The 57,671-nt window shown below is 35.5% G+C and carries 34 protein-coding genes (2 of these 34 cut by a window edge); 30 read left to right on the forward strand and 4 right to left on the reverse strand.

What is annotated here, in order from left to right; genetic code table 11:
- From MKY08_RS05540 to MKY08_RS05655, 24 genes are all read left to right on the forward strand, one after another.
- Positions 1 to 1,509, forward strand: the 3' portion of a protein-coding gene (locus MKY08_RS05540; RefSeq protein WP_069509930.1) for an ATP-binding protein. Its footprint begins 738 nt before the window's first position; only the last 1,509 of its 2,247 coding nucleotides appear in the window; the start codon falls outside the window, past its left edge; it ends in the stop codon at positions 1,507 to 1,509.
- A complete protein-coding gene (locus MKY08_RS05545; RefSeq protein WP_081327887.1) occupies positions 1,496 to 2,125 on the forward strand; it encodes a response regulator transcription factor in 630 nt (209 codons plus the stop codon). Before MKY08_RS05540 ends, MKY08_RS05545 begins: the two co-directional genes overlap by 14 nt.
- Before the next feature lie 344 nt (positions 2,126 to 2,469).
- Positions 2,470 to 3,303, forward strand: a complete 834-nt coding sequence (locus MKY08_RS05550; protein ID WP_218107208.1) for a 3-hydroxyacyl-CoA dehydrogenase family protein — start codon at positions 2,470 to 2,472, stop codon at positions 3,301 to 3,303.
- 16 nt (positions 3,304 to 3,319) lie between these two features.
- Positions 3,320 to 3,568, forward strand: a complete 249-nt coding sequence (locus MKY08_RS05555) for an acyl carrier protein (RefSeq protein WP_025218865.1) — start codon at positions 3,320 to 3,322, stop codon at positions 3,566 to 3,568.
- Positions 3,565 to 4,656, forward strand: coding sequence for an HAD-IIIC family phosphatase (locus MKY08_RS05560; RefSeq protein ID WP_069509928.1), 1,092 nt, complete (start codon positions 3,565 to 3,567; stop codon positions 4,654 to 4,656). The genes MKY08_RS05555 and MKY08_RS05560 overlap by 4 nt, the downstream gene beginning before the upstream one ends.
- A complete protein-coding gene (locus MKY08_RS05565) occupies positions 4,604 to 5,743 on the forward strand; it encodes an acyl-CoA dehydrogenase family protein (protein ID WP_069509927.1) in 1,140 nt (379 codons plus the stop codon). The genes MKY08_RS05560 and MKY08_RS05565 overlap by 53 nt, the downstream gene beginning before the upstream one ends.
- 12 nt (positions 5,744 to 5,755) lie before the next feature.
- A complete protein-coding gene (locus tag MKY08_RS05570) occupies positions 5,756 to 6,526 on the forward strand; it encodes a hypothetical protein (protein WP_069509926.1) in 771 nt (256 codons plus the stop codon).
- A gap of 23 nt (positions 6,527 to 6,549) precedes the next feature.
- On the forward strand, positions 6,550 to 7,524 hold the full coding sequence (locus MKY08_RS05575; RefSeq protein WP_069509924.1) for an electron transfer flavoprotein subunit alpha/FixB family protein: 975 nt from the start codon (positions 6,550 to 6,552) through the stop codon (positions 7,522 to 7,524).
- A 64-nt stretch (positions 7,525 to 7,588) separates the two neighbouring features.
- Positions 7,589 to 15,079: a type I polyketide synthase gene (locus tag MKY08_RS05580; protein ID WP_069509922.1), complete on the forward strand. Its 7,491-nt coding sequence runs from the start codon at positions 7,589 to 7,591 to the stop codon at positions 15,077 to 15,079.
- Between the two features lie 15 nt (positions 15,080 to 15,094).
- On the forward strand, positions 15,095 to 17,932 hold the full coding sequence (locus MKY08_RS05585) for a type I polyketide synthase (RefSeq protein WP_069509920.1): 2,838 nt from the start codon (positions 15,095 to 15,097) through the stop codon (positions 17,930 to 17,932).
- Between the two features lie 22 nt (positions 17,933 to 17,954).
- Positions 17,955 to 19,907, forward strand: a complete 1,953-nt coding sequence (locus tag MKY08_RS05590; RefSeq protein WP_069509918.1) for an aminotransferase class III-fold pyridoxal phosphate-dependent enzyme — start codon at positions 17,955 to 17,957, stop codon at positions 19,905 to 19,907.
- Between the two features lie 46 nt (positions 19,908 to 19,953).
- Positions 19,954 to 20,430 (forward strand): DUF6790 family protein, encoded by a 477-nt coding sequence (locus MKY08_RS05595; RefSeq protein ID WP_024361545.1) that lies wholly within the window; start codon positions 19,954 to 19,956, stop codon positions 20,428 to 20,430.
- A gap of 35 nt (positions 20,431 to 20,465) precedes the next feature.
- Positions 20,466 to 31,157, forward strand: a complete 10,692-nt coding sequence (locus tag MKY08_RS05600; RefSeq protein WP_069509916.1) for a hybrid non-ribosomal peptide synthetase/type I polyketide synthase — start codon at positions 20,466 to 20,468, stop codon at positions 31,155 to 31,157.
- 16 nt (positions 31,158 to 31,173) lie between these two features.
- Positions 31,174 to 36,936 (forward strand): non-ribosomal peptide synthetase, encoded by a 5,763-nt coding sequence (locus MKY08_RS05605; RefSeq protein ID WP_069509914.1) that lies wholly within the window; start codon positions 31,174 to 31,176, stop codon positions 36,934 to 36,936.
- Entirely contained in the window at positions 36,933 to 37,763 is an 831-nt protein-coding gene (locus MKY08_RS05610) for a hypothetical protein (RefSeq protein WP_176723145.1), read from the forward strand. The genes MKY08_RS05605 and MKY08_RS05610 overlap by 4 nt, the downstream gene beginning before the upstream one ends.
- Positions 37,764 to 37,789: 26 nt before the next feature.
- Positions 37,790 to 38,548: an alpha/beta fold hydrolase gene (locus MKY08_RS05615; protein WP_069509912.1), complete on the forward strand. Its 759-nt coding sequence runs from the start codon at positions 37,790 to 37,792 to the stop codon at positions 38,546 to 38,548.
- 293 nt (positions 38,549 to 38,841) lie between these two features.
- The gene (locus MKY08_RS05620; RefSeq protein WP_069509910.1) at positions 38,842 to 40,167 is read left to right on the forward strand and encodes an MFS transporter; all 1,326 of its coding nucleotides are present in this window, start codon (positions 38,842 to 38,844) and stop codon (positions 40,165 to 40,167) included.
- Positions 40,168 to 40,219: 52 nt separating this feature from the next.
- Complete coding sequence (locus MKY08_RS05625) at positions 40,220 to 42,574, forward strand: FtsX-like permease family protein (RefSeq protein ID WP_081327886.1); 2,355 nt, start codon at positions 40,220 to 40,222, stop codon at positions 42,572 to 42,574.
- A 33-nt stretch (positions 42,575 to 42,607) separates the two neighbouring features.
- Complete coding sequence (locus MKY08_RS05630; RefSeq protein ID WP_069509908.1) at positions 42,608 to 43,417, forward strand: ABC transporter ATP-binding protein; 810 nt, start codon at positions 42,608 to 42,610, stop codon at positions 43,415 to 43,417.
- Positions 43,418 to 43,505: 88 nt separating this feature from the next.
- Entirely contained in the window at positions 43,506 to 44,186 is a 681-nt protein-coding gene (locus MKY08_RS05635; RefSeq protein ID WP_069509906.1) for a 4'-phosphopantetheinyl transferase superfamily protein, read from the forward strand.
- 450 nt (positions 44,187 to 44,636) lie between these two features.
- Positions 44,637 to 44,888 (forward strand): phage holin, encoded by a 252-nt coding sequence (locus MKY08_RS05640; RefSeq protein ID WP_069509904.1) that lies wholly within the window; start codon positions 44,637 to 44,639, stop codon positions 44,886 to 44,888.
- Between the two features lie 92 nt (positions 44,889 to 44,980).
- Positions 44,981 to 47,071, forward strand: coding sequence for a DUF2339 domain-containing protein (locus MKY08_RS05645; RefSeq protein ID WP_069509902.1), 2,091 nt, complete (start codon positions 44,981 to 44,983; stop codon positions 47,069 to 47,071).
- Between the two features lie 283 nt (positions 47,072 to 47,354).
- On the forward strand, positions 47,355 to 48,107 hold the full coding sequence (locus MKY08_RS05650) for an A24 family peptidase (RefSeq protein WP_069509900.1): 753 nt from the start codon (positions 47,355 to 47,357) through the stop codon (positions 48,105 to 48,107).
- A gap of 16 nt (positions 48,108 to 48,123) precedes the next feature.
- Positions 48,124 to 48,846: a gamma-glutamyl-gamma-aminobutyrate hydrolase family protein gene (locus tag MKY08_RS05655; RefSeq protein WP_069509899.1), complete on the forward strand. Its 723-nt coding sequence runs from the start codon at positions 48,124 to 48,126 to the stop codon at positions 48,844 to 48,846.
- Positions 48,847 to 48,887: 41 nt separating this feature from the next.
- On the opposite strand, the gene lexA is transcribed toward MKY08_RS05655, so the two are convergent.
- Complete coding sequence (gene lexA / locus MKY08_RS05660; RefSeq protein ID WP_024361531.1) at positions 48,888 to 49,505, reverse strand: transcriptional repressor LexA; 618 nt, start codon at positions 49,503 to 49,505, stop codon at positions 48,888 to 48,890.
- 166 nt (positions 49,506 to 49,671) lie between these two features.
- Here lexA and MKY08_RS05665 point away from each other — a divergent pair, with 166 nt between their 5' ends.
- Together MKY08_RS05665 and MKY08_RS05670 are read left to right on the forward strand one after the other, a co-directional pair.
- Positions 49,672 to 49,986 carry a LysM peptidoglycan-binding domain-containing protein gene (locus tag MKY08_RS05665; RefSeq protein WP_069509897.1) on the forward strand — a complete coding sequence of 105 codons (315 nt, stop codon included), beginning with the start codon at positions 49,672 to 49,674 and terminating at the stop codon, positions 49,984 to 49,986.
- The gene (locus MKY08_RS05670; RefSeq protein WP_069509895.1) at positions 49,986 to 50,636 is read left to right on the forward strand and encodes a recombinase family protein; all 651 of its coding nucleotides are present in this window, start codon (positions 49,986 to 49,988) and stop codon (positions 50,634 to 50,636) included. The genes MKY08_RS05665 and MKY08_RS05670 overlap by 1 nt, the downstream gene beginning before the upstream one ends.
- A 61-nt stretch (positions 50,637 to 50,697) precedes the next feature.
- Here the strand turns inward: MKY08_RS05670 and MKY08_RS05675 are convergent, their stop codons facing one another.
- Positions 50,698 to 51,210, reverse strand: a complete 513-nt coding sequence (locus tag MKY08_RS05675; RefSeq protein WP_069509893.1) for a GNAT family N-acetyltransferase — start codon at positions 51,208 to 51,210, stop codon at positions 50,698 to 50,700.
- A gap of 173 nt (positions 51,211 to 51,383) precedes the next feature.
- On the opposite strand from MKY08_RS05675, the gene MKY08_RS05680 reads away from it, so the two are divergent.
- The 4 genes from MKY08_RS05680 (at position 51,384) to MKY08_RS05695 (ending at position 56,175) form a co-directional block, all read left to right on the forward strand.
- Positions 51,384 to 51,617, forward strand: a complete 234-nt coding sequence (locus tag MKY08_RS05680; protein WP_024361527.1) for a DUF896 domain-containing protein — start codon at positions 51,384 to 51,386, stop codon at positions 51,615 to 51,617.
- Positions 51,618 to 51,914: 297 nt separating this feature from the next.
- Positions 51,915 to 53,909: a transketolase gene (gene tkt / locus MKY08_RS05685; RefSeq protein WP_069509891.1), complete on the forward strand. Its 1,995-nt coding sequence runs from the start codon at positions 51,915 to 51,917 to the stop codon at positions 53,907 to 53,909.
- A 381-nt stretch (positions 53,910 to 54,290) separates the two neighbouring features.
- Positions 54,291 to 54,749 (forward strand): hypothetical protein, encoded by a 459-nt coding sequence (locus MKY08_RS05690; protein ID WP_081327884.1) that lies wholly within the window; start codon positions 54,291 to 54,293, stop codon positions 54,747 to 54,749.
- A 71-nt stretch (positions 54,750 to 54,820) separates the two neighbouring features.
- A protein-coding gene (locus MKY08_RS05695; RefSeq protein ID WP_141705601.1) for an IS3 family transposase occupies positions 54,821 to 56,175 on the forward strand; the annotation gives its coding sequence in 2 pieces (ribosomal slippage) (positions 54,821 to 55,274 and positions 55,274 to 56,175; 1,356 coding nt in all).
- Between the two features lie 198 nt (positions 56,176 to 56,373).
- Here MKY08_RS05695 and MKY08_RS05700 read toward each other — a convergent pair.
- Positions 56,374 to 57,006, reverse strand: coding sequence for a response regulator transcription factor (locus MKY08_RS05700; RefSeq protein ID WP_024361524.1), 633 nt, complete (start codon positions 57,004 to 57,006; stop codon positions 56,374 to 56,376).
- Positions 56,981 to 57,671 carry the 3' portion of a sensor histidine kinase gene (locus MKY08_RS05705; protein ID WP_069510954.1) on the reverse strand. The gene runs 347 nt beyond the window's last position, so only the last 691 of its 1,038 coding nucleotides appear in the window; its start codon lies off the right edge, out of view — the gene reads right to left on this strand; the stop codon is at positions 56,981 to 56,983. Before MKY08_RS05705 ends, MKY08_RS05700 begins: the two co-directional genes overlap by 26 nt.

The following is a 57,671-nucleotide window of genomic DNA, read 5'->3' on the forward strand; positions in this document are numbered from 1 at the left end:
GCAATTAATATTATTGTCGCAGCTAAAAGCAATGCTAAATACTATGCCAAGCCATTATTCTGCATCTTTTTTTTAGGAATTGGACCGTTTGCATTATGTTATGGCATTCCAACAATTTTTAATGTGCATCCATTTCTACCTGCAGATGTGACGGCGTTGTTTTTATTAGTGGTCCCTATTTGTCTGATTTACTTAGAGATGGCAGGGAATTTTGTTAACTTACAATATGCGCTTGATCGCATGTTTTCACATTTACAATTGGCGATTCCATTCAGTCTCATGTTATCGTTTATTTTACTAACTCTTGAGGAAGTACGCTCGTTTTACATATATAGTCTTTATTTTTTGATTACGTTTATTTCATCCATCTTACTGTTGTCATACAAGGAAAGTATGGAAGTACGGAATGCTCGTTATTTAAGTACTTTAAAGAACTATAATTTTTCCAATTTTTATCGCTTTATTAAATCATCAGCACATTATGCTACTAACTTCGACAAGCTTATGGAGTATATTAAACAAGAGCTAAATCTAATGTTAATGTTGAATAATATTGAGATTATAGAAGATCATTTAACACAATCTCTTGGTTATATAGAAGAACATAAGTGTCGTGCTATTTGTCCAAATTTAATTTATAAACATGACACGAAATACATATTGGTACTCTATGAAACAGTAGACTCTAAGTTGTTAGCAATCACAGACACAAAATTTCGTAAAATACCGTCCGAATCTTTAAAAATGCTTGAACTTTTTTTGTATTATGTTCAAAGCATTATCGATAATTCACTTAAGTTGGATGAACTTATGGCACAACTGACGAAGTTAGACAAATTGCAAGCACCTCGATGGTACAATAGGCTATGGATTTTGTCTTCAGAGAAAGAACGTTTACGGTTATCTACAGAGATACATGATACGATTTTACAAGATTTGATTCGTATGAGTCGTAATATGGAAGAAGCTGCAACAAAAGAAAAAGATGACAAAGAGGCTTTTATGCATTTGCGTGAAGAAGTACTGGATATTGTGGATAATACAAGAGAAATTTGTGAAAATTTATATCCGCCTTTAATCGATAGACTTGGTCTCCACCGCTCGTTAGAGGAGTTAATACAGAAATGTAAAATTCGGTTTAACTTTTTGATTAAAGAGGATTTTCAAAGGATTGAAGGTTTATCATTGCAGCAATCCACTACAATCTATCGTATTATTCAAGAGTTGCTCTCCAATGCAAATAAACATTCACAAGCACAGTCCGTCTATATTTCATTAACATCCCGAGCACAAAAAGTTTTTATTGACTATTGGGATGATGGAATTGGTATTGATATTGATGAAAATATTCAACAAGACTGTATGAAAAGTATAGGACTAATGGGAATGAAGGAGCGTATCAAGTATTATCAGGGGACATTTTTAATAAGCTCAAATCAGCCACAAGGGACAAATATTAAACTATCTATGAAAATAGGTGAGGATTTTGAAAATAATGGTATTGGATGACCATATTGCTATTGGTGAAGGCACACGGGCCATATTGCAAGCTGAACTAGACTGTCAAGCAGTGGTGTTTACAGATCCCTGTATTGCATTACAGCACTTATCTGAATCATTTTATGATATTTACTTAATTGATTTTAACTTAGCAGGGATGGATGGACTGCAATTTATTCAAAAGTTACTTAAAATTCATCCTGAAGCAATCGCGATTATTTATACAGGTTATAATATCGAGAAATATTTACCCGAATTATTAAACAAGGGGATATCAGGATTTATTAGTAAAACGGAAAGTAGAAAACAATTGATTGATACAATTCAATATGCACTTGAAGGGAAAGTTATTATTTCACTTTCGCTTCTTAAAAAGCTGTGTGTACATAATGTTGGAGCTAAAGAGTCTATAAACTTGACAGAGAGAGAACGACAAATTTTAGATTTTGTCAGAGATGGCTATACTAATAAGGCTATTGCACTAGAAATTCATTTAAGCCAACGGACAATAGAGAAAGTATTAACAACCATTTTTTCTAAGCTTGGTGTTGAATCACGAGCAGAGGCAGCTGTTAAATGGAATGAATTAACTACTTTAGAAACTGATAAATATCATTTTAATTAGGTATAAAGATTCGACTGAGGTTCATAAATTATGCGTTTTTTGCTAATAATGCAATAATTTTTTGTAAAATTAATACACATCTAATAACGACAAAACACTGGTAAAGTGTTTTGTCGTTTTTTTTACTTTGCTATCAACTAGTGTAAATATTTATTTTTTAATGTCAAGTGTGGTTTTCCGCATTATTTTAATCGGAAACCCGCCCTATAAAGTACGGTAAATGTATTGGTAGAATTTAAATAACGAGAGACAAGTGAGGTTACTTGGGTAGTTTAGTATATCGACATTAATAAATTTTACTACAAAACTATAATAAAAAAAGTTCAATGCTAATGGAGGTTAACATGAAAATTGGTGTAATTGGAGCCGGTGTAATGGGGAAAGGTGTAGCCCAAAGGTTTGCACAATATGGTCATAATGTTGTTTTATATGATATTTCTTCAAATGTTCTTGAAACTGCACGAGAAGAGATAAAAAAGAATTTAAAAATAGCAAGTATGTTTAATAAAACGATAGATGCTGAAAAAATTGTTGCCAATATCGACATTACATCAGGTTATGAAGGTTTTGCAGATATGGATTTTATTATTGAAAATGTAGATGAAAATATTAAAACGAAAGAAATCGTTTATAGAAATTTGGAGAAGGTTTGTAAACAAAAATGTATTTACTTGGTGAATACTTCATGCATTCCGATTACGCTTATTGGTTCATATACCGATAGAGCTGAAAAAGTGATTGGTGTACATTTTATGAATCCAGTTCCTATGAAAAATTTTGCTGAAGTTATACAGGGGTGGAAAACATCTGAAGAGACCATTCAACATGTTCGTGAGTTATTAAATAATGTAGGAATGGAAATTGAAGTAATTAAGGACAGTGCAGGATTTGTATCTAATCGATTATCTCATTTATTTATGAATGAGGCTGCAGCCCTAGTGTATGAGGGTGTTGCTACTGCAGAGCAAATTGACAATATTTTTAAAAATGCTTTTGGTCATAAAATGGGTCCACTTGAAACAGCTGATTTAATCGGTGTTGATACGGTGTTAGATTCATTAAAAGTATTATATACCCATTATGAAGATCCAAAATTTAGAGCCTGTCCCCTTTTAAAACAAATGGTATATGCAGGTTCAACTGGAAGAAAAAGCGGAAAAGGTTTTTATACTTACTAAAAGAAAGGTGATAATAATGAATACAAAAGAGAAAATTAAAGGGTTTTTATCAAAGTTTATAAAAATTACGGAGATCAATGACACAGACAATATTTTTGAAAAAGGATTAGTTAATTCTTTATTTGCAATGAATCTAGTTAATTTTATTGAAACTGAATTTGATATTTCCATCGATAATATGGAATTAGATTTGGACAATTTTAAAGATATTAATTCAATTGTTGCCTTAGTTGAAAAGAAGTTAGCAATGGAGGAAACAGTATGACTGGGGAGAAAATAAAATGTGTTGTCTGGGATTTAGATCATACATTATGGGATGGAATTTTAATAGAGGATGACAATTTAACATTAAAAGAAAATGTAGTTGAAGTAATAAAGGAACTAGATAGAAGAGGAATTTTGCAATCCATCAGCAGTAAAAACAACTATGATATGGCTAAAGAAAAACTTGAAGAATTTGGATTGTGGGATTATTTTATTTATCCTCAAATTAACTGGAACAGTAAGTCCGAAGCAGTTGCTCAAATTGCAAAAGACATCAATATTGGTATAGATACTTTGAGTTTTGTAGATGACCAAGAATTTGAACGAGAAGAAGTGTTATTTAGTTATCCAGAAATTTTATGTATCGACGCAAATGATGTTGATAAAATCCTAGATATGGAAAGAATGATGCCAAAGTTTATAACAAATGATTCGAAAAATAGAAGGAAAATGTACCACAGTGACATTCAAAGAAATAGAGAAGAGCTTGCGTATAGTGGTACGAAAGAAGAATTTTTATCCACGCTTAATATGACTTTCAAAATTGACAAAGCTAAAGAAGACGATCTTCAGAGAGCTGAAGAGCTTACTGTCAGAACACACCAGTTAAATTCCACAGGTTACATTTATTCTTATGATGAATTAAAGAACTTTCTTGAAGCAGATGATTATGAAGTGTATGTTGCACAGCTTGATGATAAATATGGTACTTACGGAAAAATCGGCTTGGCGCTTGTAGAAAAGAAGGCTGATGTTTGGGATTTGAAGCTACTTCTTATGTCATGCAGAGTAATGTCCAAAGGCATTGGTAATATTTTCATGAATTTTCTTATTAATGAATCGATAAAAAATAATAAAACTTTACGAGCACAATTTATTCCAACAGATAAAAATAGAATTATGTACATTACATACAAATTTAACGGCTTTAAAGAGTTAGGTAAAGACGGTGATGTCGTAATATTTGAAGCAGATATGTCATACGAGCGAATTATACCAGACTATGTAACGTTTGTTTATGAAGGGGAGAACGTTGATGGATTTTTCAGTAAAGAAAGAGCAGAAACAATACAGTCAGGAAATCATTGATTTCGCGAGAGAAAATCTTAATGAACGTGAATTTTACGAAGAATTCTCCATGGATATGTGGAAAAAGGTTAGTGAATTTGGATTGCTAGGGATAACTGTAGACGAAAAATATGGGGGTCTTGGGGAAAGCTATGAGACTGCGGCTATGGTCTTTGAAAGTCTTGGATATGCATGTAAAAATAACGGGTTTATTTTTGTGATTAATAATCATATATGGGTATGTCAAAATTTAATCAATTTATATGGTTCGGATGAATTGAAAGAAAAGTATTTACCAGAAATGGTTGAAGGGAAAAAAATTGGGGCTATTGCTATTACAGAGCCTGAAGCGGGATCTGATGCATTTGCGATGGTTGCAAATGTAAAGGAACAAGATGATTGTTTTGTACTTAATGGTACAAAAATGTTTATTTCCAATGGACCTATCGCTGATATTTTTATTGTTTTCGCTGTTACAGAGGAAGTTCCAGATAAGAAAATCACTGCTTTTGTCGTTGAGCGCAATTTTGAAGGTGTAACGACAGGGAATGATATCGAAAAGATGGGGCTGAATGCATGTCCAACGAGTGAGCTTATTTTAGATAATGTAAAAGTACCGAAGCATAACATTTTAGGGAAATTTAACTATGGGAATAATATTCTTACAGGTGCGTTGGAATGGGAAAGATGTTTTGAATTTGCGCCACATATTGGTGTGATGCAACGAATTATGGAACAATGCATCAAACAGGCGAATGGAAGAAAACAGTTTGGAAAACCAATAGGTTCAAATCAGGCGGTTTCTCATAAAATTGCTGAAATGGAAGTAAATATTGAAATGGCAAAATTAATGTTATATAAAATTGCTTGGTTAAAAGATCAAAAAAAATCTGCTTACCTTGAAACGTCTATTTTTAAACTTTTTGTAAGTGAAAATTACATAAAGACGTGTAGGGATGCAATGCAAATTTTTGGTGCATATGGATATACAAAAGAGTATGAGATGGAACGAGAGCTAAGAGATGCCATGGCAAGCAGTATTTATTCAGGCACAAATGAAATGCAAAAAAATACAATTTATAATATGGCCAATGCAAGATACATGTGATAAGGAGCGCTCATGAAAGTTGTAGTATGTTTAAAACCAATTAAATCTGAAGAGATGTTTCCAAATGAATTACGAACAGAGGATTTTATTATAAATCCATATGACTTATATGCATTACAACAATTTATAGAATTAAAAAAATCAATTGATTGCACAATTATCTGCCTTTGTATGGGTTCTCACAGTACAAAAGGGTTGCTTCAAAAAGCCATTGCTTTAGGAGCAGATAAAGCCATTCTATTAAATGATGCGCTATTCGATGGTTCGGATACAGTCGCTACTTCATATATTTTGGTACAGGCGATCAAAAAAATTGAAGATGTTGATTTCGTAACATGTGGAAGACGAAGTAGTGATGGAGAAATTGGACAAGCAGTATATGGCATTGGAGAACGTCTTAACTATTATTGTTTAACTGATATAGCTGAAATTTTAGGGAATGAGGCTTCAGCAATTCAGCTAAAACTAGTAAAAGACAATGAAACAATTATTGGGAGATTGAAACCACCCGCAGTTATTTCTTTTTACGATTATGTAGTTACGCAGCCTTTAATCAATTTACTAGCATTAAAAAAAGCAAGAAAAAAAGAGATTCTTGTATGGAGTGCCACTGATTTAGCTGTTGATGTAGATAAGTGTGGTTTTGCTAGTGTAAAAGTGAAAGAATGGCATGTTCAAAAAGAAGCAAAACAGAAAAAGCTATATATAGAAGAAACGGCACAAGAAAAAGCGGCTTTAATCTATAACCTAGTAACAGATAAGGCACACAATAGTAAACGATAACCTGCATGAAGGATGAACGTTGAATGGAAAAAGAAATTGTGATCATAGGTGATTTTCAAGAATACGATGATGAAAATATATTACAGGTCATCACAAAAGCTAGTAGTCTCAGTAATCAATGCAACTGTAAGGTAACAGTATTATGTGTTGGACATAAGGATAGTGAGCAGATTGATATGTTCTTTCAATATGGGGCAGACAATGTAGTGATCTGTAGACAAAACAAGCCATTTGATATGCCGTATTTTACAAATATAATCTCAAATATGATAAAGACACGCATCCCAAAAGTCATATTGGTTCCGGAATCTATCAATGGAAAAACAACGGCAGCAATATTATCTGCCAAATTTGAAGTTGGGCTTATAGCAGGGTGTACTGATATTCAATTTGATGAAAATAACGAACTGTCTTTTTTGAGGACTGCCTTCAATAGTGTGACAATTGCCAAAAACAATTGTTCTAATGGCGAATTTATCATCGCAACTGTGAAAAAGGACATCTTTGTAAAACAAATAAAGGCTGGGCAATGTCAAGGAATGATCGAGGAAGTTACATATGATGATGGCAGGGAAAAGTTGTCCAATTCGTGGGATGTTCTGGAGCGAATAGAAAAGTTTGAAAAGAAAGAGATGACGAATTTCGATAAAGTTTTTTGTATTGGAAGAGGAGTTAAAAATCAAGATACTTTTGAAAGACTATGCCAAATTGCGCATAAACTTCATGTTGGAATAGTTGGAACTCGAGCAGTCGTTGAAACGGGATTTATTGAAAAAGAGAGAATGATTGGTCAGTCTGGGAAAATGCTAGCTTCACCTATTTATGTAGGCTTCGGTGTATCAGGTGCTAGCCAACATATGATTGGCGTTAAAAATGCTGAAATAATCGTTGCCATCAATAAAGATAAAAATGCACCCATATTCGAGTATGCGGATTACGCTATCGTAGATGATGTGGAGGTAATACTAGCTGAATTAGAAAAAATGGCTGAAGGATAGGTACAAAAGATGTACTTAGCGTTTGATAAGACATAGAAGAAAGTTTGATAGGGGAGGGAATGGAATGAAAAAAACAGATGATGTAGTAGGAGCACTAGAAAAGCTTAGTAAAACAGATAAAGGAATTACAATTGTACTTTCAAGAGAAGATAAAAAATTTATTTCATATAAAGAACTATGGAATAGAAGTTTTTATGTTTCAGAGCTATTTAAAAAACAAGGTGTTAGCAGAAATACAGAAGTTATTATTCGATGTGAAAATCTAGAGCTCTTTTTATATTCATTTTGGGCGTGTGCAATAGGAGGCTATATCGCTGTTCCGATTGATGCAAGTAAAAATAGTAATGTCGACAGTCTTTTGGCACATGTGTTGGAAAAGTCAGTTCAGCCAATCATCGTCAGTGATAGTGAACAGGATAAGGACAAAGGAAGGGTGCTATACCTTCAGGACTTCTATACTGAGATTTTGAAGTGTCCGAATAATTTGAATGTAGAGTATCAAACTTCACCAGAAGATATCCTATATATTTTATATTCTTCTGGAACAACTGGCACGCCAAAAGGGGTTATGATTAGCAAATCCAATGTGGCTGCTAACGTATATGGTTTTGCTAAACATTATGCGATAGATGAAAATGATAAGTTTTTATCGTGGACACCATTAACACATTGTTATGGTTTAGTCATATTCCACCTTGTACCTTTAATGGCGGGCGCAAATCAATGTCTACTTTCTACGAAATTGTATATGAATCAGCCGTTAATTTGGGCAGAAACAATTAATGAATATCGTGCAACTAGAATTGGTTCACTGCCGTTTGCATTGAAGCATTTTAATAATGTTTATATGAATTCGGAGAAAAACTTTAATTGGGATTTGTCCTGTGTAGATAGCATGTTTTTAGGTGGAGAGTCGGTTAGTCAAGCATTATACAAAGAATTCTGTAACGAAGTAAATGCTTATGGGTTTTCTATAGATAAGGTTTATCCGCTATATGGATTGACTGAAGCGACTATTATGTTAACCGCAAATAGATTAGGAAAGCATGCTCGAACATTTGAAATTACAAACGATAAGCTTGTGATTGGTGATAAAGTGCATTGTAAGGAATTAGCGGATGGCGAAACAGCAGATAATGTATTCCTTGAAATGGGCACCCCTTTGGAAACGGTACACCTTAGTATTCGTGATGATAACTTCCAAGAGCTCCCAGAAGGGCATTTGGGACAAATTTGTGCAAGTGGTCCTTGTATAACATCAGGTTATTATCAAGATTCAGAAGCGACCGAAAAAGTATTTTTTGAAGAGAAATGGTTATGTACAGGGGATATAGGATTTATTCAAGATAACAATCTTATCATTATCGGCAGAGAAAAAGAACTTGTTGTAGCCAACGGAAAAAAAGTCTCGTGTGCACAAATTGAAGAACTAATAAATAAACATTTGCATAACCCAAAGCATCAACAGTGTGCAGTATGCAATGGAACAAAGCATGAAAATGACAATGAGAAAGTGATTGTTTTTATCAAAACACAAATGGACTTTAAAAATGACAAAGATGTAGAAGAATTTAAGGACTTTACAAACAACATTATTTCAATGGTTTTTGAAAAAATGGGACTAACTATTAGCGAGGTAGTACCCGTTGATGATATTCCTAAAACAAACAGTGGCAAAGCCTTTCGACGTGGATTAACTGAAAAATATAATGCAGGCACATATGAAACATTACTAAATAAATTGAATTATAGTAAGAAAAGTCAAATTGTTAATACCGAAAAAACGAGATACTCTCGAAATTCTATTGCGAAGAAAATGGTGACATATATTGAGAGCCGTTTCGATGTAAAAGTATTAGCACATGACATACCTTTTTCTGAGTATGGCATTGTATCTATTAATATACCGTCGTTTATTGAAAATTTAAATAAAGAATTTAACGTGAATATTCTTGTAGCAGATATTTTTAAGTATTTCACTATATCTGATTTGTCTGAACATATTTATTCACTTGTTAATTTAGAAGAGAAGCAAAGGAGTCTAGGGAACATGAACGAAGAGCATATGCAAGATAAAATAGCAATCGTTGGAATGAGTTGTCGTTTTCCAGGTGGTGCTAATAGTATTGATGAGTACTGGGATTTACTTGTAAATGGAGTAGATGGCGTATGTGATGTTCCTGAAAATAGATGGGAAATTGAAAAGTATTATGATGAAGATAAAACCGTTCCTGGAAAAATGTATTGCAAAAAGGGTGGGTTTTTAAATATCAATATTGATGAATTTGATGCAGGTTTTTTCAATATCTCTCCAAAAGAAGCAGCTGCCCTTGATCCCCAACAAAGAATGCTTTTAGAGCTGACATGGGAAGCTTTTGAAAATGCAAATATGGATATTACTAAATACAATGGATCGAACACAGGCGTATATGTGGGCATGTCTAATAATGAATACAATCTTGCTCAATTATATTCAGGAGAATTATCAAGTATTGGTGCATATGCTCTGACAGGAAGCTGTATGAGTACTGCATGTGGAAGGGTATCTTATACGTTTGGATTTGAAGGACCATGTATTACAGTTGATACCGCATGCTCGTCTACGCTTTCGGCATTGCATTTGGCTTGCACCGCGATCCATGCAGGAGAAGCGGATATGCAAATTGTAGCTGGCATTAACTTAATGGAATCTCCGACTACCAATATTGGGTTTTCAAAACTACAAGCGACATCAGTAGATGGGCATAGTAAAGCATTTGATGAAGCAGCAAATGGTTATGGGCGTGGAGAAGGCGGTGGCGTCCTTATACTGAAAAAGTTATCTGACGCTATTAAAGATCAAGATGAAATTCTAGGTGTTATTAGAGGAACTGGAATTAATCAGGATGGTAAGAGTAACGGTCTAACTGCACCAAATGGGGAAGCACAAGAAAAGTTGATTGAAAAAACTTTGATGCATGCGAGTATGGATCCTCATGATGTGGATTTTGTAGAAATGCATGGAACTGGAACAAAACTTGGAGATCCAATCGAAGTTCATGCAGTTGGTGCAACGTATGGAAAGAACAGAAGTAAAAATAATCTTTTAAAGATAGGTTCTGTAAAATCTAATATTGGTCATTTGGAGGCTGCGGCAGGGGTAGCTTCCATTATTAAAGTTTTATTATCTATGAAGCATAATATGATTCCTGCAAATCTTCACTTCCATACACCTAATCCGTTTATTGACTGGGAAGGTGCAAATGTAGAAGTGATAAGCGAGCATGCATCGTGGAAAAAAGAGGATGGCTTAAGAGCTGCAGCCATTAATGGCTTTGGATTTGGTGGGTCAAATGCCCATGCGATTATTGAAGAATACAAAAATGAGGATTTCGGTAAAAACGAAACAAACATCCAAGATGGCATAGATTATATACTTAAAATTTCAGCAAAAAGCAAGAAATCATTAAATGAACTAATTGAACAGTACTATCAATTAATAGCAAAAAGTTCAGACAATGAATTAGAAGATATTATTTATACAGCCAATTTGGGAAGAGCGGATTTAGAATACCGATTTGCTGTTTGTGGCAGTAATAGAAAAATGATTGCTGAAAGACTAGAGAGTTATTTGAAGAATGGTTATGCAGAAGGCGTCTTTGAAAATATAGATAAGCACCAGTTGATGCAAAAAGATAGAAAAGTTGTCTTTATGTTTACTGGACAAGGCTCACAGTATCTCAATATGGGGAAACTACTTTATGATTCTAATGCTGTCTTTAAACAGGCATTTGACACTTGTGATCGATTGTTTAAACCGTATTTATTAAAATCCATTGCCGATTTAATATATGGGGAAAATGCAGAAGAACAAGTTATTGAAAAAACGGTTTACGCGCAGCCATTAATCTTTGCGGTGGAATATGCTTTATACAAACTGTGGGAGAGCTATGGTGTTAAACCAGAAGTAGTGATGGGACATAGTATTGGTGAATATCCAGCAGCAGTTGTAGCAGGGATGATGACGCTGGAAGATGCTATTAAACTAGTTTCAATAAGAGGAAGACTGATGGATGCTGCACCAGGAAAAGGCAAGATGGCAACTGTTTTTGCCGATAAAGTGAAAGTACAAAAACTTCTTACTGAATTCCAAGAAACGGTATGTATTGCAGCACACAATGCAGAAGAAACTTGTGTAATTTCTGGGATGGCAGAAGATGTAGAAAAAGTGGTTGAGAAAGCAAAGATGGAAGGCATGCGTGTACAAGAATTAAAGGTATCTCATGCTTTTCACTCCATGCTAATGGAACCTATATTAGAAGACTTCCATTTAATAGCAAAAGAGTTGGAATATAAAGAAGCTAAGGTAAAATTTGTTTCATCACTCTACGCCAAAGAATTAGAAGAAGGTCAAATTCTTGATGGTGATTATTGGACTAGTCATATTAGAGAAAAAGTCGACTTCTTTGGAGCGGTGACAAGCATTGATAAAAAAGAAAATTATGTATTGCTAGAAGTAGGAAGTAATAGAGTGTTGGCAGCACTTTGTAAATTAATTTTTGAAGATGAAAGAGTCATTGCATCTACTTTAAACATGAAGAAGGACGATAAAGTACAACTGGCAAATGAAATTGCATTGCTTTATGTAACGGGTGTAGATGTGGATTGGAGCAATATTACGTTCGCTGGTAAAACGAATTGGAATAAAATAAAACTTCCTAACTATCCTTATGAAAAGAACAAATACTGGATGGATTTAAAATACGATAGAGCATCAGAGAGTATCAATGCTGAAGATTATCACAATATTCTAGGCCAAAGAATTGATCTTCCATCAATGCGTGACGCTGTAGTATTCCAAAGAAAATTTACTGCATTGGAACCTTACTTTATGAGAGAACATGTAATTTTCAAAACAGCCATTTCACCGGCAGCAGCCCATATGGCCATGATACTTTCGGCTGTGAAAGAAATTGGAAACGCTAAAAGTTGTGTGCTAAGTAAAGTAGATTTCAGGGTACCATTAGCTGCAACAGATGATGAAGAAAAACAGGTGCAAATTTGTTTAGAAAAAGAAGACGATGATTACAAATTTAATATTGTCAGTAGAGATTTTAACTCTAAATATGATAAATGGCTGATGCATGCTAAAGGGAATGTATGCATGCAAGATGAATATGAGTTTTCAGAACTCACAGCAAATATGGATGATTATAAACGCCTTTCTTATGAAGAAAATATTGAAAATAGTATCTACTATTTTATGAGTAAATCTGGCTTTGAACTAGGAGAAGGTTTCCAACGGATTAAGCGTATTAGTTACGGAGAAGATGAATGTGTCTGTGTGGTAGAGCCTTTAAAAACCATTCCATACTTTAAAGATTATGTACTTTACCCAGGAACAATTGACTCCATATTCCAAACAGGTATTGCCTTAGTTTTGGAAAAATTAAAAGAACGCACAAATGTCAATGAAGATGGCAATAAAACAGTTATTCCATACTATTTAGAAAAATTGACGTTTAACTATCGAGAATCCGATCAGTTATGGTGCTATTCAAAATCAACGGTAAAAAATGATATTACGTATGCGGACGTTATTGTATATAACGAAAAAGGCGAAGTATTAATGAAAATTGATAACCTCATGGCTAAAATTACAGAAAGCGAAAGTTTATTACAAGAAATGAGTAGTGCAAACAAATTGTATTACCATACAGACTGGGTGCAAACAGATGCAATTAGAAGATTAGAGGAATTGCCAGCCAATAAACAGTACCTTCTGATTACAGATGAGACAATTGCGGCAGCAAGTTTAAAAGAAAATATGGAGAAACTTCATTTAAACACAATATGTGTACGACATGGGGATGAATTCCTAAAGGAAAATACGCATGATTATACGATCAATCAAGACAACAAAGAAGATTGGTCTAAGCTTCTTGCGGATGTATGCAAAGACAGCGGGAAGAAAAACTTAAATATTATTTATTGTACTACTAAGGATAGTGTTCCGAATCTAGCGAATAATAAGGTGAATTATAGAGCGATTAAAGCATTACACTATTTGGTTCAAGTAATGAATGAAGAGGGTTACACACAAGGTAGCAAAATTAAAATCGTGACCAAAGATGTGCAAAAGCTTCGTAATGAGAAAAAACTAAATTTATCAGGATCGATGGTCTGGGGATTAGCAAAAGTAATTAGCATAGAATATCCTGAAATTTTTGGCGGCATCATTGATACGGATGAAGTAACTTTCTATGAAAATACTGATTTTATCCATGAAGTATTAGGGGATAGTGTACAGGAAGTTTGCTTAAGAGAAAACGAACGTTATGTAGGAAGATTAATTGCTCATGCGGATTATATGAAAAAAGGGTTAGAAAAGAATAAGAAAATTGTATTAAAAGAAGAGGCTTCTTATTTAATTACAGGTGGAACAGGAGCATTGGGTCTTGCTTATGCAGAAGAACTTGTAAATGCAGGTGCTAAAAACCTTATTTTAATAAGCAGACGCGAACCAAGTGAACATGCCAAAGCAGCAATTCAAAAATTGATAGACAAAGCAGTTCAAGTAAAGATTGTCCATGCGGATGTATGTGACGATGAAAGTTTGATAAAAGCGCTGGATGACATTAAAGTTACGATGCCTCCTATTAGAGGTGTCGTTCATGCAGCAGGTGTGTTAAACGATAAGATGTTGATTGACCTCAACTGGGATGATTTTGAAAAGGTTATGAATCCGAAGGTTGTTGGAACGCTTAATGTTTTCCATGCAATGGACAAGGAAACATTGGATTTCTTCATGATGCTTTCCTCTATCACGAGTGTTATTGGAAATATGGGACAAGGCAACTATGCTGCTGCAAATCATTTTATGAATTCATTTGCAACATATATGAACATGAACAAGCTTCCTGGTTATACTTTCTGCTGGGGACCATGGAATGAAAGTGGGATGGCAGCAGATAATGATGCGATATCAAGTACGATGGCAAGAATGGGTATGAAAACTTTTTCAAAAGGCCAAGGACAAAGCATTATTAATGACTTTATGGATCAACCATATGAGAATCTGCTAATTGCCGATATAGAATGGAATACTCTAGTAAAATCTTTGGAAACTGCAGCAGGCAAGACAGCATTCCTATCTAAATTAGTGTCTGAAAAGGACGTAAATGTAGATGTAGTTCATGATGAAATGGACAATTTCTTGGAAACGCTTATGAGTTTATCAGGTGAAGGTCAAAATGAGCTCCTAATTGAAAAACTGCAAAGTATTTGTGGAAAAATTATGGGCTTTGATCATAATCAAGTACTTTCCATAGATAAGGCATTCCAAGAACAAGGTGCAGATTCTTTAATGATATTCTCTATGCGAACAGCGATTAATAAATTGCTAGGTATTGATGTCAATGTCTCTGTATTTTTCAATTATCCTACCATCGTAAAACTTTCTGATTATTTATTAAGTGAAGTTCTAATTCTTGACAATGAAAATACGGGTGAGTTAGAAGAGCAGTCCGAAAACATAGAGGACTTATTATCTGAAATTGATAAGTTAACGATATAGTCAGAGGTGTTATGTATGAACAATGACATTGAAAATAAATATAAAGAGGCCTTATTAAAGGCTGCTAAAAAAATCAAAGAGCTAGATTTAGAATTGAAAAAATCAAAAGAGGAAAATGAAATTGCAATAATTGGTTATAATTGTAGATTTCCAGGCGGTGCAAATAACAGCAGTTTATTCTGGGACAAATTATCACAAGGATATGATGCTGTTACAAATATCAAACCTGAAAGATTTCCAGTTGAAGCATTTTTCAGCGAAGATAGGAAAGATAAGGGAAAAATGTATACCCGTTATGGTTCCTTTATAGATCAAGATATTAAGACATTTGATAATGTGCATTTTGAAATCTCTGCATTAGAGGCAGTATCTGTCGATCCCCAGCAAAAACTTCTATTGGAAGTGAGCTGGGAAGCAATGGAGAATGCTGGTCTTGATATCGAAGAGATGAAGGGCAGTAAAACAGGCGTATTTATAGGAATCGACGCAGTTGACTATGTAAACAGAGAAATGATGTCAGGGGATATAAAAGATATTGGTTTATATTCACTTGTTGGAGCATCCTCTCATTCCGCTGCAGGTAGAATATCTTATTTTTATGATTTTAAAGGACCAGCAGTAAGTTTAAGTACTGCATGTTCATCGTCATTAACGGCGATGAACATGGCAGTAGACAGCCTAAAAAGTGGGCAATGTGATGTAGCCATTGTTGGAGGTATAAATCTGCTACTAAATCCAGAACCATATGTGGGATTATCTCAAAACAGTGGTTTATCACCAGATGGACGTTGTAAAACTTTTGATGCATCCGCAGATGGATTTGGCCGAGGCGAAGGCTGTGGAATTATCATATTAAAAAGATTAAGCGATGCTAAAAGAGATAACAACAGTATAGAGGCATTAGTAAAAGGGATATATGTCGGACAAGATGGTAAATCCAATGGTTTCTTTGCACCTAATGGGCTGGCAGAGCAAAGAGTGATTGCAGAAACGTTGAAAAGGACAGGGCTAGATGTAGACGATATTGATTATATTGAAGCCCATGGGACAGGAACTTCTCTTGGTGACTTTATTGAAGCACAGGCAATTTGTGAGGTATTTAAAAACAGAAAAGCACCCATAAAGGTTGGTTCTGTAAAGTCAAATATTGGTCATCTAGAGGCGGCATCTGGGATGGCAAGTATGATAAAGGTATTACTTTCCTTAAAACATAAACAGCTTTTGCCAAGTATCCATTTTAAAAATCCAAACCCCAATATTGATTGGGATAAAATTCAAGTAGTTGATAAGCTCACAGAATGGGAAAGTAAAGGGAAAAAAAGACGAGCAGGTATTAGTGCGTATGGCATTAGTGGAACATTAGCTCATTTAATACTAGAAGAAGCAGAGCACGACGAAAATACGCCACAAACTGAAAAAATCAATCTACCTGAAAGTATGGTAACGATATCAACAAAGAACAAAAATGTATTAATAAAAGCAGTTTCTCAAATGAGGGATTATCTTAGCATTTCAACTGAACAACTTAGTGATATCGCCTATTCAACAAATATTACAAGAGATAAACATGAATACAGATTCGCAATAGTTGGTAACAGTAAAGAGCAAATTATTGAAGAAATAGATCATGTGCTCAAAAATGAAGATTCACTGGCATACTACATTGGACAAGCAGAAAGTAAAAAGAAAAAAATTGCATTTTTATTTACAGGACAAGGCTCCATCTACAAAGATGCAGCAAGAGAATTTTATGAAAATTCGCAAGCGTATAGAGAAAGCTTTGATCTTTGTGATGATCGATTTAAGGAGCTCCTAGGCATTTCTATCAAAGACACTTTGTTTGGAGCAAACGAAGAACTATTAACGAATGCGCTTTATTCGCAACCAATTATATTTTCGTTGGAATACGCTTTAACGAAAATCTGGGATTCATTAAATATAAAAGCAGATTACGTGATTGGGCATAGTGTTGGCGAGTATGCCGCAGCATGTTATGTCGGCATGCTAAGTTTTGAAGATGCTACGAACATGATTGCAATGCGAAGTAGACTTATGGTTAGTGTGACACCGAATGGCAAAATGGTGGGCGTGTTAGTAGATGAATTGACGATGAAGGAAGCAATATTGGAAAGCGGATGTAAAAATGTATCAATAGCTGCTGTTAATGCACCTAAAAATATTACAGTATCTGGTCTAAGTGAAGAAGTTGATATGGTAATTAGTCAATTACATAAAAAGGTCAGAGCTTTTGTTAACGATTTAAATATTCCATATCCTTATCATTCAACTGCAATGGAAGAATATAAGGAAATATATGGGGAAAGTTTAGCGCATGTTGTTTGCAATAAAACGCCAAAATCAATAATTTCAAGTGTAACAGGAAAGCTAGAGGACGTTGGTACATTTGAAAATAAAGGGTATTGGACAGAACATCTTGAAAAAACAGTTCATTTTATGAAAGCTATGCAGGAAGTAGATAAATTAGGCGTTTCCACATTTATTGAAATCGGTGGTAATGCAACTTTATGTGGCTTAGCTGGCCAATGTTTGCAAAATGAAGATGCCATTTTTGTTCCATCACTTAGAAAAGGAATAGGCGATTATAAGCAGCTGTTGGAATCTTTGAAATCTTTATATCTTAATGGGATGAAGATTGATTGGAATAGCTTCTATAAAAATTACAATAAAAAGAAAATTATTTTGCCTAACTATCCTTTTGAGAGAAAGCCCTTGTGGAAAGACAAAGTAACTTCGGTAGCAGATACAAGCAATGCAAATTTGGAACAATTATTAGAAAAACAAAATGAGCAACTAATGTTACAGAAACAGCTTCTTGAAAATATTTTTAAATAAACAGCAAGGAAGGAGTAAAAAAATGAAGAATCTAGTTCTAGATGAAACAAAAACTATGAGCGTAATAGAAGAATTAAAAGAAATTGTTCATATTATATCTGCCATGGAAAAAGAAGAAATAGATGAAAAGAAGAGATTAATTTCCTATGGTCTTGATTCAATCCTTCTCCTAACACTTGCAAAGCAAATTCATGCAAAGTACAAGGTAGAAATTCCGTTAGATGTATTTTTTACAACTTTAAATACGTTACAACTAATTGCAGATTACATTGCAGAAAATGGCATTGTGGAGACTGTACAAGAAGAGGAAACGTATGAAGAAGTAATGGATGTTATTGATGCGCTACCTGAAGAACTTCACAATCCTACAAATGAAGTCGCTTATCAGAATGTAGGAAAATTAGATATGAATATGATGGTGCAAGTGTTTAACAACCAATATGATGTTATGACGAAACAAAATGAGATTTTAAAAGTAATAGCTAGTACAACGAAAGTCCAAAATAAAGGCCAGAAAACAAAGGGTGCGCCAAAGGAAGCCAGTTCGGCAATAGCCCCGACAAAATCCGATGATTATTACAAGCCTTATAAAAAGCTAGACTTTAACAAAGAAGATGAAGTAGATGAACTTCAATTAAAATACATTAAAAATATTGAACAACGCATTAATATTTCTACTAAAAACTCTAAGGATAGAACTCAACAATATAGAAATATATATGCGAGTAATCGAAACTCTGCGGGCTTTAGACCTTTATATAAAGAAATGCTCTATCAAATTATTGCGGAAGAAGGCCAAGGTTCAAAGATTATAGATATTGATGGTAATACAATGATTGATCTGACGATGGGATTTGGGGTCTTAATGTTTGGACACAGCCCAGAATTTGTTAGAAAAGCATTAAGAAATGAACTTGAAAAAGGGATGCCTGTTGGTCCGATGGGTAGGCTTACTGGACGAGTAGCCCAAAACATTTCCGAGTTAGCGGGAGTAGACAGAGTATTTTTCTGTAATTCTGGAACAGAGGCAAATATGTTTGCAGTCAGAGTAGCAAGAGCTGTTACAGGTAAAAAGAAAATCGTGTGTTTTACAGGGGCTTTTCATGGAACTTACGATGGTTTTTTAGGAATGCCGAATTATTTAGATGATTCAAATCATACAACTACTTCATTAGTTCCAGGTATTACTGATAGTGCAGTGCAAGACGTTGTGATGTTGGATTTTAACTCGGAATCTTCTTTGAACTATATCGAACAACATTGTGATACGATTGCGGCCGTTATAACGGAACCAATCCAAAGCCGCAGACCAGATATTCAACCGAAGGATTTCTTGTTGAAATTAAGACAAGTAACACAAGACCATAACGTTGCCTTAATTTTTGATGAAATTATTACAGGTTTCCGAATTGCCAGTGGTGGAGCACAAGAGTACTTTGGTGTGGAAGCTGATATTGTAACGTATGGAAAAGTTATTGGTGGCGGAATGCCAATAGGTGTTTTAGCTGGTAAGAAAAAATATTTAGATAGTATAGATGGTGGAATGTGGAACTTCGGAGACGACTCTGTTCCTCCTAATGAAGATAAAAGAACTTTTGTTGCAGGTACTTTCTGTCATCATCCTATGGCGATGGCAGCTACGAATGCAGTGCTGGAATATATTAAGGAAAATAAACACACTATTTATGAAACATTGAATCTAAAAACTACGAATTTTGTCAAAGAATTAAATCAATTCTTTGAACGTGAAAACGTAGATATTCGTATCAATCAGTTTGGTTCATTATTTAGATTTACCGTAAATTTAGAAAAAGAAATATTTTTCTATGGTTTGTTAGAAAAAGGTATCTATATTTGGGAAGGGCGTAATTGTTTCTTATCTACAGAGCATTCCAAAGAAGATATCGAATATGTTATAGAGGCTGTAAAGAAAACTGTATATGAGATGAAAGAAGCAAATTTTTTTAATCAATAAACAAGATTGGACAGAAAATAGATTTATATAAATAGGAGATAAAAATATGTTCTTTTTAGTGTTATGGGGATTAGGAATTGTTACTGCGGTTATTGACTTATATATGAAGGGATTTCCATCTGACCCTCAGTTGATCTGTTCGGTAATTTTACTTCATCAGTTCGTAGTAACATTTGGACTTTTAGGGATTACAGGATTATTAAGTAATATGATTTTTGCAAAACAAAATGCGAAAATGGTCGGTTGGCCAGGTGGGCCGTTCCAGATAAAATACGGATTTTCACAATTAGGTCTAGGTGTTATGGGCGTTATGTGTATTTGGTTTAGAGATGGGTTCTGGTTAGGAACGATCGTAGCTATGTATATATATGGAATTAGTGGTCTTTGGTCACACTGGAATGTTATGAAAATGAATAAAAAGGCAGACGCGGACAGCATTGCAAATATCATAATGGATATTGCATATCAGACCTTTATAACCGTATTATCTATTGTTATTGGTGGAATATGGGTAATTGGCTAAAAACATAAAAATCCATTTTAGGAGTGCTGTGTAAAATGCTGAAAAAAAAGATCGAATTATCAGAGATCCAAAAGGGCATCTATTTTGAATGCCAAACAGGAGAAAAAAATAATTATAATATCTCAGCAGCAATAAAAATAAAAAATGCAGTAGATATTGCGAAGTTTGAAAAGGCATTACAATTGTTGGTGAATGAACAAGCGGCACTGCGCAGTCATATTGAATTACTAGATGGCAGTGTGTCCATGATAATTAACGAAAAAGTAGATGCTGCTGTTCATTATTATGATGTTTCTAATGAAAATAATAAAAAGAGAATAGATGAAATAGTTAACGAAGAGGTTGGCTATGAGTTTAATTTATCAAAGGCACCGCTTTTTAGGGTGTCCTTGATTAAAGAGGATAATAATGTATTTATTCTAGTACTGAATCTTCATCATATTATTGCTGACGGAGTGTCACTTGATATTTTTATCAAAAAACTATTTACCTATTATTCCAATTCGCTAAATGGTGAAGTAATTGAATTAACAGAAGACTGCGGATTTTTAAATTTTGTTGAAACCGAAAATAAAAAACTTGCGAATGGCAGCTATGAAAAACAAAAGGAATATTGGCGAGAAAAAGTAAAAGATGCAAATGCTTTGAACTTTCCAAAGGACTTCTCGAATGCTCATCATAACGGGATAGGGAAAGAGAAGTCTTACCGAATTTCAAAGGATTTAATGAACAGTATAAAGAAAGCATCTCAAAAAGAAGAAGTGACGCCGTTTATTTTCTGTTTAGCGGCATTTAGTGCATTGATGGGAAAATGCTGCAATGAAAAGAATGTAGTAGTATCCAGTCCATTCACAAATAGACCAGGGTTTGACTTTGAAGAAACGATAGGATGCTTTATTTATACATTGCCATTAAGTGTAACAATCGACAATCATAAACCATTTAAAGATGTTATTGAGGCAATGTATGAGGAAATGATTGGGGCATATAAAAATATTGGGTATCCCAACAATTTAATTGCCCGTGAAACGGAATCTAGTATCTATACAGGGATTCAGTCAATCTTCGATATTACCTTCGTATATGACAAATATAGTAAACCGACATGGGAAGGCGTAGAATGTGACACATTTGAACTGGACAATACGATGTTCCCTGGAAATATGATGGTAATCCTTGCTGAAATGCCTGATGGTGACATGATTAAGATTCAGTACAAGTCTGATATCTATGCAGAAGAAATGATCGAAATGCTAGGAAGACGTTTTATTAAACTGTTAGAAACTGTAACAGCGCATACGGATGTACTAGTGAAAGATATCGACTTATTTTTGGAAGATGAAAAAGAGCAAATTTTGAATACTTTCAATCAAAGTGCATTCTTCGATTATAAACCAATGCATATTATAGATATTTTCCATGAGCGAGTTCACACGCATAAAGAACATACAGCACTTCTTTTTGATAATGGCAGCATGAGCTATGAAGAAGTCAATAAAAAAGCGAATCAGATAGCAAGAAAAATATTGCAACATAAGAAAAAAGAGAATGAAGTAATTGGTGTACAGTTAAAACGTTCTAAAGAAATGGTTCTTACTATATTAGGGATTTTGAAAGCGGGCTGTGCATATGTTCCAATCGAAAATTATTATCCTGAAAATCGAAAAAATTATATTTTTAACGATGCCGATATCAATATTTTAATTACATCGAAAGACTTGGAATATGATTTTTGTCAGGATAAACAAATTATTTTTGTTGATGATAATGAAACATACAGCGGGGATGATAGCAATCTTAATATTGTATTAAATCCTTTTGACTTGGCCTACATTGAGTATACTTCAGGTTCGACTGGGGAGCCAAAAGGGGTAATGATTGAAAACCATAGTGTAGTCAATACCATTATGGATTTGGAGAGACTTTTTCCTGTCCAAGAAGAGGATGTTTATCTATATAAAACACCTTTTTCATTCGATATTTCGGGAACGGAACTGTATGGCTGGTTTATGGGAAAAGGTGCTCTGTGTATTTTAGAACATGATGGTGAGAAAAATCCAGAACTTATCTTAGAATGTATAGATCGCTATCATGTAACCCATATCAACTTTGTACCAAACATGCTCAAGGTGTTTTTAGAACTGTTGAATGTAAAAAATAATAAAGAAAAGTTACACTCCTTACGATGGATTTTTGTTGGAGGAGAGGCATTAACTGCTGATATAATTGATAAATTTTTTGACATGAAACTACCTGTAAATCTTGAAAATGTTTATGGTCCGACAGAATGTACAATGTGGGCTTCACATCATTCTATTCAAAAATGTGAGCGTGTTTCAAATGTACCGATTGGACATCCATTAAATGAAATTCGATGGTATGTTATTGACGAAAATAATCAACTTCAGGTGGTAGGTGTACCTGGTGAGTTATGTTTAAGTGGAGTAGGATTGGCACGAGGTTATCTCAATAAAGAAGAACTTACAAATGAAAAATTTTGTGAAAATCCATTCTACGATGAAAGAAAAGATCCCGTTTGGTTTAAGAAGATGTATAAAACAGGTGATTTGGCAAGATGGCTTCCTGACGGCAATATCGAATTTATGGGGAGAATGGATCACCAAGTTAAAATTAGCGGATTGCGGATTGAACTGGGGGAAATTGAAAATGCAATGGTTCAGTTTGCTGGCATTTTAGAAGCTGTAGTAGTTACGAAGCAATCTTCCAGCCATTTACCTGTACTGTGCGCTTATTATGTTGCTCCACAACAAGTGCCTGTAGCTGATTTAAGAGCATTTTTAAGTCATTATGTACCTGACTATATGATCCCAGCATTCTTTGTTCATATGGAGAAACTGCCGATTAATAGTAGTGGGAAAATAGACCGAAAAATACTTATTGCAGATACTACCTATAATCATCACACTACTAAAATTAATCAGGTACCAGAATCTGAATTAGAGACAATTATTGCTCAAACTTGGAAAGAGGTATTAGAAATTGATCATGTAGGAATAGAAGATAATTTCTTTGAAATCGGTGGGCATTCCATGGCTGCGATTCTAGTACATAGCAAATTAAAGCAAGTACTTGATATGGAATTTTCTATTACTGTTTTATATCAATTCCCAACGATACGTCTATTATCTGAGCACATGATGAAAAACGAAAAGGTAGAAATTCAGGACAGAAAGAATTTTTTCAAGAGAAAGAAAAAATCAGTCTATTCTGACATTGCCATCATTGGAATGGCAATTGACGTTCCAGGTGCCGATAATATTAAAGATTTTTGGCATAACTTGAAACATGAAAAAGAGAGTATCCATTTTTATAATGATGACGAACTTCGTAACCTTGGCATTAGTGAAGACATGATTCATAACAGTAATTATGTAAAGGCTAAAGGTCGTGTAGAAGACATTGAATATTTTGATTCAGAATTTTTCGAATATACACCGAGCGAAGTAAATCTTATGTCGCCGCAGTTAAGGCTTTTGTACAAAGGAACATGGGAGGCATTGGAGGATGCGGGATATTATCCGGAATCGACAGAAGATAAGATGGGTATCTTCATCGGTGGTTCAGATGATTTCCAATGGTATAACGAAGCGTTGGGCAATAATGACAATTACAGCGATATGTATCAAGCATTTACTATGAGTACGAATCATTTCCTCGCAACAAGGTTAGCTTACAAATTTAATATTAAAGGGCCTGTGTTCTCATCCCTTACTGGATGCTCAACGACCCTCGTGACAACACATCTAGCATGTCAATCACTGATGTTAGGAGAATGTGATATAGCCATTGCTGGTGGTGTTACTGTTGAACTTCCAAATGATGGTGGTTATATGTATCAAGATGGGATGATGTTTTCATCTGATGGACACTGTCGTCCATTTGATGCGGAAGCTAGCGGTACAATATTTTCAAATGGAATGGGAATTGTTGTATTAAAGAGACTAGATGAGGCACTTGAAGCGGGAGATCATATTTATGCAGTTATTAAAGGCTCTGCTATCAATAATGATGGAAGTCAAAAGGCAGGTTTTACTGCGCCAAGTGTAGAGGGACAGGCAGAGGTAATAAGAGAAGCTTATAAACGAGCAGAAATCGACCCCGAAACGGTAGGCTATATTGAAGCACATGGAACAGGTACTATATTAGGCGATCCAATTGAGGTTGAATCGTTAACAAAAGCATTTGCCACAGATAAAAAAAGATACAGTCTCTTAGGTTCTGTAAAAGGCAATATCGGTCATACCGATACGGCAGCAGGTGTAACAGGATTAATAAAAGTGGCATTAAGCTTAAAGAATCGATTTATACCTGGGACAGTAAATTATAAAAATCCTAATCCAAAGATTAATTTCGATGAGACACCATTTATTGTACAAAGTAATGGCATGGAATGGCAAAATGACAACAACCGTCCTCTTAGAGCTGGAATCAATTCGTTTGGTGTTGGTGGAACGAATGCACATATGGTATTGGAGGAAGCACCGCCTGTAAAAAACAGCGGTGAGGAAGAAAAGACCAACCTGTTCCTGTTTTCAGCAAAAACAAAAAATGCATTAATTGAAAATATAAAATCAACGCTAAAGTATGTTGCGTCAGATCAAAGTATAAACCGTTCCGATGCTGCTTGGACATTGATGGCGGGCAGAAAGCATTTCAAATATAGAAAAGCCATTGTAGTGAATGAGCATCTTGGAAGAGATATAAATGTCGATGAGTTTATAGAAGAAATTCTTGACAGTGAATTTAAAAAAGCTAACGAAGGTAAGCATGTTTACTTTATGTTTTCAGGACAGGGCAGCCAATATCAAGGAATCGGAAGAGAATTATATTACGCAACAGACAGCTTTATAGGTAAACGTTACCGCCAGTATGTTGATGAAATATTCGGCTATCTAAATGAAGAAGAACAACATGAATTCTTTGATATTATCTATGGAAATGCCGATTCCTCTCTCGTTAATCAGACAAAATATAGTCAATTTGCATTATTTGTTACGGAATTTTCACTTGCCAAAATACTGATGGATGTTGGAATAATGCCAAAGGCGTTTATCGGACACAGTATTGGTGAAGTGACAGCCGCAGCAGTTGCAGGCGTATGGAGTCTTGCTGATGCCGTAAAAATTGTCAGAGCCCGTGGAGATATTATGCAGAAGCAGAAGTCGGGTGTCATGCTTGCTGTAATGAAAGGTGTAGACGAAGTGAAAGAAATGCTAATTGAGGGCGTATCGTTAGCATTAAATAATACTTCGGATCGTTGTGTCGTAGGTGGAACGAAAGAAAAAATAGAGGCATTTGAAAAAATAATGTCAGAAAAAGGTATTGATGCGACAATACTTAAAACCTCACATGCATTCCATACCTATATGATGCAGGATGCCGCAATGGAGTTCGGCGAATATCTCAAAGCATTTCAATTTAACAATCCATCCATTCCGATTGTTTCAAATGTCACTGGTGAATGGGTAAAGGAAAATGAAATGTGCACGCCAACATATTGGGCAGAACATATTATAAACCCAGTACAATTTGATAAAAACCTAGCATTAATCTTACAAGATGAGCATGCAGCATTTATCGAGATAGGTGGAGGAAGATCTTTATGTACCTTTGCATTACAGCATAAAGAGAGAAAAGAAGGGCAAATCTTCCTGAATATTTTACGACACGCAATAGAAAAAGAACATGATTTGGACTATGTTTATGCAAAACTTGGACTTGCATGGAGTGCTGGAGTAAAACTAAATTGGCAGAAATTTATGGGCAGTAACGTCCGCAATAGAGTGTCGCTACCAGTCTATCATTTCGAGAAAAAACGATACCCTATTACGATTACAATAGCTCAAGAAGGAAATACAGTGAGAAGTAATCCAGAAATGCAAAAAGTACTCGAAGCTTCAGAGCAAATTACGGCAACGATTGAAAGCAAGGATTCTTTAGAGGAATGCATTATTGAATCTTATAAATCCGTACTGGGATTTGAACATATCACAGAAAATCAGGATTTCTTTGAATTAGGCGGAGACTCATTAAAAGCGGTAAGCCTTTCGAATGTGATAGAGGGTAAAACAGGTATAAAAATAGCTGTTACTGAAATATTTAAACATACGACACCAAAGAAAATGAATGCCTATATCGCTAGTTTGACTGGACATTCTGTAAATAAAAATAAAATAGTCCCATTAAAAAAAGCTGCTTATTATAATACTTCTTCCGCGCAAAAACGTATGTATAGTTTGCATTTGCTGGATAAAACAAGTACCGCATACAATCTTCCTTCAGCCACTATTATAGAAGGAAAACTAAGTGAGGAAAAGGTACGACAAGTTGCTGAAAAACTATTGATGCGACATGAAATATTAAGAACGTCCTTTGATATCAAAGATAATAAAGTTGTCCAACTGATTGAGGATCATGTAGATATGGAATTAACTTTTACTGAACAATTGATTGACAATGATGATCAAGTAAAAGAATTAATTGAGGATTTCATAAGACCTTTTGATTTATCGAAAGCGCCTTTATGTAGACTAAAATTAGTGACAGTTTCAGATGAGAAATCCATCCTATTATTCGATGTACACCATATTATTGCAGACGGGACATCTGTTGAAATATTGACAAAAGATTTTAATGATTTATATGTGTCTTCGTTGCCACCATTAACTGTGCACTATAAAGATTTTGCAGAATGGCAAAATCAGTATCTAGCATCTGAAAAAATAAAAGAATCTAAAAAATATTGGACTGAAATGTTTAAAGATGGGATTCCTGTATTGGAGCTTCCGATTGATAAGGAAAGACCTGCAATCAAAACTTTCGCAGGAAAAAGAATTCATTTTTCTATTGAAAGTGAAATGGCGCAGAGATTGGAAAAGTTTGCACAAAAAAACAGTGCCACAATGTATATGACGTTACTAAGTGCTTGGTATGTATTGCTTCAAAGATATTCTGGACAGGAAGACATCGTGATTGGTTCACCGGTAGCAGGACGTACAACGGATGAAGTCAAGGATATCATGGGTATGTTTGTTAATATGCTTGCGATAAGAAACAAGCCAATGGCAAAGAAAAAGTTTATCGATTTCTTCCATGAAGTGAAAGAAAATACCATTCAAGCATTAAAAAATCAAGAGTATCAATTCGATGATTTGATTGAGCAATTGGATATTACACGGACACTTAATCGCAATGCACTGTTCGATGTTTGTTTTGATTTCCAGAACATGGAGACTCACGATTTGAATATTGATGGCATAAAAATTAGTCCGTTCCAATTTGATACGCAAACTTCAGCTTATGATTTAGTTCTAACGTGTCAACAACAGAGTAAAAATAAAGACATTGACTGCTTTATTGACTTTTCAACTGATTTATTTAACGAGGATACGATGGAGAGAATGCAAAGTAATTACAAGACAATTCTTGAAAGTATCTTAAAGGATAGCGAAACGCTAATTGGCAAAATGAATGTAGTTTCTTCTATAGATAAAGACAACATCTTAAGACAATTGGAAGAGACAAAGCTTGATCTAGCAGATCAAGTAACACTTCACAAAATGTTTGAAAGAAATGTCGATAAACATCCAGATAAAACAGCATTGATTACTTCAGATGGTACAGTCTGGACATACCGAGAGTTGAATAAAAAGGCCAATATAATTGCCCACAAGTTACTATCCTTACATGTCGAACACGAAGATTTAGTCGGTATTATGACAACAAGGAATGAAAATATGTTAGCTGGTATGCTTGGCATTTTAAAAGCAGGAGCTGCCTATGTTCCGATTGATCATAATTATCCAAAAGAGCGAATTGACCATATGATTCAATTAAGTAAACCAAAGGCATTGCTAGTAGATCGAGATAACGTGGGAACAGTTGATTATAACGGGATCAATATAGACTGTAGAGCATTAGAAGCACACGAACAAAATATTAAAAATCCTGAAGTGACCTGCAACGTAAATTCACTAGCCTATACGATATTCACTTCTGGATCAACAGGAAAACCAAAAGGCGTTATGGTCAATCATGCATCTGTCGTTAATTTTATCTACGATATTGTCAATAGAAGGCTATTTAGAAATGAAGAAGATAGAGTCATTTGCTTAACGACATTATCTTTTGACATTTTTGCATTTGAATCCATTGTACCAATGTGCACAGGTCATTCTATATACATGGCAGATGAAATTGAACAGCTAGATTCAACTTTAGCTGCACAAAAAATTATAAAGTATGGCGTTACACATATTTTAAGTACGGTATCAAGAATTAAAGCATTTGTCGATAATCCTGCGTTTGCACCAGCATTATCACAGTTGACATGTATTTTAAGTGGTGGAGAGAACTTCCCAATTCAATTACTTAAAGATATTAGATCAAAATCTCTAGCAAGTATCTATAACATGTATGGGCCATCTGAGACAACTATATGGTCAACTACAAAAGACCTTACACATTCAGATTATATAAGTATCGGCAAGCCAATTGCCAACACACAAATTTTTATTCTGAATGAAGAACAACAGTTACAACCATATGGAGTTTATGGAGAAATATGTATTGCCGGAGAAGGGCTTGCAAGGGGCTATTACAACGATAAGCTAGAAACAGATAAAAAGTTCACTTTAGTAGAAGATTTACCTGGTATTAAAGTTTACAAAACGGGTGATAGAGGGAGAATGCATGCTAATGGTGAAATCGAAATTTCTGGTAGATTAGATAATCAGATTAAAATCAGAGGGTATCGAATTGAGCTAGGTGAAATTGAAAAAGCTGCTTTAGAACATCAAAATGTCAATATGGTTGTAGTAAAAGCGGATGAAGATGCAGATTATAACAAAAATTTGACATTATATTATTGCCTAAAGGATGATGCTCCTAGTGCAGCAAGAACAGATTCACTATGGCTAAAAAAATGGTTACAGTCAAAATTGCCAAATTATATGTTACCAACTGAATATATGCAATTAGATAAGATGCCTGTCCTTCCGAATGGAAAGATAAACAAAAATGCATTAGCAACTTTAGATGAAAAGAAAGTAACTGAAGTTAATATGCCACCAAAATCAGTACTTGAAAGTGAAATACTGAATATTTGGAAAGAGATTTTACAAAAAGACCATATTGGTATCTATGATAACTTCTTTGATGTAGGAGGGAATTCCTTCACATTAATGATGGTCAATAACAAGCTTAATAGTGAGTTAGGGCTAACGATTCCAGTCATGAAGCTTTTTGAATATCCGACCATCGATGGTTTAGTTCAAGTATTATCACAGGAAAGTGGTAAGAATGGTAGCCAAAACGAGACGAATGCCGAGGAACCATCATTTGATCAAGATTATTTTGATGATGACGGTTTTGATGAAGCCTTCGAGGATTCAACTGAAGCGTTGAATGCCGAGGAAATTCGTAATGACGATGTAGCTGTAATCGGTATGGCATGTCGATTCCCAGACGCAGAAAACATTCATTCATTCTGGCAGAATATTGTCAATGGCAAAGAGAGTATTCATTTCTTTAATGATGATGATCTTTTACAGAGTGGCATTCCTAAAGAAGTATTTGAGAAAGAGAACTATGTAAGGGCAAAAGGCTTCTTAAAGGATGTTGAATATTTCGACGCGAAACTATTTGATTATTCGGATAAGGAAGCTAGCATGATGGACCCTCAAATACGTTTATTGCATCAATGTACGTATGAACTATTGGAAAATGCGGGATACAATTCATTCGACTATGACGGAAAAATTGCTATGTACGCTGGAAGTGGTTCCAATCTGTTATGGATGTCGAAGTTTGGGAACAACCAGAATGACCTCATCGATGCATTCGAAGCAATCACATACAATGAGAAGGATTTTCTGACAACTAGAATTGCATACAAGTTGAATTTAAAAGGTCCTAATATGAACATTCAGACGGCATGTTCTACGTCACTTGTTGCGATCCATCAAGCAGCACAGATTGTCATAAATGGAGAGGCAGATATGGCAATCGCTGGTGGAGTAAGTATTTCCTATCCTAGAAAAGAAGGCTATCTATGGCATGAAGGCATGATTTTTTCAAAAGATGGCCATTGTCGACCTTTCTCTAATGACTCTTCAGGTACGGTTTCTGGGAACGGATGCGGCGTCGTATTGTTAAAACCTTTGAAAAAAGCTTTAAAAGACAATGATCATATATATGCAGTAATTAAAGGCTCTGCCGTTAACAATGATGGCATTGACAAGATTGGCTATACTGCACCAAGTATTAAGGGCCAAACAGATGTCATTAAATCTGCATTAGGAAACGCTGGTATTAAACCAGAGGAGATTAGTTTTGTAGAAGCACATGGTACGGGAACCTCTTTAGGAGATCCAATTGAAATAGAAGCTTTAAAACAGGCATGGGGAACGAATAAAAAAAATTACTGTGCCATTGGAGCGGTAAAAGCAAACATCGGTCATCTAGATGCAGCAGCAGGAGTGGCAGGATTTATAAAAACAGTTTTAGTGCTTGATAAAAAAGTAGTACCACCATTGATTAATTTTAATCAGCCTAATGAAAAACTAGATCTTAACAACAGTCCATTTTATTTCAATACTGAGGCGAAGAAGCTAGATACAACTCATGGGAAACTAAAAGCAGCAGTTAGCTCTTTTGGCATCGGTGGAACGAATGCACATATTGTTTTAGAAGAAGCGCCAAAGTAAGGAGGTATGGAACAACATGCAAAGAGACAATATTTCATACATTTTACCTTTCTCTGCAAAGAGTTGGGAGGCTTTGAATAATACCTCTGCGCAAGTGATGAGTTATTTAAAGGAACTCCATCATATTGATTTAGCAGATGCCTCCTGGACCCTTCAAAAAGGGAGAAGAGCATTAGAACATAGAAAAGTGTTTGTTACGAGCAGAAAGGACATGGAAAGTAGTACTTTCCATGTCTGCAGTAACAATGGGAAAAGGAAACAAAATCTAGTATTGATATTACCTAGTGTACAAGATGTTAATATTTTATGGAGAAAAAGCGGGACGGTAGAAGGTCTCTATCCCCTATTAAAAGGTTATGAACGTACAGTAGAGCAACTATTAAAAATGTTACCACAGCAAACTGCGGAAAAAGTAAGAAGCATTGAAAATGACGATAATGAAGTTAAGTGTTATAGAGCATTGCTAGGTGGATATGCATGTGTCCAGATGCTAAGGGAGCTTGGCGTTCAACCATCCGCATTAGTTGGGGAAGGGATTGCTGAACTTGTCGCTATGGTTTGCGCAGGTGCAGTGACGTTGAGAGATGCGATTAGCATAATTCAAACATATGGACAACTTGCTACGTATGAAGCCATTTATGAAAAATATGCTATAAGAAAAAAACAAATTCCGTTAATAAAAAAGCCTGGTATAAAAGCTAAACAACATATTGAAGATGCGCTTGTCATAAAACTTGGCAGTAGTGATTTAGAAAATTCGATTACAAAACGATGTATGACAAATGTTGAAGATGAAAATGTCTTGAATCTGATAGAAAATCCGAGTGATAGCTATATCAATAATGTTTACCGCCTTATCGGGGACCTATGGTGTAGAGGGATAAAAATTGATTGGGATACGCTTAGTGCTACTACTTCTTGTTTAAAAAGAATTGCATTACCAACTTATGTCTTTGATAAAAAAGAATATGATAGTGACGTAGTAAATGGCATAAATCCTTTAACAAGTAATAAATCCATACATTCTGCTATAGAAAAAGATGAAATAGAGCAACTCGATCCTGCTATTGTATTAAGGAAGCTTTGGGAAGAAGTAATTGGTATAACGGATATTCAGAAAACAACTGATTTCTTTGAAATGGGTGGAGATTCACTGAATGCAATTATGCTTTCTTCTAAAATCAAGGAAACATTAAAAATTGAATTTCCAGTGTCTGACGTATTTATTCATTCAACATTTGGCAAAATGGAAAAATATATTGATGCTCATTTAGATCAAAAATCAGTAGATGTAATTGAAAAGCTTGGCGTTCAGAAATATTATGAAGCATCCTCTGCGCAAAAGAGAATGTACATAATGAACGAATTGGTTGAGGATGCAATCCCGTATAATTTTGCAGCCGTCTATCATGTCAAAGGAAAATTACAGCATACTAAAATCCAACAATGCTTTTCTAAAGTGGTCGAAAGACATGAGGCATTCAAAACTCGGTTCGACATGGTCGATGGTGAAATAGTTCAAATTATTGAAGACAATGTCGATTTCAGAGTGAAGTTTCAAACGGTTGAAAAAGAGCGGTTAGAAGAAGCGATAACAGCAAATTTAAAGCCATTTAACCTTGAAAATGCACCATTATTGCGCGTAACTTTTATTAGCTTAAATGAGGAAGAGCATGTAATGGTTCTGGATATGCATCATATTATTTCAGACCAGAGTTCTTTAGATATCCTGCTAAAAGAAATCGGGCTCATTTATCAGGGTGAGGAGCTTCCAAATTTAGAGATACAATATAAAGATTTTGCTAAATGGCAAAACGATTTTTATAACAGTGGAAAAGTGCAAAAGCAACTGGAATATTGGAAAAATGAATTTAAAGAAGGTGTTCCAGTACTAGATTTGTATACCGATTATGACAGACCAGAATTTATAAGCTATGAAGGCGGTCAAATTCACTATTCTTTTGAACATAATCTAAATCAAGGAATTCTTGCTTTCACTAAGAAGCATGGAATCACACCATATATGTTTATTATGGCAGCCCTTAATATAATGCTTTGGAAATATACAAACCAAAGAGATATTGTCATTGGTACCGTTATCTCAGGCAGAAACCACGCAAAATTAGAATCGATTGTCGGTATGTTTGTTAATACTTTGGCTATTAAAAGTGAGCTTGATGAAGATACACCACTAGAAGAATTTCTTCAGTATACAAAAAATAAGCTAGTCAAATCTTATGATAATCAAGATTGTCAGTTTGAATTGCTAGTGGAGGAACTTGGTATACCAAAGAGTGTATCTAGAAATCCGTTATTTGATATTTTGTTTAATTACATAAATATTGGTACGGATGAGGTCAATATTGAAGGACTTTCCTTAACACCATATGAAAATAACGAAATTAATGTGAAATTTGATATTAGTTTTACATTGGAAGAAAAGAATCAGCAATTTTATATGGATATTGACTATTCAAAAGCTTTGTATAAAGAAGATACGATTCGTGTCATGGGCGAGCGACTCATTTATATCATTTCGCAAATGCTAAAGGATGTAAACGTAAAGCTTAAAGATATTGATATGATGACTGTGGAAGAGCGGAACTGGCTTATTGAAACAGTAAATCAAACGACTACGGATTATCCAGCACATAAAACAGTGTTATCTATTTTTGAAGACTATGCTAGAGATACGCCAAATGCTATTGCTATTGAATGGTTGGAAGATAAAATTTCTTACAAACAGTTAAATAATATGGCCAATCAGTTAGCTGAAAAACTTAAAGACCGAAATGTTGGATACCAAGATAAGGTGGCCATACTTTTAGACCGCGGTTATATGCAAATTGTTAGTATGTTGGGCATTATGAAACTTGGTGCTGTCTATGTGCCGATTGATCCTAAATTTCCTCAAGAAAGAATTGATTATATTCTAGAGGATTGCCAAAGCAAAGTAATTATTACAGATTATTCTTTGGAAGAGAAAATAAGTGTAGAAATTGAAAAATTCTTAATTGATAAAGGTGAAAATACACTCAATAGAGAACACGATATCGGCATAGAATCTAGCCATACATCGCAATATTTCAATAGTGATGATTTGATTTATGTTATCTATACGTCCGGTTCTACAGGTAAACCGAAAGGAACATTAATTAAGCATAAAAATGTCGTTCGTGTCGTGAAGAATACGAACTATATTGATATTAACGAAAATGACCGCATTATGCAGATATCTAATTATGTATTTGATTGTTCTGTATTTGATATTTATGGCGCTTTACTAAATGGTGCTAATCTTGTCATTATTCCAAGAGAGACCTCCCTTGATATTCCTTTGCTAGCGGAATTTATAGAGAAGAAGGAAATTAGTGTTTTTTGTATTTCAACCGCTTTATTCCATATGTTAGTTGACGGGAAGGTCGAATTTTTAAAGAATGTACGTAAAATCATTGTAGCGGGAGAGCAGATTTCGCTTACACATGCACAACAAACAGTAAATCAAATTGGCAAAGGGAAGCTGATTAATGCCTATGGTCCAAGCGAATCGGCAGTATTTGCAACATACTACCCGATAGATGATATAGAGGATGTTTCCATTATTCCTATTGGTATTCCATTGTCTAATACAACAGTTTATGTTGTGGACGAAAAGAAACAGTTGGTACCGATGAACGTTGCAGGTGAATTATGTTTAGGTGGAGATGGGGTAGGAGTAGGGTATCTAAATAGAGAAGACCTTACAAATGAAAAATTTATTACCCTTGAGGCAGTAGGCGGTAAAAGAGTGTACTGTACCGGCGATAAAGTGATGTGGAACAGCAGAGGCCAACTTGTATTTTTAGGTCGCAAAGATTTTCAGATAAAACTAAGAGGATTCAGAGTCGAGCTTGGAGAAGTTGAGAGACATATTAAAAATATTGATGGAATAAAAAATGTCATTGTTACTGCTGATAGGGATCATCTAGACACATTATCTATGACGGCTTACTATACGGTGAATGAAAATCATCATATAGAAAAATATGATGGCGATTATGTGCGCAATCATTTAAAAAATAGATTACCTGAATATATGATACCGTCTAAATTTGTGGTCTTAAAAGAATTCCCTCTCAACTTTAGCGGAAAAGTTGATCGAAAAGCGCTTGTAAACGCTGAACAATATTCTAAAAAAGTTATAGTGCAGGATGAGCCAAGAACACCTTTAGAAAAAACGATTCTGAAAACAATGCAGATGATACTGGATGTCAAGGAATTTGGATTGAAAGATAACTTCTTCCATTTCGGTGGTCAATCAATTAAAGCCATTGCATTAGTGAAGGCATTGTCAAACAAAGGTGTGGACCTCAAGATAAATGAAATTTTCCAGTACCAGACAGCAGAAAAAATTGCTGCATCGATAGAACCGCTTGCGGAAGTATCGCCGCCTAGGATTGATAAAATAAGTACAAGCAAAAATATAGCATTAAATGCGAAACAAATTACTAGTCTTGTAAAGAATGTGACTGCTCGTATTGAAGGTCTCTCCGACATTATCGCAGCATCTGATACGGTAATGGCATTTTCTCTATCTCCAATTCAGAAAGGTCATATGTCAAAAGGGTCGAACTATAGTGGATTTATAAACCATTTCGATGGAATAATTTCGAAAAATAGAATAAAGAATACTATTGCAGACGTAATAAGTAACAATCAGTTGCTGCATTGTTCATTGGTGGAAACCAATGGCGAAAAGAAATGGTGTGAACATGAAGTACTCAAATTAGAAACCATTATGAGTAATTATCTTACATATGTAGATATATCTATGTATACCGAGAGTGTAAAAACAACTATCATCAATAAGCTTAGTGAAGAAATACTTTTAAGAACCTACTCAAATAATGAACTACTATGGCGAATGTGTGTACTAAAAGAAAGTGATACGAGACATCTTATTATCTGGGGTGCTGATCATTTAATTTTCGATGGCATGAGTGCCGAGATTATCAAATCCCAGATTGAACAAGGATTAAAAGGTACAACGAGCATCGAAACAGCTATTCCAAGTTTTAAAGAGTATGTTGATGTGCTAAACCAAGGGCCAATAGGGATTAGTGAGAAGGAGCTAATTGAAAAATTTCATTTGGTGAAGTGGAGTGAAAATAATCGTAAGGTAATGGCACAACCAAAAGGTAACGCAACCTTACAAAATAATATAGAAATTATCATTCCTTTATCAGATAAAAAGCATTTAGATATTTGGTGGTATGCGTTTGATTTTGTATCTGATATTTTAAGAGATTACACAAATACAGAAGTCATTCCCTTTGTAATGCTGGAGTATGCGAGAAGTTATCAGGGGAAGGATTTTTATAATAGCGTAGGCGAGTTTTTAGATATTGTACCGATTATTAGTGAAAAAGGAAATAAAACATCAGTTGAAACGGCCATTCAGCTTTGTAAAGAGCATTCCATCAATTATCTCGCATTACTGGGGGAAGAACGATTTAGTAAGGCGTATCCAAAATTAAATCAACTCCTTAGAAAATACTATTTCAATGATAAACAGTACTGTAATTTCATCCTCTATAATTTCCAAGGATTTGTTAAAGTTGAGGAGAAACAAGCATTTAGTCATAACAATACTGAAAACAGCCTTGCCCGTATGTCTGTAACAGTAAATTACGATAGTGACCACCTGTACATTGAATTTGAAGATGTTATTGGAATTGATGAGAAAAAATTTAGAACTATTGTAGAAAAAAGAAGCGAACAAGGGAGGGTATCACAATGAAAAATAAATATTTAACGATTTATTTAATTATTACATTTGGCTTATGTTGGGGGCTTGCATCGGCATCTATGATTTTTAATGATTTTTTTACAAAACTTTTTGGTGAAACGTCCTTTACGAACCCGATTGTTATGATCGCTTTGTATTCGCCATCCATTGCAGGTTTATTTGTTTATTGGTTAATGGGCGGCTTTGAGGCGATCAAAAATCTATTTTCTAAGTTTATTCCTAGAAAAAAAGATTTGATATGGTTTCCAATCATTATCGGTTTGTTTCTTCTTTATGTAGGTAGTATTCATTATGGTTCCATTGCTGTTGGTTTTGAAGTACCAGAGATGACATTAACTTTTAAGCAAATGGTCATAGAAGTAGTTAAAAATCTGTTTGAAGAAGCAGGAATTCTTGGTGGAGTACTTGGCTGGATCGGGTTTTTAATGCCGTATCTTCAGAAAAAATATAACAGTAATATAAAAGCGGGTGTGATAACAGGTCTTATATTCGGCATCTATGTATTACCAGGTTATGTAATTACATCATTTGAATTGGCAGCTATCTTCCCATTGTACGTTATTCAATTAATGTTATTCCTTATTTTTATTAGTTATATGTTTAATGCGACAAACGGAAATCTACTCTTTTACGTTTTATTATTCTGGCTCATTTCATCAGGTGCGAGACTGGAGTTATATTACTTTAATGCACAAGTTCAATTATTGCAGATTGCATTTTTCGCAATTTCTGTTGTTATTATGCATTTCCTTACGAAGAAGAGAAATATTGAACAAAAGCTTCAAGTATTACCCGAATATGTTGGGATTGGAGCATAATATTTAGTTGAAATAGGAGAAATATCATGATGGAGCTAAAAACATTTTTCAAATCCAAAGAAGGTAGTAAGGGGCAGTTAATTTGTTTTCCTTATCTAGGAGGCTATGTCAACTCATTCAATGAAATTGTGCGTGCAATGCCAGAGGATGTTGAAATATGGGTGGCGAATCCTCCTGGACATTTTGGTTCTCAACTTGAATTAATTAGTGATATTCATGAGCTAATTTCGCTATATTATCAGGAGATATCAAAGATTATTCGCCCAGGAAGCGTATTTTTGGGGCATAGCATGGGTGGCGTAGTTTCATATTTTTTGTTGGAAAGAATGTTTCAAAACCAGGAAAAAGTTCTTCCAAAAACATTAATATTATCTGCTTCTGTTGCACCATCCAGTTTTGCAAATAAACAGTATAGCAAGTTTAGTAATGAGGACTTGATAAAGCAAATACAGGTTTATGGTGGTATGCCAGAGGCTGTATTACAAGACAAAGAGTTAATGAATATTATGCTTCCCATATTTCGCGCTGATTATGGCATTTTAGAATCTTCAGCAAAAGCGCCATACAAAAAAATTGATATCGAAACACATTTGTTATGGGGAGAAAATGATAAATCAGAGAATATTCGTTCAGCGATCATGTGGAATGATTACCTTGTTCAAGATTTAAATGTAACTTCTATTGAAAATGCAGAGCATATGTTTATTCATAATATGGAAAAGGAAGTTGTCGAGTACATTAATCAGTTTCTTAACTTAGAAGTGTTAGAACTTAAGGGCAAGTAGTTACTGTTCTTCCCAGGTCTAAGGAATCTTAGATCTGGGAATTGAATGGTGCACCTTGTATAAACAGAGTGTCGCAGGCGGAAAGAGGAATGCTTTACGGAAATAAAAAGAGGGATGCTTGCATAACAATAAAACTTGAAAATGAGAAACTGAAATCGAAGCTGTTTTTACATATGAAAAAGTATTAGATTATGGAAAAAAATTAAAAAATTTCAAATATATATGTGTTATTTAACGGATAAAATTGTAAAATAATATTGGAGTGTATTTTTAAAAGAAGGAGGACTCGAATTATGAATGACGTAAAGACAGATGCAGGGTTTAAAAAATTCTTGGTCATCTGGATGGGGGAGCTGATATCTAATATCGGTACTGGTATGACTGCCTTTGGTCTTGGCGTATACGTTTGGCAACTTACGAAATCCGCATTGGATGTTGCTATGGTTGAGATGGCAGCGCTACTACCCATGATTTTATTCAGTCCGGCTGCAGGAGTTCTTGCAGATCGATTTGACAGAAGACTCCTTATGATTATTGGTGATTGTGTCTCAGGGTTGGGACTCGTTTTGTTATTAGTGCTAATGAATACAGGAAATATTCAAGTGTGGCAAATCTGTCTTTGTGTAGGATTTAGTTCAGCCTTCGCATCATTATTAGATCCAGCGTATAAAGCAACACTAACGGATTTACTATCAGAGGATGAATATGCAAAGGCAAGTGGTATGGTGGGGATTGCTTCCTCTTCTAAATTTTTGATTTCACCAATTATTGGTGGTCTAATTTTAGCATTTTACAGTATGGAATTAATTATTATCATTGATATTTTGACACTTGTTATAACAGTTTCCACAATTCTTTTTGTAAGAAAATCGCTTTCGGTAAAGCCTTTGGAGAAAAAAGATTTAGACTTTTTCAAAGATTTAAAAGAAGGCTGGCAAATTATTGTGGAATCAAAAGGGGTTATGCTTCTTATAGTACTGGTCTCTGTTTTAATGTTCTATATGGGGATTATTCAAGTACTATCAAAACCGATGATTTTATCATTTGCGAGTGAGAAAACAACCGGAATACTTCAGACAGTTGTAGCATGCGGTATGATGGTATCCAGTATTTTAATCGGTACGGGAATCATCAAAAGAAATTTTGTAAAGGTAATGGTCGTTAGTTTTATTGTATCTGGTATAACGATGGCAGGATTCGGCGCCACAACAAGTATCCCAGTTATTATTATTTCCGGATTTTTATTCTTTGCTTCATTGCCATTTGCAACGACATGTATTGATGTTTTAATACGAAAATCGATAGACAATGAGAAGCAAGGTAGAGCATGGGGACTTATTTCTTTAATATCACAAATAGGTTTCGTCGTTGCTTACGTTATTGCAGGTGTTCTGGCCGATTACGTATTTAACCCAGCATTAGTTGAAGGTGGCGTTCTAGCAAATACTGTTGGAAAAATTATAGGTACTGGTGAAACTAGGGGAATTGGTTTTTTAATCATTCTTTCTGGAGTAGGGCTAATAATTACGGCATTATTTGTTTCAAAATCTAAAGGTATTCGAGAAATGGAAAAACAAAAAGATACTGAGCTAATACCAACTGGGCAGTCAGTTCAATAAGAAGAATTTAATAAATAGGTACGTCGTGTAGTTAGATGAAGGAGGAATAGCTTTGTTTCTGAAAATGGTAAAGAATGATTGCTACAGAAAGAAAATTGTTACTGCAACAATATTTGTATTTATAACGATGGCAGTAATTTTAGGAGCTAGTGCAACAAATATCATTGCAAATTTAACGCAGTCAATGTCAGAACTGCAAGAAAGAGCACACCCGGCCGATATCACGCAGATGCATGCAGGAGATTATAATCAGCGGGATATTGATAAATTTACAGAAGAACAACGTGAACATATTGCAATGCAGGAAACGATGGTTCTTCTCACTTTAGATGGAAACAATATACATTTTGGAAACAACAATACAATGGCAGGTACTGTACAGGACATATCATTTGTTGTTCAAAATAAAAATTTTGACTATATATTGGATCTAAACAACAACAAGTTGGACGTAAAAGAAGGTACTGTAGCAGTTCCTATTTACTTTATGCAACAATATGACTTAAAAATTGGCGAAACGATTACGGTGAAAAGAGGCGATTATGAAAAGGAATTTACCATTTCAGATTATGCCCGAGACTATGAGATGAATTCTTCGCTTACTTCGTCCAAACGTTTTGTTATCAATCAATCTGATTATAATGAAATGTTGGTAAATCAAGTAGGCGAACGCGAATATTTAATTCAATTTAAACTACATGAAACTGGCGATGCTCAAGCTGTTCAGACAGCATATATTGATGCAGGTCTTCCAGCAAATGGGCCTACAGTTGGTGGGAAAATATTCTTAATATTTAATGCAATGTCAGATACGATTGTAGCAATGGTTATTATACTGATTAGTATTTTGCTTATTATTATTGCTTCGCTTTGTATTCGACTTACATTCTTAGCAACGATTGATGAGGATTTAAGAGAGATCGGTGTAATGAAAGCGATCGGAATCTCTAAGAAGGATATTAAAAAGGTATATCTTAATAAGTATAGAGCTATATCTGTAGTTGCGGGTATTGTGGGATATTTACTGTCCTTTGTAGTTGTTAATCTGTTTACGGGGAATATGAGACTTTACATATCTTCTGATTTATCAGGTAACTTGAAATATGTACTTTCCCTTATAGCTCCATTATTTGTTTATTTCATCATTACGCTGTATTTCAAGAAAGTGCTAAAAAGAATTGATAAGATTTCTGCTGTAGAAGCACTTCGTTCAGATATTATGCAACGTGGTAAGAATAAAAAATATAGCTTCTCCCTGCTAAAAAATAAATTTTTCAGTACCAATATTTATATGGGTATTAGAGATGTATTTAAGCGTTTCAAATTATATAGATTACTTATCGTTATATTTGTTATCTGTACATTTATTATCATCCTTCCAATAAGTGTATATAACACAATGAATTCACCGGAATTCTCTACTTATATGGGTGTAGGGAAATCTGATATGAGGATTGACCTTCGAAAAACAGATACTATTTCAGAAGATTATAAAAAATTGCAAGAAGAGTTAGCAAATGATCCAGATATTGAAAAATACGCTGCTTATATTACAGGCTCGTTTCAGGTTAAAAATGCAGAAGGTGCATGGGATTATATAAATATTGAAACCGGTGATTTTTCAGTATTTCCACTAAGTTATTTGGAGGGAAATGCGCCGAAAGAGGATGGAGAAATTGCTCTATCTTATGCGAATGCCTCTAAAGATGGCTTGGATAAAAAAGTCGGAGATACGGTAATTGTAAAGGTTGCTGGAGCAGAAAAGAAGATGACAGTAAGTGGTATCTATCAAGATATTACAAATGGCGGGAAAACGGCAAAGGCAACAACAAGTCTTGAACTAAACGAAAATGCGATTCTTTGGTATATAGTGAACATGGATGTGGCTAAAGATGTCAATATTCCGGAAAAAATGGAATATTATCAAAGTCAATATGCCTCTGCACAGGTCAATGATATTAAAGAATATACTCAACAAACACTTGGCAATATTATTGGTCAAATGAGCACGGTTGTTATCGGTGGAATTGCCATTTCATTAATCATTATTGTTTTAATTACAGCCCTATTCCTGAGAATGTTATTATCAAAAGATATGTCTCAAATCGCTATTATGCGAAGTATGGGTCTAACAGCCAATAATATTAAACAACAATATATGGCAGGAACACTACTAGTACTAATAGTAGGAATCTTCTTAGGTGTACTAGTTTCAAATTACTTAGGAGAGTATCTTGTAAGTATGGGGATGTCTTCTATGGGCGCTGCGAAAATAGAGTTAGTAAACGTTGCATGGCAGACTTGGCTACTATGTCCTTTAGCATTAATAGTAGTAGTTGGTATCACGATATCTGTGTGCTGTAAAGTAACTGTAAAAGATGATTTATCTGTTATTTTAAAGGGTTAAGAAGTAGAAAGACGATGCAATGGAGGAATAGATATGAATAACATTTTAGAGGCGACAAGAATTAACAAAATAGTAGAATTAGGAAAAAACAATGAACTGCATATTTTAAAAGATGTAAATCTAGAAATTAAAGAGGGCGAATTTGTTGCCGTAATGGGTCCATCGGGAAGTGGAAAATCAACACTTTTATATAATGTAAGTGGTATGGATCGAATTTCCTCTGGCGATGTACTTTTTAAAGGGAATGAAATCGGCAAACTAAAAGAAGAAAATCTAGCAAAGATCCGATTAAATAATATGGGTTTTATATTCCAAAATATAAATCTTTTAAAAAACCTCTCGTTAATTGATAATGTTATGTTCCCTGCGCTTGTATCCAAAGATGCAGATAAAAATAAAGTATATAAAAGAGCAAAAAAATTATTAGAAATGACTGGGATTGCAGCGCTTGAAAATAATAATATTAATCAAGCTTCAGGGGGGCAGTTACAAAGGGTCGCGATATGTAGGGCATTAATTAATGATCCAGATATTATATTTGGAGATGAACCGACAGGCGCATTAGATTCTAAATCAGCGACAGAGATTATGTCACTTTTAACAGAAATCAATAAAAAAGGAACGACAGTAATGCTCGTAACACATGATGCAAAAGTTGCGGCAAAAACTGAAAGAGTTCTATTTATGGTAGATGGAAAAATTGTCGCTTCTAAGAAAATGAATAAATTTGATGCGAAGGTTGACAATATTAAGGAAAGAGAAGAAAGCATTATGAAATGGATAGTGGAAAGTACCGATACTTATAGTAACAAGGATGTATCTGGAGAGAAAATGGCCAAGTAATTATAGCTTTTGTATTTCTTGTTGCAGCATTGTACTATAAAGTAAAATCCAAAGACCGACAGTATTAAAATTTATATGGGGCACAATGATGATATATAAATATGCAATAAAAATAACTGAAAAAGCGTATCAAGATATTTTCCAACAATTTGAGCTAAGGATTTCTGCTGAAAGAAAAGAGAAAGTAAGCAAATTCCACTTTGATGAAGATAAAAAGCGCTCTATATTGGCAGAAGTTCTTTTACGTCATTCTTTGAAGAGGGACTTTGGCATGACAAATGACCATATTCATTTCACTATCAATGAATATGGTAAGCCTAGCCTTCAAAATTTCGACCATATTCATTTTAATTTGGCGCATTCAGGTGACTGGGTTGTATGTGCAGTGAGTGATACGCCTATTGGAATAGATATAGAACAAGTAGCAATGATAGAAATGGACATTGCAAAAGCGTATTTTACAAGCAGTGAGTATCAAGATATTTTAAGTCAACCAAAAGACAAACAAATACAGTATTTTTATAAACTTTGGACATTGAAAGAAAGTTATGTAAAAGCTGAGGGAAAAGGATTGACTATTCCCCTTGATTCTTTTTCGTTTTGCATTCAACCCGAAACAATACAACTGTTTGAAAGCAACCAATTGTCACAGAAGTATAGCTTTCAATTATTTGATTTAGATGATTTTCATATCGTTGCCTTGTGTTCCAAGCAGTTATCAGAAGCACCGATTTCCATTGTTACTTTAAATCATATTGATATATGGTAATGTTTAGCGGGCTGTCCTAGTCATTTAGAGGACAGCCTGCTTTTTTTACAGGATTTTGGAAACCGTTATATAGCCGCTTAGAAGTATTTCGTAAAATTACTTCGACCACCGTCATTTTCCCAACGCTCAATATCTCTCCCATCTTCGTCCCACACATCGGGTCTTTCCCTACAAGACATTTGACATCCCCTTTATCAAATAGTTCCTTTCTATAGTATGTGAAGTTGTAACTTTTAGTTCATAGAAAAGGTTGTAAGCGCTGATAAGTCGGTGTAAATCACCGATTAATCCATGTAAATCTTCGATACGTTAGCGCCTATTGTTGATAGAAAGTGTAACGACAATTTGGGAGGAAGCATTCATTTATTCCTCGTTAAAGCTATATTTTTGCATATGTGTCAAGTGACGTGGTGCATATACTGTGGTGAGGAGGGGGGGAGGTGAGCAATTATGAGAATTAACTGGAAGATTCGATTCATGCATAAGCCGTTTTTATTGGTGCTATTTTCCATGCTGTTACTACTCGCTCAACAAGTGGGTGCCTTGTTTGGCTATGATTTAACAAGTGCAATGAGTGAGCAACTAACGTCCATTTTGAATACAGTGTTATCGATTCTTGTTTTAATGGGGGTTGTTGTCGATCCGACTACGAGTGGTACTAGTGATAGTGAACGTGCCTTAATGTATCGAAAACCTCGATAAAATTTAATGATATTTATATAAAGTGTAATTTTACAATAAAAGTGAATATGATATAATGTAAGAAAATTCTAATCGCTAAGGGGGATGATGAATTGTCGCTAGAAATGGAGCAGCGAATTGCTAAGCTAGAAAAAGAGATGGTAGTGTTACGCCGAGAAATGGATGAGTTAAAGCACCAACAGTCACAAGAAAAAACAACGATACAAAACATGAACAAATCCATCACTGTCCAATCAGCCTTACCAACCTTAAAAACAAAGCCAACGCCACCAACTCCGCCAATCCCAACACCGAAAACAAATGTACAACAAGGGCGTTCAATCGAGGAGCAAATTATGTGGGCGCTTCCGAAAGTATTTATGGTTATTTTAGTGTTGGGCGTGTTATGGGGGTTAAAACTAGTTAGTGATTATGGCTACTTATCAAACGAGGTGAAAATCATCCTCGCTTATTTATTATCCATCGCATTAGCAACCATAGCCTATGTAGTAGAACGTAGAAAGCTAGGGTCACCAGCCGTAACCATTTCCTTATATGGAGGGGCATTTATCGTAGGTATATTAACTACTGCTGCTGGTGCTATGCTATATGATGTATTAGGTTTAACATTAGCATTGTTTATTGCCATCCTATTCATTGGCTATGGCATAGCCATCAGCTATCTAAAGAAAAATGAGGTGCTTACTTTATTTGTCGCCTTTACCTCATTGTTATTACCGTATTTACTAGAATACATGGATTTTAGCACATATATTATATTATTCTTTGTCATTGTCCTGTTTACAATGTTGCAATTTGTTATTCTGCAACATAAACAAAAGATTGCGCTGTATGTCGCTACTTTTTTCTCAATTTTGGCAATTGGTATTGTCGCCTTTATGAATAATGATAACCAAGGAATGTTTGCATTAGGTTTGTTTATGACACTTGCTATTTTCTACACGAGTTGGTGTCGCTTGTATAATGCTGAATCGAAATGGAAGCACATTTATGTTGGATTGCAATTTAGTTTAGGGGTCTTTAGCTTACTAATGATGAACTTGATAAGTAGTCCACTTGACTATAAAGAGCTCCTACTGTTTGGATTATGTATGTTATTTATAGTTATAGCGGGTTATGGCTATAAGCAAAAATGGCAGGAGGCATTTGATAGTGCCGTAACACTCGCATTTATTACACTTTGTAATACGCTATTGATTATGAATCTACCAGAAAAAGTGGATGATTTACTTCTTCCATTCATACTATTTGCAGGCGTTATGATGAGCTTACGACTTCGAGTAAGTGTGATGAAAGTTGTCAGTTCAATAGGGTTTTTCATGGCACTGATTGTTAGCTTTGTTATACACGAGCCAACCCCATTTTTTAGTATAGAACATCTCGCCTTATTGATGCCAGGGGTATATCTCTTCATTATTTATATGTATGCACTACGTCCTAAAGAAACATTAAATGCCTTTGAGAAATGGATGAAAGATTTATATGTGCTTGATTTATTAGCAGTTATTACAGCTAGTTACTTTATCGCTTATATAGGTAAGTTGGATAGTGTTTATATTGTAAGTCCTAGTAATACCCCGCATCTAATGAGTATCAGCATTGTATTGTTGTTTGTAGGGTCACTGTTGCTACCAGTAGCATTTAAAGGGCGGGCATTAACGCCAGTGCTGACTGTATTATTCTTGTTATTTACATTTATGTTAAGCGTTATTCCTTCTAATATACAAGGGATTGAATGGCTCAATATTATGACACGGTTAACCTTCATTGCTACGATTAAGGCCATCATCCTTGATTTGCTCATGAAGGGACGTATTTATCGAATCTATCAAGACTATATGCCGAAATTTTTAGATGCCATTGTTAGTGTAGGTGTAGTAAGTGCGATGCTAGCAGTATGTGGTCTTGTGTCACAACTTGCTTATAACGACTTACTAGATTGGAAGCTTAGCATTGCACTAACAACAATTACGTTATTCCTAACGGCAAGCCTATCATTATGGCTCGGCGTGGTACGTCAATTACGAATACTGCGACTTTCCGGCTTTGTCATATTAGCCATCGCCTTTATAAAACTAATTTTCTTTGACTTATCCGCACTCGATTTATTAATACGTGCAATACTTTTCATCTCAATCGGTGGCATCGGCATGCTACTGTCTGGCCGATTGTTGAGGAAATAAAAATAAAGACTGTTTACTAGTGTGACTAGTAAATGGTCTTTTATTTTACCGTGAAAATTTTTGTCCATAAAAAAGTGCCCCAAAGACGTGCCATTTCTATATGAAGGTGACAGGAACATGGATAGAAGCTGTAGAATTTTATCATTACAGTTCACTTGTATTGAATTCAAACACGAGTCAGAAACACCAGAAAAATGTAGAGTTTACTATTTCCGCGACCGTCGAGGTCACAACCTTTTGATAATGGACAATAAGCGCTATGTTAGTTTAGGAGGTAATAAAAATGGAAATGGCTTATACAATACTTGTATTCGTATTTGGGCTTGTATTTGGTTCTTTTTTTAATGTGGTAGGCTTACGTGTGCCGATGAAGGAGTCGCTAATCCAACCACCATCACACTGTACGACCTGTCAGAGGCAATTGACGCCTAAAGATTTAATACCGGTATTGTCCTATATAGTTTTAAGAGGCAAATGTCGTAGCTGCGGGCAAAAAATTTCATGGATTTATCCGCTAATGGAGCTGTTAACAGGGATATTATTTACCTTTTCGTATTGGCAATTTGGATTTAGTGAAGAATTTATCGTAGCTTTATTATTAATTTCATTATTGGTGATTGTTGTTGTATCGGATATTGCCTATATGCTTATGCCGGATAAAGTGCTCTTGTGCTTTTTGCCATTATTAGTGATTGGGCGTATGCTAGCACCTTTAACGCCGTGGTGGGATAGTATTGTAGGTGCTGTCTTTGGCTTTGGCATATTATATAGTATCGCAGTTGTGTCGCGTGGCGGGATAGGTGGCGGCGACATAAAATTATTCTTTTTACTTGGCCTTGTATTAGGGACAATCAACACACTATTGACATTATTTATAGCAGCCTTCATTGGAATGGTTGTCGGTATAATTGTGCTTCAAGTGCGGCAGCAAGGTAGAAAAACGCCGATTCCATTTGGCCCTTCCATCGCACTAGCGGCGGTTATAGTTTATTTCTATGGAAATGTCATAGTACAGTGGTATGTAGGATTATGGTAAGGAAGGAGATAGATAGATGAAACCAATTATAGGTATAACGGCGTTTGCGGAAGACGATTTATCATCGAGATTAAATGTAGCCTATAGCAATAGCATTATTGAAGCTGGTGGCATCCCACTTATTATTCCGCTGGGGGTAGAGGAAGATGCGGCACAAATTCTATCGTTAACGGATGGTTTACTTTTATCGGGTGGGCACGATGTTCATCCATTTGAATTTGGTGCTGAACCTTTGCCAAAGCTAGGACAGATACACCCAGAAAGAGATAAGGTGGAGCTGGCTTTACTTAACGCAGCCTTTACAAGGAAAATGCCGATATTCGGAATTTGTCGTGGTATTCAAATGCTCAATGTTGCATTGGGTGGAACGTTATACCAAGATGTTGATAGTGAATATCATAGTAGTAAGCTGCTAAAACATGCACAACAAGCGGCTCGTGGTGTTGCCACACATTATGTTCACATAACACCCCATACATTGTTAAAAACAATTATTGAAGAAGAAAAAATTGCTGTTAATTCCTTTCATCATCAAGCAGTAAATGTCTTAGCGGAGAAGCTAGTCGTTGCAGCAAAATCGAGTGACGGTCTAGTCGAAGCAGTGGTCCATGAAGAATTTCCGTTTTGTCTGGCAGTTCAGTGGCACCCAGAAGAACAGGCAATTGTAGGAGATATTGCTGCGCAAAAACTTTTTTCAGCTTTCGTTAAAGCGAGCATGTTATATAAAAGAGAAGCATAGTGAATGCTTCTCTTTTGTCGTGGAATTAGTATAAGAATGCATTAATGTACACGGCGATATAAGCCGACAACTTGTCCTAAAATCGAAACTTGGTCTACAATAATCGGTTCCATTGTAGCGTTTTCTGGTTGTAAGCGGAAATGATTTTTTTCTTTAAAGAAGCGTTTGACAGTTGCTTCATCTTCTTCGGTCATGGCTACGACGATATCACCGTTATCGGCTGTAGCTTTTTGCTTGACGATGACTAAGTCCCCGTCAAAAATTCCTGCCTCAATCATCGATTCACCCATGATTTCTAACATAAATAACTGATCTTCGCTTGTCCCGTAAATATCCGGTAAAGGGAAATATTCGTCGATATTTTCAATCGCTGTAATTGGTGATCCAGCAGTAACCTTCCCTACAAGTGGTACATGGATAACACTTTGCTTTTGAATTGAATCCTCAGGCTCTAAAATTTCAATTGCACGCGGTTTAGTAGGATCTCGTCGAATAAAGCCTTTTTGCTCTAAACGAGCTAAATGTCCATGAACTGTTGAGCTTGATGCAAGTCCAACTGCTTCACCAATCTCACGTACAGATGGTGGATAGCCCTTTGCGCGTACTTCTTCTTTGATAAACGCCAGTATGTCTTCTTGTCTTTTCGAAACTTTTTTCATGATTGCTCACCTCTTTTTTTCATATCATTCTTCTTACTAGATAGTATAGCAGAATGCGAACACTTATGCAAACATAGGTTCGAAAAGTGTTTGACAAAAACGTTTGTTCGCTTTATTATAAGAACATACATTCCGAACAAACATTCTAAAAAAGGGGATATGATGCATGGATTGGTTTAAAAAAAATACACATATTTCAATTTTATTGGGCGTAATTTTATTATTTGCAAGTTATCTTTTTATAACTGATCCTGGAGATATTACGTACACTGAAATTCATATAGAGCATGGCGATAGCTTATGGTCGTTAGCCGAACAATACCGTGGTAAAATGGGTACGGATGACTGGATTAAACTAGTGAAAGCCGAGAACGAATTACATAGCGTTAATATTGTTGCAGGGAAATCGCTCGTTATACCAGTAGTGGGTGACAATACGAAGCCCACCAATTCTATTGAAATTGCGAGAAGTGGAAAATGATGAATAAAAAACGAACGGCTGTACTTTACTGCCGGGTGAGCACGGAAAAAGAGACCCAAAGTTCTTCATTAGAACGACAACAAGAAGAATTGCTGCGTTATGCAAAGGAACAAAACTATGAAGTGATACAGGTTTTTCAGGACAAACATAGTGGGTATGATGTGGAACGCGAAGGTTTACTTGAGATGCTCGATTTTATTAAAGAAAACGAAATTCAAGCATTATTTGTACAAGATGAAACACGTTTAGGGCGTGGGAATGCCCGAATGGCTGTACTCCATTTATTGCAAAAAACAGAAACAGATGTTTTTTCGATGCGTGATGCGGGGCCTGTCCAATTAAATGAGATGGACACGATGTTGCTTGAAATATTAGCGATTGTAGAGGAGTATCAGCGTAAAATTCATAATGCGAAAATTCGCCGCGGTATGCGTCGAGCAGTAGAAAATGGCTATCGTCCAGAAAATAACTTGTCCAATCGTGGCAATCCAAATGGTCAGGAGCGCAAGGAAGTACCGATAGAAGAAATTGTGAAGTTGCGAAACCGAGGCTTTACTTTTGAAGAAATTGCAATGACAATGAGAGGTCTCGGCTTCGAAGTTAGTAAAGCAACCGTACATAGGCGCTATCAAGAACACAAGAAAGATTAGCAGGCAAATAATTTGCACTGCTAGTCTTTTTTTATTCTAGTCTTGAAGGGTAGTAGAGAGCTCAACTTTGCCATTCTTCCTGCAAAATAGCGTAATAGTACTCATCCCACCAATCGTCACCATAAGGTATACATTTTTTGAAAAATCCTTCACGACGCATACCGATTTTTTCCATAACACGATAGGATGCAATATTTTCGGGCTGACATGTGGCGATGATGCGATGAAGCTTCATTTTCGTGAAGCCATAATTTAATAGGGCTTGTGCTGCCTCTGACGCATAGCCTTTACGATAATATGCAGGATTTAACACCCAGCCAATTTCATATGTATGCTCGCCAAAGTAAGGATGGAATACGAGATGACCGATAACTTGTGACTGCTCACGTAAAACAATGGCAAAATGCTTTGCTTCGTCACGATTATCGGAAATAAATTTTTGCACTTGTTCTGCAGTTAAAACGCCTTCTGGCATATAGTGCATCACTGTTTGATCGGACATATAGTTAACAACAGCCCGCCAATCTTGTATTTCAAATTTTCGGATATGTAATCGCTGTGTTGTAATGTTCACATTATTTCCCCCCAATAAGTATTCATTATTAATAGTTATACACGACTAACATTTGGAAGTCATGTAAATTATGGCTAAGGTGTGTGATTAAGGGTTGGTATAACTGCATTTTAAGGGAAAGCATGCTATACTTTGCATACTGAAGTCATCAAGGTATTGAAAGGTGTGTAACGATGTTATCCAAAGAAAAAATTAATCGCATTAATGAACTAGCAGCAAAAGCCAAAGCGGGCAGTTTAACAGAGGAGGAAGCGAAAGAGCGTACGTCCCTTCGCAAAGAATATTTAGATACATTTAGAGCAACAATGCGCAATACAATTGAAAATGTTAAAGTTGTCGATCAAGAAGGTAATGACGTAACGCCTGAGAAGGTAAAACAAGCGAAAAAAAATAAATTTCTAAATTAATATGACACATTTCATACAGGATGTAAGCAAATGCATTTCGCGTGGACATTTCACTATGGATTTCTAGCAAAATCCTTGCCATCATTGAAGAAGGTTTCTTTTTTTATTTGTTAAACCTTCCTCCAAAATAAGCAGTAATTTTGTTATTATTTCTATCATTGCTATGTCTAAGTTACAGAATGATGATAAAGTATGTCATAAATCTCAAATAGTATAACAAAAGCATTGTTTTCTAGGACAATGTTGACTAAACTGTAGTAGAACAATATATAGGACGAGAAAGGATGTCACAACATAATGACTCAACATGCGGACCAACTAGCGATTAATGCTATCCGAACATTGTCAATTGATGCAATTGAAAAAGCAAATTCAGGTCACCCAGGCTTACCAATGGGGGCAGCGCCAATGGCTTACACGCTTTGGACTAAACAACTTCGCCATAATCCGGCAAATCCAAAATGGTATAACCGCGATCGTTTCGTACTTTCAGCAGGTCATGGCTCTATGCTTTTATATAGCCTACTTCACCTTGGCGGTTACGGCCTACCAATGGAAGAGATTCAAAACTTCCGTCAATGGGATTCATTAACTCCAGGACATCCAGAATACGGTCATACGGTTGGGGTAGAGGCAACAACAGGTCCTCTTGGACAAGGGATTGCGATGACAGTTGGTATGGCAATGGCAGAGCGTCATTTAGCAGCGACTTATAATAAACCAGGACATGAAATTGTCGATCACTATACTTTTGCGCTTTGTGGTGATGGCGACTTAATGGAAGGTGTTGCAGCTGAAGCGATTTCATTAGCTGGACATTTAAAACTTGAAAAATTAATCGTGTTATACGATTCAAATGATATTTCATTAGATGGTGATTTAGAAAAATCATTCTCTGAAAACGTACAAAAACGTTTTGAGTCATATGGCTGGAACTATTTAAAAGTGGCTGACGGTACAGATGTAGAAGCTGTTAACCAAGCTATTGAAGAAGCAAAAAAATCTTCTGGCAAGCCAACACTGATTGAAGTGAAAACAGTCATCGGTTTCGGTTCACCAAACAAATCAGGAAAATCAGATTCTCACGGTGCGCCACTAGGTACGGATGAAGTTGTCTTAACAAAAGCGGCTTACGAATGGACACATGAGCCATTCCAAATCCCATCTGAAGTATATGATACGTTCAATGCAGCAGCTGAAGTGCAAGGTGCACAGCCAGAAGCAGCTTGGAATGAGCAGTTCGCAGCTTACAAAGCTGAGTTCCCTGAATTAGCAGCGCAATTTGAAAATGCAATGAATGGGAAACTACCTGAAGATTTCGCTTCAGAATTACCAGTATATGAAGCGGGTAAATCTGTGGCAACACGTTCTTCATCAGGCGATGCAATCAATGCAATTGCCAAGAAAACACCATCATTCTTTGGTGGTTCAGCCGACCTTGCTGGCTCTAACAAAACGACGATGAAGGGCGCAGGCGACTTTTCTGCAGATGACTATGCAGGTCGCAATATTTGGTTTGGTGTCCGTGAATTCGCTATGGGCGCGGCAATGAACGGTATGGCGCTTCACGGCGGTCTAAACGTCTTTGGTGGTACATTCTTCGTATTTTCTGATTATGTACGTCCAGCTGTACGTCTTTCTGCATTAATGGGTCTTCCTGTGACATATGTATTCACGCATGACTCAATCGCAGTAGGGGAAGATGGTCCAACACATGAACCAATCGAGCATTTAGCTTCATTACGTGCAATGCCAAACCTTTCTGTTGTTCGTCCAGCAGATGCAAATGAATCAGCAGTTGCATGGGAGCTTGCAGTATCATCAGAAAAAACACCAACTGTATTAGTATTATCTCGTCAAAACTTACCAGTGCTTGACGCGTCAATCGAAACAGTTCGTGAAGGTGTAGCAAAAGGTGCTTACACTGTATCACCTGCATCGAAAGAAGTAGCAGATGCTATTTTAATTGCAACAGGTTCTGAAGTTTCACTTGCAATTGAAGCGCAAAAAGCATTAAAAGCTGAAGGTATGGACGTTGCAGTCGTATCAATGCCTTCAATGGATCGCTTTGAAAAACAAGATGCAGCATATAAAGAATCAGTTCTTCCAAAAGCTGTTACAAAACGTTTAGCAATCGAAATGGGTGCATCATTCGGTTGGCACAAATATACTGGCTTTGAAGGTGACGTTCTTGCAATCGACAAGTTCGGCGCTTCTGCTCCAGGTGAGTTAGTTATGGAAAAATACGGTTTCACTGTAGAAAACGTTGTAGCAAAAGTTAAAGCACTATAAGAATTGGCTTCCATAAAAAATACCGCAAGCTCTTATTAAGCGTTGCGGTCAGACTGTAGACAAACTCGGAAATTTTCGAGATTGTCTACAGTCCTTTTTTTATTTTAAAAATATATGTAGATGACAACTACCGTTGATTTCCGTTACGGGCGATGTTTACTTTTACAACAATGAAAAAAGCTGGCTACTTGTACATGGTAAGCCATATCCTTCTGTGTTACCCAAATCTACTTTGATTGTTCCGTCAAAATTTTTACTATCCGCTTATCCTCAATCCTTTCAATATGATAATATTATTAAAAGAAATTTTATCATAAAGCATAAAAAAATGTAAAAGGTGAGCTTAAATGATTAAAAAATACTTTTTAGCTTTTTTATTTAGTGGGATGTTCAAATGAAGAAGTAAATATCGTCAAAAAACATGAAATTATAGAAATTGGGATTGTAGGGGAAATACCTTCGTTAATTAAAGAAAACAATATAAAATTTAAAAAAATAATATTACAAGATTTACATAAACAAAATGAAGATTCTTTTGATGCTATTATGATTACGAAAGATTATTTACAAGAAGCTTCCGACGAACAGTATACTCAATTTTATTTAGATGCCTCTATACCGATTGTATTTGTTCAGTCAGACAAAGCTATTTCAGCTTTTATTATTCCTAACCACACGTACGAAAATACGTTTAAAAATCACGCTCAAGATTATTTTATCGGTTATTATAAAGGTACTACTTTTGGCGTTGCTTTGAATGGAAATACAAATGAGGATTTAATAAAAGGTTATTGGAGTTTATTTGATTTATTAGCTAGATTAAAACAAACAAATAATTAAAAAGAAACCGCAAGCTCTGAACTGCACCCCAATTGTTAGACACATCTAACAATTGGAGGTGCAGTTTTTATATGGCTAAATTTAGTGGAGAAGAAAAGTTAAATGCTGTTTTAAGATATTTAAATGGAAATGAAAGTGCGAGATCAATTGCCAAAGAAATAGGCGTTTTACACCCTAATCTTTTAACTTGGGTGAAACATTATAAACAACGTGGTGTTGATGCTTTTGTAAAACAATATACAAATTACTCTGCACAGTTTAAACTAGACGTACTAAATTTTATGATTGAACACGGTACATCCTTAACTGAAACAGCTGCTATTTTTCATATAGTGGCTCCTTCAACCCTATGTGTTTGGAGAAAACAATTTGAAACAAAAGGATTCGATGCCCTTCAGTCAAGGAAAAAGGGGCGTCCATCCATGAAAAAAGAAACGAACAAACAACCAAAACAAGTACTAGTAGAGGGCTCACCGGAAGCACTTCGAGCAGAAATCGACCGACTACGTATGGAAAACGATTATTTAAAAAAGTTGAATGCCTTAGTTCAAGCCAAGGAAAAATCACCAAAGAAGACAAAGTAAAGGTCATCTATGAACTAAGGTACAAATACCCGGTGAAGGCTCTCGTGGCATTCGCAAAGATTCCACGTAGCACGTACTACGATTTAGTGAAGAAGATGAATCGACCAGATTCAGATGCCGAGTTAAAGGCCGAAATTCAAGCAATTTATAACGAACATGAGGGTCGTTACGGCTACCGTCGCATTCGTGATGAGCTCGCGAATCGTGGGCAAAAGGTGAATCATAAGAAAGTACAACGCATGATGAAAGAGCTTGGTTTAAAGTGCATAGTAAGAATGAAAAAGTATAAATCTTATAAAGGGACAGTTGGCAAAATTGCGGATAATATTTTAAATCGTAACTTTAAAGCCGATGCCCCAAACGAGAAATGGGTAACGGATATTACTGAGTTTAAATTATTTGGCGAAAAGCTTTATTTATCGCCTGTTTTAGACTTGTTTAACGGAGAAATTATCACCTATACAATTGGCTCTAGACCTACCTATTCATTGGTCTCAGAGATGTTGGAGAAGGCTTTAGCACGCTTGCCAGAAGAACATAAACTACTCATGCATTCCGATCAAGGCTGGCATTATCAAATGAAGCAATATCGCCACGCTCTAAAAGCAAAAGGTGTTGTGCAAAGTATGTCACGTAAAGGGAATTGTCATGATAACTCCGTAATGGAGAATTTCTTTGGCATAATGAAGTCCGAATTCCTTTATTTAAAGGAATTCGAAAGTGTGGAGCAGTTTAAAATAGAATTAGAACAATATATGAACTATTACAACACAAAACGTATCAAGGCAAAATTAAAACTGAGTCCGGTGCAATACCGAACTCAGTTTATCCAAGCTGCCTAAATGAAATAACCGTGTCTAACTTTTAGGGGTCACTTCACTCTTATTGAGCGCTGCGGTATTTTTTGATCATTTCGATGTTACGAATCGCCACTAAACCTCGGCGAACCGCCACAAAAGCAGAAGGAATCGCCACTAAAAACCAGCAAACCGCCATTAAAACAGTCTAAATCGCCACAAACCTGGCGACTTTAATAAAAATTACTTTGCTAAACCATTTTGGAATGCGTAGACGACAGCTTGTGTTCGATCTTGAACGTCTAGTTTGGCTAAAATATTGCTGACGTGGGTTTTCACTGTTTTTAAGGCGATATATAAGTCATCCGCAATTTCTTGGTTTGCCTTGCCTTTTGCCATTAACAAAAGAACTTCCATTTCACGTTCAGTTAATTGCTCATAAAGAGGTGTATTTGTTCCATAGCGCATACGGTGCATCATTTTAGATGTGACTTCTGGCTCCAAAACGGTTTCTCCGCCCATTGTTTTACGAATGGCATCGGCAATTTGCTTGGCATTGGATGTTTTTAATATATAGCTAATCGCACCAGCCTCTAAAGCGGGATACACTTTATCGTCATCTAAAAAGCTTGTGACCATCATAATTTTCGCCTCTGGCCAAGCTTCAAGTATTTTGACGGTTGCTTCAGCTCCAGTCATCACAGGCATGACATTGTCCATTAAAATAATATCAGGACGAAGGGCGAGCGCGCGTTCAACAGCTTCGACGCCATTTTCAGCTTCCCCCACAACGGTAATATCAGGCTGTGCTGACAAGTAGGCAGATACGCCAATTCGTACCATCTCGTGGTCATCCACTATTAATACTTGAATCAACTTCAACAACCTCCTTCTGTAGTGGAACTTTTACCTCCACTATTGTACCTTCACCAGGTACCGAAACAATTTTATACCTACAACCAATTTCCACGGCCCGCTCAGCGATATTTTGTAAACCGTAGGAAGTCGATTTATCCGCCTCTACGTCAAAGCCAAGACCATTATCTTGAATGCGTAAAATAGCAAGGTTATCTCGGGCAACAAGAAGTAGTTCAACCTCTGTTGCTTTAGAATGGCGCAATGTATTGGACAATGCTTCTTGAGCAATGCGGAATAGGTGATCTTCCTCTGCTTTTGTTAAAGCTATTTCTTCTAGTTCATATTCTATATGAAAATATACTTTTTGTTGTAGTTCAATAATTAATTCCTCTAAGCCTTGGGCGAGGGTTTTATTGTGCAATGCAACAGGGCGTAAATGCAATAATAATGCGCGCATTTCTAGCTGAGCCTGCTGTACAATTTTTTCTACTTGCTTTAAACTTTTGGCATTTTCATCGCTTTCCGTTAAGGCGGAAAGTAACATTGAAGCGGCAAATAATTGTTGTGAAACCGAGTCATGGAGCTCGCGTGCAAGTCGTTGACGTTCGGCAATAATGCGCTCTTGAATTACTTTATCATTGGCTTCTGCACGTTCATTGGAAAGGCGCTGTAAGCTTTTTCGT

The organism is Lysinibacillus sp. FSL M8-0337 (assembly GCF_038593855.1).
Lineage (GTDB): Bacteria > Bacillota > Bacilli > Bacillales_A > Planococcaceae > Lysinibacillus > Lysinibacillus sphaericus_D.

Bases quoted from the DNA above. Each gene is read 5' to 3' on its own strand.
- MKY08_RS05630 (WP_069509908.1), top strand. From the start codon at position 42,608: ATGAATAACATTTTAGAGGCGACAAGAATTAACAAAATAGTAGAATTA.
- MKY08_RS05650 (WP_069509900.1), top strand. From the start codon at position 47,355: ATGGAAATGGCTTATACAATACTTGTATTCGTATTTGGGCTTGTATTT.
- MKY08_RS05670 (WP_069509895.1), top strand. From the start codon at position 49,986: ATGAATAAAAAACGAACGGCTGTACTTTACTGCCGGGTGAGCACGGAA.
- MKY08_RS05545 (WP_081327887.1), top strand. From the start codon at position 1,496: ATGGTATTGGATGACCATATTGCTATTGGTGAAGGCACACGGGCCATA.
- lexA (WP_024361531.1), bottom strand. From the start codon at position 49,505: ATGAAAAAAGTTTCGAAAAGACAAGAAGACATACTGGCGTTTATCAAA.
- MKY08_RS05595 (WP_024361545.1), top strand. From the start codon at position 19,954: ATGTTCTTTTTAGTGTTATGGGGATTAGGAATTGTTACTGCGGTTATT.
- MKY08_RS05640 (WP_069509904.1), top strand. From the start codon at position 44,637: ATGAGAATTAACTGGAAGATTCGATTCATGCATAAGCCGTTTTTATTG.
- MKY08_RS05620 (WP_069509910.1), top strand. From the start codon at position 38,842: ATGAATGACGTAAAGACAGATGCAGGGTTTAAAAAATTCTTGGTCATC.
- MKY08_RS05635 (WP_069509906.1), top strand. From the start codon at position 43,506: ATGATATATAAATATGCAATAAAAATAACTGAAAAAGCGTATCAAGAT.
- MKY08_RS05580 (WP_069509922.1), top strand. From the start codon at position 7,589: ATGAAAAAAACAGATGATGTAGTAGGAGCACTAGAAAAGCTTAGTAAA.
- MKY08_RS05550 (WP_218107208.1), top strand. From the start codon at position 2,470: ATGAAAATTGGTGTAATTGGAGCCGGTGTAATGGGGAAAGGTGTAGCC.
- MKY08_RS05600 (WP_069509916.1), top strand. From the start codon at position 20,466: ATGCTGAAAAAAAAGATCGAATTATCAGAGATCCAAAAGGGCATCTAT.
- MKY08_RS05615 (WP_069509912.1), top strand. From the start codon at position 37,790: ATGATGGAGCTAAAAACATTTTTCAAATCCAAAGAAGGTAGTAAGGGG.
- MKY08_RS05570 (WP_069509926.1), top strand. From the start codon at position 5,756: ATGAAAGTTGTAGTATGTTTAAAACCAATTAAATCTGAAGAGATGTTT.
- MKY08_RS05555 (WP_025218865.1), top strand. From the start codon at position 3,320: ATGAATACAAAAGAGAAAATTAAAGGGTTTTTATCAAAGTTTATAAAA.
- MKY08_RS05610 (WP_176723145.1), top strand. From the start codon at position 36,933: ATGAAAAATAAATATTTAACGATTTATTTAATTATTACATTTGGCTTA.
- MKY08_RS05655 (WP_069509899.1), top strand. From the start codon at position 48,124: ATGAAACCAATTATAGGTATAACGGCGTTTGCGGAAGACGATTTATCA.
- MKY08_RS05590 (WP_069509918.1), top strand. From the start codon at position 17,955: ATGAAGAATCTAGTTCTAGATGAAACAAAAACTATGAGCGTAATAGAA.
- MKY08_RS05565 (WP_069509927.1), top strand. From the start codon at position 4,604: ATGGATTTTTCAGTAAAGAAAGAGCAGAAACAATACAGTCAGGAAATC.
- MKY08_RS05680 (WP_024361527.1), top strand. From the start codon at position 51,384: ATGTTATCCAAAGAAAAAATTAATCGCATTAATGAACTAGCAGCAAAA.
- MKY08_RS05560 (WP_069509928.1), top strand. From the start codon at position 3,565: ATGACTGGGGAGAAAATAAAATGTGTTGTCTGGGATTTAGATCATACA.
- MKY08_RS05575 (WP_069509924.1), top strand. From the start codon at position 6,550: ATGGAAAAAGAAATTGTGATCATAGGTGATTTTCAAGAATACGATGAT.
- tkt (WP_069509891.1), top strand. From the start codon at position 51,915: ATGACTCAACATGCGGACCAACTAGCGATTAATGCTATCCGAACATTG.
- MKY08_RS05605 (WP_069509914.1), top strand. From the start codon at position 31,174: ATGCAAAGAGACAATATTTCATACATTTTACCTTTCTCTGCAAAGAGT.
- MKY08_RS05585 (WP_069509920.1), top strand. From the start codon at position 15,095: ATGAACAATGACATTGAAAATAAATATAAAGAGGCCTTATTAAAGGCT.
- MKY08_RS05665 (WP_069509897.1), top strand. From the start codon at position 49,672: ATGGATTGGTTTAAAAAAAATACACATATTTCAATTTTATTGGGCGTA.